Origin of the sequence: Clostridium felsineum DSM 794 (genome assembly GCF_002006355.2) — a bacterium.
GTDB classification, from domain to species: Bacteria; Bacillota; Clostridia; order Clostridiales; family Clostridiaceae; genus Clostridium_S; species Clostridium_S felsineum.
In genome coordinates, this window is sequence record NZ_CP096980.1 from 4,383,032 (window position 1) to 4,440,702 (window position 57,671).

Annotated in this window: 52 protein-coding genes (2 of these 52 running past the window's edge); 13 read left to right on the forward strand and 39 right to left on the reverse strand. The window is 29.1% G+C overall.

Features of this window, described 5'->3' with window-relative positions; all coding sequences use genetic code 11:
• A protein-coding gene (locus tag CLFE_RS20335) for a methyl-accepting chemotaxis protein (protein ID WP_077893926.1) crosses the window boundary here: on the reverse strand, nt 1-719 show its beginning. It extends 997 nt beyond the left edge of the window; only the first 719 of its 1,716 coding nucleotides appear in the window; its start codon is at nt 717-719; its stop codon lies off the left edge, out of view.
• A 193-nt stretch (nt 720-912) separates the two neighbouring features.
• On the opposite strand from CLFE_RS20335, the gene CLFE_RS20340 reads away from it, so the two are divergent.
• The gene (locus tag CLFE_RS20340; protein WP_077893925.1) at nt 913-2,250 is read left to right on the forward strand and encodes a chloride channel protein; all 1,338 of its coding nucleotides are present in this window, start codon (nt 913-915) and stop codon (nt 2,248-2,250) included.
• 50 nt (nt 2,251-2,300) lie between these two features.
• On the opposite strand, the gene CLFE_RS20345 is transcribed toward CLFE_RS20340, so the two are convergent.
• Nucleotides 2,301-3,503 (reverse strand): macrolide family glycosyltransferase, encoded by a 1,203-nt coding sequence (locus CLFE_RS20345; RefSeq protein ID WP_077893924.1) that lies wholly within the window; start codon nt 3,501-3,503, stop codon nt 2,301-2,303.
• A gap of 33 nt (nt 3,504-3,536) precedes the next feature.
• A complete protein-coding gene (locus CLFE_RS20350) occupies nt 3,537-4,151 on the reverse strand; it encodes a VC0807 family protein (protein WP_077893923.1) in 615 nt (204 codons plus the stop codon).
• 166 nt (nt 4,152-4,317) lie between these two features.
• On the opposite strand from CLFE_RS20350, the gene CLFE_RS20355 reads away from it, so the two are divergent.
• The 3 genes from CLFE_RS20355 to CLFE_RS20365 all read left to right on the forward strand — a co-directional run bounded on the left by CLFE_RS20355 (nt 4,318) and on the right by CLFE_RS20365 (nt 7,495).
• Complete coding sequence (locus tag CLFE_RS20355; protein ID WP_077893922.1) at nt 4,318-5,487, forward strand: sensor histidine kinase; 1,170 nt, start codon at nt 4,318-4,320, stop codon at nt 5,485-5,487.
• The gene (locus tag CLFE_RS20360) at nt 5,480-6,136 is read left to right on the forward strand and encodes a response regulator transcription factor (protein ID WP_077893921.1); all 657 of its coding nucleotides are present in this window, start codon (nt 5,480-5,482) and stop codon (nt 6,134-6,136) included. Before CLFE_RS20355 ends, CLFE_RS20360 begins: the two co-directional genes overlap by 8 nt.
• Before the next feature lie 153 nt (nt 6,137-6,289).
• Nucleotides 6,290-7,495, forward strand: coding sequence for an IS256 family transposase (locus CLFE_RS20365; protein ID WP_250944770.1), 1,206 nt, complete (start codon nt 6,290-6,292; stop codon nt 7,493-7,495).
• A 174-nt stretch (nt 7,496-7,669) separates the two neighbouring features.
• Here the strand turns inward: CLFE_RS20365 and CLFE_RS20370 are convergent, their stop codons facing one another.
• Both CLFE_RS20370 and CLFE_RS20375 read right to left on the reverse strand, forming a co-directional pair.
• Complete coding sequence (locus CLFE_RS20370) at nt 7,670-8,449, reverse strand: YdcF family protein (protein WP_077893558.1); 780 nt, start codon at nt 8,447-8,449, stop codon at nt 7,670-7,672.
• A 184-nt stretch (nt 8,450-8,633) separates the two neighbouring features.
• Nucleotides 8,634-8,930 carry a hypothetical protein gene (locus CLFE_RS20375; protein WP_077893559.1) on the reverse strand — a complete coding sequence of 99 codons (297 nt, stop codon included), beginning with the start codon at nt 8,928-8,930 and terminating at the stop codon, nt 8,634-8,636.
• A 387-nt stretch (nt 8,931-9,317) separates the two neighbouring features.
• On the opposite strand from CLFE_RS20375, the gene CLFE_RS20380 reads away from it, so the two are divergent.
• Nucleotides 9,318-9,560 (forward strand): metal-binding protein, encoded by a 243-nt coding sequence (locus tag CLFE_RS20380; protein ID WP_077833078.1) that lies wholly within the window; start codon nt 9,318-9,320, stop codon nt 9,558-9,560.
• Nucleotides 9,561-9,608: 48 nt separating this feature from the next.
• On the opposite strand, the gene CLFE_RS20385 is transcribed toward CLFE_RS20380, so the two are convergent.
• Both CLFE_RS20385 and CLFE_RS20390 read right to left on the reverse strand, forming a co-directional pair.
• Nucleotides 9,609-11,549: a sensor histidine kinase gene (locus tag CLFE_RS20385; protein ID WP_077893560.1), complete on the reverse strand. Its 1,941-nt coding sequence runs from the start codon at nt 11,547-11,549 to the stop codon at nt 9,609-9,611.
• Nucleotides 11,550-11,842: 293 nt separating this feature from the next.
• Entirely contained in the window at nt 11,843-12,730 is an 888-nt protein-coding gene (locus CLFE_RS20390) for a polysaccharide deacetylase family protein (RefSeq protein WP_077893561.1), read from the reverse strand.
• A gap of 282 nt (nt 12,731-13,012) precedes the next feature.
• On the opposite strand from CLFE_RS20390, the gene CLFE_RS20395 reads away from it, so the two are divergent.
• The 3 genes from CLFE_RS20395 (at nt 13,013) to CLFE_RS20405 (ending at nt 15,130) form a co-directional block, all read left to right on the forward strand.
• On the forward strand, nt 13,013-13,183 hold the full coding sequence (locus tag CLFE_RS20395; protein ID WP_169850943.1) for a hypothetical protein: 171 nt from the start codon (nt 13,013-13,015) through the stop codon (nt 13,181-13,183).
• Nucleotides 13,184-13,315: 132 nt separating this feature from the next.
• A complete protein-coding gene (ispF, locus tag CLFE_RS20400; protein ID WP_077833081.1) occupies nt 13,316-13,783 on the forward strand; it encodes a 2-C-methyl-D-erythritol 2,4-cyclodiphosphate synthase in 468 nt (155 codons plus the stop codon).
• A gap of 39 nt (nt 13,784-13,822) precedes the next feature.
• Complete coding sequence (locus tag CLFE_RS20405; protein WP_077893562.1) at nt 13,823-15,130, forward strand: methyl-accepting chemotaxis protein; 1,308 nt, start codon at nt 13,823-13,825, stop codon at nt 15,128-15,130.
• 68 nt (nt 15,131-15,198) lie between these two features.
• On the opposite strand, the gene CLFE_RS20410 is transcribed toward CLFE_RS20405, so the two are convergent.
• The gene (locus CLFE_RS20410) at nt 15,199-16,212 is read right to left on the reverse strand and encodes a PocR ligand-binding domain-containing protein (RefSeq protein ID WP_077833083.1); all 1,014 of its coding nucleotides are present in this window, start codon (nt 16,210-16,212) and stop codon (nt 15,199-15,201) included.
• A gap of 474 nt (nt 16,213-16,686) precedes the next feature.
• Here CLFE_RS20410 and CLFE_RS20415 point away from each other — a divergent pair, with 474 nt between their 5' ends.
• On the forward strand, nt 16,687-17,559 hold the full coding sequence (locus CLFE_RS20415) for a YitT family protein (protein ID WP_077893563.1): 873 nt from the start codon (nt 16,687-16,689) through the stop codon (nt 17,557-17,559).
• Nucleotides 17,560-17,608: 49 nt separating this feature from the next.
• Here CLFE_RS20415 and CLFE_RS20420 read toward each other — a convergent pair whose 3' ends face one another.
• From CLFE_RS20420 to licT, 9 genes are all read right to left on the reverse strand, one after another.
• Complete coding sequence (locus CLFE_RS20420) at nt 17,609-18,349, reverse strand: glycerophosphodiester phosphodiesterase (RefSeq protein WP_077893564.1); 741 nt, start codon at nt 18,347-18,349, stop codon at nt 17,609-17,611.
• Between the two features lie 8 nt (nt 18,350-18,357).
• The gene (locus CLFE_RS20425) at nt 18,358-19,701 is read right to left on the reverse strand and encodes an ABC transporter substrate-binding protein (protein ID WP_077893565.1); all 1,344 of its coding nucleotides are present in this window, start codon (nt 19,699-19,701) and stop codon (nt 18,358-18,360) included.
• 30 nt (nt 19,702-19,731) lie between these two features.
• Complete coding sequence (locus CLFE_RS20430; RefSeq protein ID WP_077893566.1) at nt 19,732-20,544, reverse strand: carbohydrate ABC transporter permease; 813 nt, start codon at nt 20,542-20,544, stop codon at nt 19,732-19,734.
• A 14-nt stretch (nt 20,545-20,558) separates the two neighbouring features.
• Nucleotides 20,559-21,470 carry a carbohydrate ABC transporter permease gene (locus CLFE_RS20435; RefSeq protein WP_077893567.1) on the reverse strand — a complete coding sequence of 304 codons (912 nt, stop codon included), beginning with the start codon at nt 21,468-21,470 and terminating at the stop codon, nt 20,559-20,561.
• 153 nt (nt 21,471-21,623) lie between these two features.
• The gene (locus tag CLFE_RS20440; RefSeq protein WP_077893568.1) at nt 21,624-22,490 is read right to left on the reverse strand and encodes an AraC family transcriptional regulator; all 867 of its coding nucleotides are present in this window, start codon (nt 22,488-22,490) and stop codon (nt 21,624-21,626) included.
• Nucleotides 22,491-22,570: 80 nt separating this feature from the next.
• On the reverse strand, nt 22,571-24,037 hold the full coding sequence (locus CLFE_RS20445) for a sucrose-6-phosphate hydrolase (RefSeq protein ID WP_242951627.1): 1,467 nt from the start codon (nt 24,035-24,037) through the stop codon (nt 22,571-22,573).
• Nucleotides 24,038-24,043: 6 nt separating this feature from the next.
• Complete coding sequence (locus CLFE_RS20450) at nt 24,044-24,994, reverse strand: carbohydrate kinase family protein (protein WP_077893570.1); 951 nt, start codon at nt 24,992-24,994, stop codon at nt 24,044-24,046.
• A 75-nt stretch (nt 24,995-25,069) separates the two neighbouring features.
• A complete protein-coding gene (locus CLFE_RS20455; protein ID WP_077893571.1) occupies nt 25,070-26,935 on the reverse strand; it encodes a sucrose-specific PTS transporter subunit IIBC in 1,866 nt (621 codons plus the stop codon).
• Between the two features lie 131 nt (nt 26,936-27,066).
• Complete coding sequence (licT, locus tag CLFE_RS20460; protein ID WP_077893572.1) at nt 27,067-27,918, reverse strand: BglG family transcription antiterminator LicT; 852 nt, start codon at nt 27,916-27,918, stop codon at nt 27,067-27,069.
• A 263-nt stretch (nt 27,919-28,181) separates the two neighbouring features.
• On the opposite strand from licT, the gene CLFE_RS20465 reads away from it, so the two are divergent.
• Nucleotides 28,182-28,730 (forward strand): ECF transporter S component, encoded by a 549-nt coding sequence (locus CLFE_RS20465; protein WP_077893573.1) that lies wholly within the window; start codon nt 28,182-28,184, stop codon nt 28,728-28,730.
• 22 nt (nt 28,731-28,752) lie between these two features.
• Here CLFE_RS20465 and CLFE_RS20470 read toward each other — a convergent pair whose 3' ends face one another.
• Both CLFE_RS20470 and CLFE_RS20475 read right to left on the reverse strand, forming a co-directional pair.
• The gene (locus CLFE_RS20470; protein ID WP_077893574.1) at nt 28,753-29,580 is read right to left on the reverse strand and encodes a CPBP family intramembrane glutamic endopeptidase; all 828 of its coding nucleotides are present in this window, start codon (nt 29,578-29,580) and stop codon (nt 28,753-28,755) included.
• 61 nt (nt 29,581-29,641) lie between these two features.
• Nucleotides 29,642-30,760 (reverse strand): hypothetical protein, encoded by a 1,119-nt coding sequence (locus CLFE_RS20475; RefSeq protein WP_077893575.1) that lies wholly within the window; start codon nt 30,758-30,760, stop codon nt 29,642-29,644.
• Nucleotides 30,761-30,838: 78 nt separating this feature from the next.
• On the opposite strand from CLFE_RS20475, the gene CLFE_RS20480 reads away from it, so the two are divergent.
• Nucleotides 30,839-31,504, forward strand: coding sequence for an HAD family hydrolase (locus tag CLFE_RS20480; protein ID WP_077893576.1), 666 nt, complete (start codon nt 30,839-30,841; stop codon nt 31,502-31,504).
• A gap of 47 nt (nt 31,505-31,551) precedes the next feature.
• On the opposite strand, the gene CLFE_RS20485 is transcribed toward CLFE_RS20480, so the two are convergent.
• Nucleotides 31,552-32,916: an MFS transporter gene (locus CLFE_RS20485; protein WP_077833098.1), complete on the reverse strand. Its 1,365-nt coding sequence runs from the start codon at nt 32,914-32,916 to the stop codon at nt 31,552-31,554.
• A gap of 87 nt (nt 32,917-33,003) precedes the next feature.
• Nucleotides 33,004-34,557 (reverse strand): alpha-L-rhamnosidase-related protein, encoded by a 1,554-nt coding sequence (locus CLFE_RS20490; RefSeq protein WP_077893577.1) that lies wholly within the window; start codon nt 34,555-34,557, stop codon nt 33,004-33,006.
• Nucleotides 34,558-34,829: 272 nt separating this feature from the next.
• Between CLFE_RS20490 and CLFE_RS20495 the strand changes: the two genes are divergently transcribed.
• Nucleotides 34,830-35,870: an AraC family transcriptional regulator gene (locus CLFE_RS20495; protein ID WP_077893578.1), complete on the forward strand. Its 1,041-nt coding sequence runs from the start codon at nt 34,830-34,832 to the stop codon at nt 35,868-35,870.
• A 2-nt stretch (nt 35,871-35,872) separates the two neighbouring features.
• Here the strand turns inward: CLFE_RS20495 and CLFE_RS20500 are convergent, their stop codons facing one another.
• From CLFE_RS20500 to CLFE_RS20570, 15 genes are all read right to left on the reverse strand, one after another.
• Nucleotides 35,873-36,211 carry an arsenate reductase family protein gene (locus CLFE_RS20500; RefSeq protein ID WP_077833101.1) on the reverse strand — a complete coding sequence of 113 codons (339 nt, stop codon included), beginning with the start codon at nt 36,209-36,211 and terminating at the stop codon, nt 35,873-35,875.
• Nucleotides 36,212-36,305: 94 nt separating this feature from the next.
• Entirely contained in the window at nt 36,306-37,436 is a 1,131-nt protein-coding gene (locus tag CLFE_RS20505) for a tetratricopeptide repeat protein (protein WP_077833102.1), read from the reverse strand.
• Between the two features lie 49 nt (nt 37,437-37,485).
• On the reverse strand, nt 37,486-38,796 hold the full coding sequence (locus CLFE_RS20510) for a tetratricopeptide repeat protein (RefSeq protein ID WP_077833103.1): 1,311 nt from the start codon (nt 38,794-38,796) through the stop codon (nt 37,486-37,488).
• A 204-nt stretch (nt 38,797-39,000) separates the two neighbouring features.
• Nucleotides 39,001-39,981 (reverse strand): hypothetical protein, encoded by a 981-nt coding sequence (locus CLFE_RS20515; RefSeq protein WP_077852412.1) that lies wholly within the window; start codon nt 39,979-39,981, stop codon nt 39,001-39,003.
• Between the two features lie 360 nt (nt 39,982-40,341).
• Entirely contained in the window at nt 40,342-40,647 is a 306-nt protein-coding gene (locus tag CLFE_RS20520) for a WXG100 family type VII secretion target (protein ID WP_077852413.1), read from the reverse strand.
• Nucleotides 40,634-41,770 carry a tetratricopeptide repeat protein gene (locus tag CLFE_RS20525; protein ID WP_077893579.1) on the reverse strand — a complete coding sequence of 379 codons (1,137 nt, stop codon included), beginning with the start codon at nt 41,768-41,770 and terminating at the stop codon, nt 40,634-40,636. Before CLFE_RS20525 ends, CLFE_RS20520 begins: the two co-directional genes overlap by 14 nt.
• Before the next feature lie 137 nt (nt 41,771-41,907).
• Entirely contained in the window at nt 41,908-42,057 is a 150-nt protein-coding gene (locus CLFE_RS20530) for a hypothetical protein (RefSeq protein WP_169850944.1), read from the reverse strand.
• A 1-nt stretch (nt 42,058) separates the two neighbouring features.
• Entirely contained in the window at nt 42,059-42,361 is a 303-nt protein-coding gene (locus CLFE_RS20535; RefSeq protein WP_077833108.1) for a WXG100 family type VII secretion target, read from the reverse strand.
• A 73-nt stretch (nt 42,362-42,434) separates the two neighbouring features.
• Nucleotides 42,435-42,704 (reverse strand): WXG100 family type VII secretion target, encoded by a 270-nt coding sequence (locus CLFE_RS20540; RefSeq protein ID WP_077833109.1) that lies wholly within the window; start codon nt 42,702-42,704, stop codon nt 42,435-42,437.
• Nucleotides 42,705-42,720: 16 nt separating this feature from the next.
• Entirely contained in the window at nt 42,721-42,939 is a 219-nt protein-coding gene (locus CLFE_RS20545) for a hypothetical protein (protein ID WP_250944678.1), read from the reverse strand.
• Between the two features lie 46 nt (nt 42,940-42,985).
• On the reverse strand, nt 42,986-47,563 hold the full coding sequence (essC, locus tag CLFE_RS20550; protein ID WP_077893580.1) for a type VII secretion protein EssC: 4,578 nt from the start codon (nt 47,561-47,563) through the stop codon (nt 42,986-42,988).
• A gap of 26 nt (nt 47,564-47,589) precedes the next feature.
• Nucleotides 47,590-48,369, reverse strand: a complete 780-nt coding sequence (locus CLFE_RS20555; protein ID WP_077893581.1) for a PP2C family protein-serine/threonine phosphatase — start codon at nt 48,367-48,369, stop codon at nt 47,590-47,592.
• A gap of 9 nt (nt 48,370-48,378) precedes the next feature.
• On the reverse strand, nt 48,379-49,905 hold the full coding sequence (locus CLFE_RS20560; RefSeq protein ID WP_077893582.1) for a DUF6382 and FHA domain-containing protein: 1,527 nt from the start codon (nt 49,903-49,905) through the stop codon (nt 48,379-48,381).
• 27 nt (nt 49,906-49,932) lie between these two features.
• Nucleotides 49,933-50,205 (reverse strand): hypothetical protein, encoded by a 273-nt coding sequence (locus CLFE_RS20565; RefSeq protein ID WP_077893583.1) that lies wholly within the window; start codon nt 50,203-50,205, stop codon nt 49,933-49,935.
• 10 nt (nt 50,206-50,215) lie between these two features.
• On the reverse strand, nt 50,216-52,147 hold the full coding sequence (locus tag CLFE_RS20570) for a serine/threonine-protein kinase (RefSeq protein WP_242951634.1): 1,932 nt from the start codon (nt 52,145-52,147) through the stop codon (nt 50,216-50,218).
• Between the two features lie 197 nt (nt 52,148-52,344).
• On the opposite strand from CLFE_RS20570, the gene CLFE_RS20575 reads away from it, so the two are divergent.
• Nucleotides 52,345-54,531: an Ig-like domain-containing protein gene (locus CLFE_RS20575; RefSeq protein ID WP_077893585.1), complete on the forward strand. Its 2,187-nt coding sequence runs from the start codon at nt 52,345-52,347 to the stop codon at nt 54,529-54,531.
• A 52-nt stretch (nt 54,532-54,583) separates the two neighbouring features.
• Here CLFE_RS20575 and hutH read toward each other — a convergent pair whose 3' ends face one another.
• The 3 genes from hutH to CLFE_RS20590 form a co-directional block, all read right to left on the reverse strand.
• Entirely contained in the window at nt 54,584-56,107 is a 1,524-nt protein-coding gene (hutH, locus tag CLFE_RS20580; RefSeq protein WP_077893586.1) for a histidine ammonia-lyase, read from the reverse strand.
• A gap of 143 nt (nt 56,108-56,250) precedes the next feature.
• Nucleotides 56,251-56,730 carry a histidine utilization transcription antiterminator HutP gene (gene hutP / locus CLFE_RS20585; protein ID WP_077833117.1) on the reverse strand — a complete coding sequence of 160 codons (480 nt, stop codon included), beginning with the start codon at nt 56,728-56,730 and terminating at the stop codon, nt 56,251-56,253.
• A 266-nt stretch (nt 56,731-56,996) separates the two neighbouring features.
• Nucleotides 56,997-57,671 carry the 3' portion of a LacI family DNA-binding transcriptional regulator gene (locus tag CLFE_RS20590; protein ID WP_077893587.1) on the reverse strand. 312 nt of this gene lie beyond the right edge of the window, so 675 of the gene's 987 nt are visible here — the last part of the coding sequence; its start codon lies beyond the right edge, outside the window; it ends in the stop codon at nt 56,997-56,999.

The window sequence follows — 57,671 nt, forward strand, 5'->3', positions numbered from 1 at the left end:
TTTACTTTAACAGTAAGATTACCATTAGATACTTCATTTATAGCCTCTGTAAAATCTTTAATAGAACTTTTTATTAAAGTCAATATTGCAACTGATATTATTGAACCTATAATTACCAAAAGAATTATTATTGTAAATAACATAATTACAGCATTTTGAAAATCTTTATCTGAGCTTACTCTCATTAGTTCAGCTTGATTTTTATGATACTTCAAAAGATTCTTAATTGATTTTGTGAGATTGCTTCCGGCTTTAGCATGTCTGTCTAAAAAGTCCTGATCTGGATTTTGATCAACCTTTCTTAAGTCTTTTAACTTGTCATCAAAATATTTATACTTTTCAAAATTACTTTTTAAAGCTTCAGCTTGTCTCTTACCATTCTCGTCTTTAATTGCCGATATCTCCTCATTAATACTTTTAACAATAGCTTTATTTATCTCCTCGATTTCTGTTACATATGAATTGTCAAATTTTCTATCTGTAAGCTTTGTCACCGTATTACGAAGTGTGCCCACATTTCCATATATATCTGCTATCCTATCAACCCCTTGAACTTCTACATTTGACATAGTATGAACATTTTCATTTACACTCTTAAGTTTTAAATAAGATATCGTCCCAACAGAAATTGTTGAAAATATGGCTAAGACAAAAAGTATTATGATACCATAGCTAATTTTTAGGTTTTTAAAAACTCTAATATTTTTAATCTTGCTCATAATAGCGTCTCTCCCTTCCAATATAAGCCAGTCAGTTATTTAATCGTCATTTATAAGTAAATATTTAGATGTATTTCATATTTTTATTATTTTTTATCAATTTATAAATTATGTTCATTTAACTTTATTAATATAATTTGTAGTATTTTAAATAAAGTTGTAAAATATTAAATATACATACGAGGTGATTTATTTGAAATATTTTAAAAAATTTATAACAGAAGAATCCATTTTAATACTTAGTGCTTTGAAATGGATATTTTTATCTGCCGCAATAGGCGCATTAGTTGGAGGTTTAACAACTGAATTCGTTAAACTAATTAACATTACTATAGGTTTTACTTTTAAATTTCGTTATTATTATTTATTTCTACCAATAGGCTTATTTCTCAGTAATTTTATAATAAATTTATTACCTGAAGCAAAAGGTCATGGTACTGAGAAAGCAATTAAAAGTGTTAATGAAAATAAAGGAAATATGGATATAAAGGTAGTTCCTATAAAACTTTTAACTACACTTATAACAATTATTTTTGGTGGTTCCGTAGGTCTTGAAGGTCCTGCAACTCAAATAGGCGGTACTATATCCTCTTTTTTAGGCTCAAGTTTTAAAATGAATACCGCCGATAAAAGAAGGCTTGTAGTGTGTGGTATAAGCGCAGGCTTTGTATCTGTATTTAACGCACCTATTGGTGCCGGAATTTTTGCATGCGAAGTTTTATATATAGGAAAATTATCTTATATTTCTCTCTTACCTTCCTTGATATCATCCTTTACAAGCTACTATACTGGTCTATATCTTGGAAATAAACCTTTAAGTTTTCCAATCTCCTACGTTCCCAAGAATCAATTTAAAGCATTTGTAGGTGTTCTTATATTTAGCTTTATAGTTGGTATTGCTTCTATATTATTTATAAAACTAGTAGGATCCATTGATATGTTTTTTAGAAAACTTAAAATTTACCCACCACTAAAAGGAATAATTGGAGGTGCTATAATTATTGTATTAGTTACAATAACAGGTTCAACCGAGACTCTTGGAATAGGTGATAATGTCTTTACTAACGCTGTTCTTGGAACAAAAACCACTAGTACCTTATTCCTTACAAAATCATTAACAACTTCATTAACTCTAGGTTGTGGTGGAAGTGGAGGAATTTTAACACCTATGCTATTTATAGGTTCAACACTTGGAAATGCCTTTGCACAACTTATTCACTCAAATTTAGTTTTTTATTCTGCTATAGGAATGGTGGCATTTTTAGCAGCTTGTTCAAATGTTCCAATTTCATCAATTGTGATTGCTATAGAACTTTTTGGTGGCAATATTGGATTATATGCTTCTATTGCAATTGGTGTAAGCTATATAATAGTTGGACATACTAGTATCTATCCAACTCAATTTATTATGACATCTAAAACACCATCTCTTGATGTAGAAACAAATACATCTGTAAATAATTCACATAGTTTTAATGTATCTAATAAAAGCCACTCTTTTCTAAAAATCATAAATAAATTTAAACATTAAAAAAAGTACCTGTAAAAATCACAATTACTATGTGACTTTTACAGGTACTTTTACATTAATTTTAATATCTCTTCTGCAGCCTTTTTATATCCACCACAATTTTCAAAGGACTCATTTATTCTTCTTATATTTTGAGTATACTTAGAATTTGATAAAATTTCATTCAAGGAATTTTTCAAAATTTCGGCTGTGAGATTGTTTCTATCAAGTGATATACATGCACCTAGCTTTTCTGCTCTTGATGACATATATGGTTGATCAGCACCTAATGGTATTGCAACAAACGGAACATTGTTAACTATTAAGTCATTTACACTATTCATACCTCCATGTGTTACCGCTGCCTCAGCGTATTTTAAAACTTTACTTTGTGAAATATAATTTCTCACTATAAAGTTTTTAGGAATATTAAATTCTGATAAATCTGTTTTATAAGCAGTCATAACTACTATTGCATCCATATCTTTAAATGCTTCAAAGAATATTTCATAAAGAGTTTTATCAAAATTACTAAAAACCGTACCTAATGAGACATATATTACTCTCTTTCCTTCAAGCTTCTCAAAAGGAAAATCATTTTTAACATCATTTCTATTATATATAGGTGGCCCTATAAACCTAAAGTTTTCATTATAATACTCAGGGTGAGCAACAAAATATTCAGAGGTATAAGCAAAATTTAAATTTCCTTCATTAAACAGTAAGTTTATTATTGAAGGCATTTTTATATTATACTTTTCTTCCAATTTTGTAGAAATATCAATAAAGAGCTCTGACATTCCGGACTGCTCAGCCATTTTATTCATTGAATTAATAGCTCTTTCAGATATCATTTCTTTTGGAGATGCAAATATTGCAAAAGAAGAGAACGAAGGAATTTTTAATATCTGCGAAATAATGTTTCCAAAGGGGAAAATTGCAGTATAACCTATAGCATCAAATTTAAAGCCTTTAATTTGTTCCAAAATAGCATCAATATATTCTTCAGCTGAGCTTAAAAGCTGCACAAAATACTCCATTCTAAGCTTTAAACCCATAGCCGAATTTGGTGCATAGCCACCATCATTTTTAAATGTATATACAGGTTTTTTAAAAGCCTTAAAAATTGCACCAGTATTCTCAATACTATCTTTAAAATTATCTGTAGAAAAATAAGTTACTTCTTGTCTATCTTTAACCAACTCGTTAATAATCCCTAATGTAGGATTTATATGTCCATAAGCAGGACTACTTAAAAAAAGAATTTTTCCCATTTTTATCACTCCTTATTTACTAATTAAACTGTTTTATTTTTTTCTATGCCAATACCATTTTGGAAAAGCTATTGTAAAAGCTATAAATAGTGGTGTAGATATATTTCCATAAAGCATACCTATAGTGTAATAAGAACTCATAGATAAGTAATGAAGTAGTATTAATCTAACAACAGCTTGACTTAAAGCTAATAATCCCCATGAGAAAGTAAGTATTCTCCATGTTCTTAAATATCTTGAGTTTCTTTTAGTATCTTCTGAAGCATTTTTAAAATAGCTCTGCTCAACAATTACTTGAATTAATGATTTCTTTAAAAATAGTGAAATAAAAAATATAATAGAAATTAAAGTATCTTGAATTATAGGTGATATTAAATAAAAAGTTGGATTTTTAGAAAGAAGCGTTCCTATTAATCCAATAATAGAAATAATGCCAGAAATAATTGCTAAAGCATTTACTCTATGTGATTTTACAAAATTGAATAATATGATACCAATGCTCCATACACCAGATAAAGTTACCCCCTGTAACGTCATATTGAATTTATTAAAAACATAAAAAATTATTATTGGAATAATTGCACTTGCAACAAAGTCTGTATTAAATATAATTGCTTTATTAGAATTACTTAATGATTTTTTTTCCATATTGAGCACCTCTTTATTTTTAATTTGTTGTTTTCTTTACTTAACTTACAATGTTATTTTACTATAGCCTAAACCTTATTTATATCCACTTAAGTAACCTTTTATATATGACTTAAGTACTATATTTTGTTATAATAAAAAAAACACACACGAAAGGTATATAAATATGAATACATTCTTTTCTTCAAGTAAAGATAGGCGCGCTGCCTTTAGAATTGTACAATTCTTCATCATTATCTCAATATTTAAGGCTTCTATTCAAAATGGGATACATATATTAAACTTAATTGCTTTAATTTTGTTATGCTTTAATGACTTATTAAGAGATTTTATAAAATATCCCTTAAGGTATGTCTCCTGTGCTATAAGTAACTTATTATTACTTTATATTGCATATACAAACACAGGAACTGAAATTATAGTATATGCAGTTTTACTCTCTGTAGAAATAATATTATTGAATAAAGAGATCATTAAAAGTCTACTTATAATAAATTTTGCAACCTATTATGTTGCCAGTGGTATACTTTACAGCAATAATCCTATTCATATATTTCTAACCGGACTTACAAATTATATTTTAACTATACTTGTTTCTCTTTTATTTAAAGGAATTATTAAAGAAAAAGTCAAAGCTGAAAATCTAAACAAAGAACTTAATGAAACAAATTTAAAATTAGAGAAATATGCAAAAAAAATAGAAGAACTTACTATAGAAAAGGAAAGAACTAGAATAGCTCAAGAACTACACGATTCTATTGGCCATTCTTTAGTGGCTTTAAATATGAATCTAGAGTATACAGAAAATATAATTGAAATTAAACCTGAAAAGGCAAAGCTTGTAGTTAAAAATTGCTATAAAATTTCTAAAGAATGTTTACAAACTCTGAGAAAAGTAGTTAACTTACTTAAAGAAACTTCAAATAAGTATAATCTTAATGAAGAAATACATAAAATATTTGATAATTTTAAAAACACAAGCCAATATAAATTTAATCTAAAATACGATAATACAGTAGAAAAAATAGAAAGTACCATTAAAATTTGTATTTTTAAAACTGTGCGAGAAGCTATCACTAATGGTGTAAAGCACGGAAAAGCTACAATTTTTACAATTGATATTTATAAAAAAGATAACTATATACACTTTAAAATTACAAATAATGGTCAAGGAATTAATTCATCTGATATCATTAAATCAAATGGACTTATCGGTATGGAGCAAAGAATTAATGAATTTAATGGTGATATCTTTTTTAGTTCACCTGATAAAACTGGCTTTATTGTAGAAGGAAAAATTCCATTTAAAATTTTGGAGGAGATACCACATGACTAATATTATTATTGTTGATGATCAACAAATTGTTCGCGAAGGTTTAAAAATGATTTTGAGCTTAAATGAAGAAATAAATGTTTTAGGAGAGGCTTCTAACGGCATGGAATTACTTGAAGCTTTGAAGGACATGACACCAGATGTAGTTCTTATGGATATACGAATGCCAATAATGAATGGAATTGAGGCAACTAAAATAGTTAAAGAAAAGTATCCCACTGTTAAAGTTATTATATTAACTACTTTTGATGAGGACGAATACATTTTTCAAGGCTTAAAATATGGTGCTGATGGATATATTCTTAAAGATGCAGGATCAAAAGAAATAATAAACTCAATAAAAAGTGCTCTTGATGGAAGTATATTATTAAATCCTAAAGTTACAGAAAAAGTAATACAAGCACTAAATGGTGTAAAACCCCCCAAAGAGGAAACTAAGAAAAAAAATGATGCTGAAAAACTTATAAGCCTACTAACCCCACGTGAACTTGAAGTTGTAAAACATATCATGGATGGAAAAAGTAATAAAACTATAGGTAAAGACTTATTTGTAACTGAAGGTACAGTAAAAAACTATGTATCTAAAATACTAGATAAGCTTGATCTAAATAATAGAACAGAACTTGTTGTATTTTTTAAAGACTTAATTTAAAAATAAAGAGTGAATATTTAAGTTAAATACTCACTCTCTGAGCATGTGAAGAAAAGTCTGTAAATAAAAATAATAAGGCTTTCTATGGTAAAATAAAATCATAGGAGGCCTTTTATTATGGCAAGAAAAAAAGATATTTATAAGGTAAAACCAATGAATGAAGGAAAAAGAAATATTATATCAGCTCTTATAGACGAGTATGATATTCAGTCAGCTGAGGATATTCAGGAAGCTTTAAAAGATCTATTAGGTGGAACTATTCAATCTATGCTTGAAGGTGAAATGGACGAGCATTTAGGCTATGAACCATATGAACGAGCCGAAACTACAAACTCAAGAAATGGGAAAAAACAAAAAAGAATTCGAAGCAAATATGGTGAGATGAATATAGATGTACCACAGGATAGAGAAAGTTCTTTTGAACCTAAAATAGTACAAAAACACCAGAAAGATATTTCTGGTATAGAAGAAAAAATTATTTCTATGTATGCTAAAGGATTAAGTACCAGACAAATTTCAGAACAAATTGAAGATATATATGGGTTTGAAGTTAGTGAAGGAATGGTTTCAAATATAACCAATAAACTTCTTCCTGAAATAGAAGCATGGCAACATAGACCTTTATCTACAGTATATCCAATTGTTTTCATTGATGCAGTTCATTTTTCCGTAAGGGAAAATAACGTTATACGTAAGCTTGCAGCTTACATTATTCTTGGTATAAATAATGAAGGCAGAAAGGAAGTACTTTCTATAAATATTGGAGAAAATGAAAGCAGTAAATATTGGCTTAGTGCTCTCAATGAATTAAAAAATAGGGGTGTTCAAGATATCCTTATCCTTTGTGCAGACGGTCTTACAGGGATAAAGGAATCTATATCAGTAGCTTTTCCAAATACTGAATATCAACGTTGTATAGTTCATCAAGTAAGAAATACATTAAAGTATGTTGCTGATAAAGATAAAAAAGAATTTGCAAAAGATTTAAAAACTATATATCATGCACCTTCTGAGGAAATTGCATATAAGCAATTAGAAGAAATCACTGAAAAATGGGAAAAACATTATCCTAACTCAATGAAAAGCTGGAAATCAAATTGGGATGCTATTAGCCCTATTTTTAAGTTCTCTGCTGATGTAAGAAAAGTTATTTATACTACAAATGCAATCGAAAGTCTCAACAGCACATACCGTAGATTAAATAGACAAAGAACTGTATTTCCAAGCGATACATCACTTTTAAAAGCTTTATACCTTGCTACTTTTGAAGCTACAAAAAAATGGCGTTTGCCACTAAGAAATTGGGGTAAAGTGTACGGTGAATTATCTATTATGTATGAAGGACGACTTACTGAATAAAAAGCTTAATATGCCAAAAACGCCTGTTTTTAAAGGCGTTCTTCACATACATATTTTTAGAATGTATATTTAAAACAAGATAGAAAGTCACTTTTGACAATCTTGTCTTTTAAAACTTACCATAGAAAGTTATTTTACAGAAAGAATTTTACACTCTCCACTCTCTTTAGCTATTTATCCTCTATCTAAAATCAAAGATTTATAGAAAGCAAAAAATTCTCTAGTATATGATTGAATAAGTAATAACTTATTTATTGGTGCAGATATTCCATAAAGCTTTAAACCAACTCTTTTTCCTAAAAGCTTGGCTCGCGTTATATGATAACTACTAGTTACTACTCCAACCTTTATATCCTTTTCATTAGAAATTTTATCTATGATTCTTTTAGAATTTCTTAAATTTTCAAAGGTATTTGTGGACTTATCCTCCATTATTATATTCTGACTTAAAACTCCCTTTTTTAAGAAATATTCTTTCATTGCTTCTGCTTCACTTATACTCTCATTATGCCCTCTACCACCAGAAACCACAATCTTAACATCAGGATTTTCCTTAACATATTCCATTGCTTTTGTTACTCTCTCATATTGAGTTCCAAGCATTTGCTTGCCATTTAATCCTGCACCTAAAACTATTATATAGTCTACTTTACCATTATAGTCAGCTTTACCATTATAAATAAGTACAGCTTCTGTTAAAACAAATATAACGCAAAAGATGCATACTATGGCTTTAATAATGTTATCTATTTTTCTCAAAACACTTCCATCTTTAATTTCATACTTTTTATAAAAAATACCTACCGCTATACATATAAAACCTAATACTATAAAAAAAGCCATAAAATTCACATACATTGCAAATGTGAGTCTACAAGCTATGAAATATAATATTTCTAGTGTTCCTAATATTATATATATATTTCCACAAGTTTTTTGTCCAATTCTTTTCATATAATCTCCTTTAAAATTCATAACAAAACTTATTATATATAGCATATTATAGATTTAATTTTACTAATCCTCTTATTCTTAATAGCTACTAACATATTAACTCATAAATATGGACAAAATATTAACATAAAGATATTTATTTTTTAAAATAAAATAGATTAAACTTTCTAACACTTTTTTAAATTTATAATGATTTAGGAACTATGAACACATCATATTTCATAGCACAATCCTTAACAAATGTCTTTTCATTATTTGTTATTTTTTCTACATCACTCATATTTTTCAGACTAAAAAATACAGTTCCACCTTTTCTATTATAAATCCCACCACCAACAAGGTATTTTTTTGATTTTTGTTTATGATTTCTAACTATAGTTTTTCTATTAATATCATTGTTATCTACAAGTTCATCACTACAAATTTGTTGCATATCTTGAGACGTATAGCTTATTCTTAAAAATATATTGTTGTTATCCATATTTCATCCTCCAAACAAAATCAAATATATAAAGAGAAAATTTATTATATACCAAACAGATGTTCTACTGTAATTATAGAGAACATCTGTTCGATAGTCAATATTTTTTTCAAATTTAAATTATATATTTTGATTTAAGATTACTTATAGGTATCCTATATTAATCACTTTATAAGATAATAACCTTAAAAGGAAATAAGAATCACTTGATTTATTATTGAATTTCCTTTAACCTAGTGTTAACATTTACTTATAAAGCATTGTAATTAAAATCCAATTTCCATTTTATATATGCGAATATTTTAACCCAAAAATGAAATATAGTTAAGCTGTATTTTATATAACTTATTCATATAAATAAATACCGATGGGGGGAATAAATACACTATGGTAATAAATGAAATAATGAAATACGTTGAAAGTGAGTACTCTATAATCAAAAACACTCCTTGTGAAGTTTGCGGAGGCAGCTATGAAGCCTCTGAAGAAGGAATAGGTTTTATAGATGATGAGCCTTATGATATATGTGAATGTTCTTGCAGAAAATGTGGACATGAAAGGGTTTTTCAATTTGCAGCACCTTTTTTAGTTGATCGTCCAATTAAAATACTAAAAAAGACTTTAAACTAAATAAAAAGGATTAAAGTATGGGTAGTTTACTTTAATCCTTTTTCTATATTAAATTAACAAGTCAGAAAATTCCATATTAACCTTGTCCTTACTAGACATTCTTATTAAGCCGTCCGAATAATTTTTACTATATTTGTTTGATTTTCTAGCAGGAAGCTTTATAATAAATTCGCTTCCATCCCCAACATTACTCTCCACTTCAATTGAACCGTCATGAAGTTCAACTAAAACCTTCACTATGGATAACCCTATACCGCTTCCTTCATTTTTACGTGTAAAAGTCTTATCAAGTTGAAAAAATCTTTCAAATATCATTTTCTTTTTATCCTCTGGTATTCCTATACCATTATCTTTAATAGATATTTGTATATTACTTCCTATATCATGAATTCTGACCTTTATACTAGCATCTTTTCCTGTAAACTTAACTGCATTAGATAATAAGTTTAATATTATTCTTTCAATTTTCTCTTTATCAAAAATCATTATCTTTTCTTCAACATCCGTATCGAATATTATATTTTTTCCCTTATCCTTTAGAAAAGCTGCTACTGCTAAAGTAACATCTTCTACTATGTTTACTATGTTGCCTTGTACAAAATTAAGTTTACTTGCACCATCTTCTATTTGTGTAATATCCATAAAATTATTTATCATTTTAAGAAGTCTGTATCCATTTTGCTTCATAACAACAGAATATTTCTCATAGACTCTACATTTTTCTTCCAAATCACCATAATTAGCATACAAATCTATAACCTGAAGTGCACTTAATATTATATTTAATGGTGTTCTAAGTTCATGAGATATAGTACCCATAAATTGAGTTTTAGCATTACTATAATATAATACTTTATTTAATACATCGTTCTTCTCACTCATTTTATTTTTTAATTCTTCAATTTTAGTTTTATATTCCATATCCCATATTACAATCAATTCTATTTCTTTACTACTATATATATAATTTCCTTTTATATATGCTATTTTCAAGAGTTTATTATCACTTTTTCTTATAATATCAGCTCTTTTGATATTATATTCAGGCTTGCCTATTTTACTACTTCCTATATCACCAACGCAAACTTCTACAAAATTATTGTAGTTTTGTCCAATAGCCTCTTCTAGTCTCTCAAAACCAAACAATTCCATAGCAACTTTGTTAAGATATAATATTTTTTTATTATCATGAATAAATACAGCTTCTGGTATGTCTTTAAATATATTTTTAAAGTTAAAACTATCATTGGCAATATCACTCTTTTGAAACTTAGTGGTATCACTTTTTATGGTAATTGTAAACTTGTCATCTTTTATTAAAATAGGAACCGATATAACATATAATGTTTTTTTGTCTTTATCCTTGTTATAGGCTTTCTCATAGAACGTCTTTGAACTGCTAGTATCAATTTTAAAATTCTTCAAATTATCTAAGTTTAAAATCTTATTAATAATTACATCATCATTAATGTCATTTTCATTTTCAATACCATAGAACTCTCTTGCTTCCTTATTGACCTTAATACATTTTCCATTCTCATCTTTAATCATAACTAAAAAAGGAATACTATCAAGTATTTTATCTATTATTTGCATATCTATTTTTTGTTCATAGTATATCTTATTATCAATAATAGTTTTCTCTACATTATAAAAAAAATCGTTCACCTTAGACAAAGTCTCTTTAATATGATTAACATTATCAACATTTTTTATGATGTAGTTAATATACGCATTCTCAATACATTTTAAAATTTGAAAAATGCTATCCCTGTTATAAAATTGATTTATTTTTATCAACTTCACAATGAAATTATCAATAGTTTCCTTTTTAATATCCTTTATACCTTTATTTATCTCTCTTATACACTTTAACCAAATTTCCTTGTTTCTATTTTGAAGACCAATATTGTATTTGTCAAAAAGCTCTGAGATTTCCACATAGATTTTCTCCTCATAATTATATATCTCTTCAAATAAATAACTCATAAAATTCACTTTCCCCTTTATGTAACTATGAACAATAATTATTATCGTACTATTTGTAATAAAATACAATAATAACTATTTTTCAAAATATGACATAATGCTTTACATATACATGTCAGGCTGTGATATAATGCATATGATTAGTATTCTTTTGACGAATTTTGTCGTTTATATTATATACTTGTCGCTATTTTACTACAAAAAAAATAAAATTTAAATTACTTATATTTAATTTTTCTTAGTAAAAGCCTTCTATAATTTATTTTTATAAAAAAACTTTAACACATACTAAACTAATACCAAGAACGTACACTATAATAAACCGCTTTAATTGATTTTATAGGATGTACAACTTGAGAATAATTTGGATTATCTAGTCTCTCCTTGAAATTATTCAAATCATACTGAGGGAATATATATATTCTATTTAAAGCATAAACACCTTTGCTTAAATTAGCCCACTTACCATTTGTAGTAAATCCCATGATATATCCCAACTTCTTTTCTGCATCAATTGTATCCTTATTGTATGCACCATATGGATATGCAATGAATCTAACCGTCTTTTTACATATATTCTCCAATTTACTCTTAGACTCCTCTAACTGTTTAAATTGATTACTGTATGTTAACTTGTCCAAATAAGGATGAGAAACTGTATGTCCTTCAATATCTATACCGTTATCACTCATTTCCTTTACCTCATTTGACTTTAAATATACGGTACCCTTGTCCAAATATCCTGTAATAATAAACATAGTGGCATGAAAATTATACTTTTTTAATATTGGATATACATTCTTATAATCATCTTCATATCCATCATCAAAAGTTATAAGTACCGACTTGCTAGGTACTTTCTTATTATTCACAATACAATCATAAAACTCATCTATTGTAAGAGTATTATATTTATTATCTTTTAAATATTTCATTTGCTGTTTAAAAGCCTCTTTGTTAACTTTCATGAGGTTAATTCCTTTACTGTCATCAATCTCATGATACATAAGAACTGGAATTTGGTTATTTGATTGTAAATCCTTAACTACATTCTGTTTCGTAAGTTCTTTACTATATGCAACGTTTTTATAATTTTTATAATAGTCCTTTATTATCATTAAACATAAGGCTATTACTAAAATTGTAACAATAATAAGCAGAATTTTTTTTAGTTTGCTCAACTTACTCATCCCTTCATTATATTATAACTTATATATAAGAAAAAAATATTCATATTATTACTTTACTTTTCCTATTTATATATCAATACTTTTAAAAAAGCAACGATACTAATTATAACATTATTTTACGCTAAAACAATTATAAAATCTATACTAACAAAAATGCTCTTTTTTAATTTTCTATATGTTCCTTTAAATAATGTTCTTAAAACTATTAACAACTATAAATATATATGATATACTATAGTTGAAAACGATATCTTAAAGGGTAGGTGTGTATTTATGAAAAACAATATTATTTATGTAGATTTTTCAAAAAGGTGCAAAGCCAAGAAAAATGCAAATGTATTTTTTACTATTTTAAACACACTAAAATCTATTTTAAAACTCAATAAGAAAAATGCTGGTTCAAAAAATAAAGGTACCTTTGATAATAATAGACGCGTTCTTTAGTATAAAAATATCACTTCTTAAATTATATTAATGAAGTGATATTTTTTTTTAACCTATTTCATTTTTTGCAAATTATATTTATAATATAGTTGATATTATAATAATAATATGAATATGCAAAGGAGAATGCGAATGAGAGTTGGAATTGGTTATGACGTTCATAAATTAGTCGAAAATAGGAAATTGATTCTTGGTGGAATCGAAATTGAGTATTCAAAGGGCCTACTTGGACACTCTGATGCTGATGTACTTATACACGCCATAATAGATAGCATTTTAGGTGCTGCTGGTCTTGGTGATATAGGAAAGTTATTTCCTGACAATGATGACAAATATAAAGGAATATCAAGTCTTAAATTATTAAGCGAAGTTAACACAATAATAAAAAATAAGGGCTATAGAATTGGTAATATTGATTCAACAATAATAGCTCAAAAGCCCAAGCTTTCACCTTATATAGAAGATATAAAAAAGAGTTTATGTACTGTATTAGATATTGATTTAGAAAATATTAATGTTAAAGCTACAACAGAAGAAGGTCTTGGATTTACAGGTAGTGGAGAAGGCATCTCTAGCCAAAGTATATGCCTGCTTGTGTGATTATTTAGGGCTAAAATTTAATTTTAGGTGGTGTTAATTATGTATTCTAAGTCAAATTTAAAATCAAAATTCATATTACTAGCAGTTTCCCCAATCATAGTCTCAATTTGTATATACAGCATTATTATATATGCTGTATGTTCTAACGTTTTATCATCAGTTTCAGGAACTAATGACAAGCTTTCTTTAATAAGGAACATAATTATAATATGTACAATTATACTTTGTATACTATCTGTTATCCTCTCCTTATTTTTATTTAAAATATTAACCAATGGTTTACAAAGTTTAAAACAAGTTCTCACAGATGTTTTAAATGGAACTTTTTCCGATAATTCTGCTAAAAATTTAACAATAAAAGAACCATTTAAGTCTATTGCAGATGTTTTTTTCCAAACTGCCAATAGAATTCAACATCTTATTATTGAAGTAAGGACATCCTCTAAAACAGTTTTAGAAACTTCAATTGCACTAAAAAACATTATAGATAAAACTGATAAATCAGCTTCAGATGTAGCTTTAGCAACTGACTCAATTGCAAAAGCAGCCTCTATCCAAGCTAAAAACGCTGAAGAATGTTATAACAAAGCAAATTCCTTATCAGAAAAAATTAATAGAGTTCTAAGCGGAACAGAAGTTATGAATATTGAAGCAGGTTCTTTTAATGATCTTATAGAAAGTGGTCTCAATACTATAAATATTCTTAATGATCAATCAGAAAAGGCCCTTGAAGCTACTTCAAAAGTTAATGAAATTGTACTTAAAGTAAATGAAAATTCAAACGGTATAGGTAATATAACCAAAACAGTATCCCAAATAGCAGAACAAACAAATTTACTAGCATTAAATGCTGCTATTGAAGCTGCCCGTGCTGGTGAATCCGGAAAAGGTTTCTCTGTTGTAGCTGAAGAAGTTAGAAACCTTGCAGAGCAAGTAACTGAATCTATAGGTGAAATTGAATCCCTTATAAATGACATACAACTTCATTCTAAAGAAGCAGTTTCAGCAATTTCAGAGGCTTCAAGTATAGTGGCAAAAGAAAATACATCTTCTATTGATACTAAGAAAATATTTAACGATATCTCTGATGTTTTATTTGAAATGAATGCTGTAGTAGGTGAAATCAAAAACGCTAACGTTGAAATGGACAGTGAAAAGAATGAATTAATTTCTCTTATATCAACAATATCTTCAAAATCAGATGATACATCTGCTTCAACTGAGGAAGTCGCAGCAAGTGCTGAAGAACAACTCGCTGCTATAAAAAATGTGTCTGAATACTCCTCAAAACTAGAAAGACTTTCACAAAAATTAGAAGACGAAATTTCGAATTTTAAAAATATTTAAAAAAGATACCAACCTTTGGAGTTTATTTCACTTCCATGGTTGGTATCTTTTTTTATAGTAATATATTACTATGTTAATCTTGTTAATTCTTCTGCCATACTAGTAACTTCCTCAATGCTTGCATTTGTTTCTTCTATAGCTGCTGACTGTTGCGCTGTAACATCTAACGTTGATTTTGAAACGTCTAGAGTTTTATCTACAGTTTTTGATATCTGAATTGTTAAATTTCCAGCTTTTATTGCTGTTTCCTTTGAACTTTCAGAAAGCTTTCTCATTTCTGCTGCAACTACTCCAAAACCCTTTCCAATTTCTCCTGCACGCGCTGCCTCTATTGCTGCATTTAATCCAAGCATTTTACTTTGATCTGCTATACTTTTTATTTGAGCTAAAATCTCATTTATCTCTCCTGCTATCTCTTTAACATTTATTATTTCCTTATTAAGCACTTCTTGGTTTTGCGTTACCCCTATTGATGATGCTGATAATTGTTCCATAGCTGCTGAAATTTGTTCAAAATTGTCTACAAAACTGTTAGCTGCATCATGCATTTTCATTTTCTGATAACCTACAGTACCTATTGTATTAGTTACTGTATATAATACGTCCGCCGCTGCCTTAACTCTTTCTTCTTCTACAATATTTACACTGTTAAGATTGCCCGTGTATTCTTCCCTTGGTAAGTCCAAATCACTTACAATGTCTCCAACTCTATTCTCATCGTTCCTTGAGTAAAATATTTGTCCACCTAATACAGTTCCGATATGCTGTCCTCCAACTATTACTGGAGCTGCAAAGTCAATAAGTCCTGAATTACATGTGTAAATATAAGGTTTTCCAGTCCTTACAGCCTCTTCTCCTCCCTTTTTATGTGAATCTGCACATCTGGCTTCACCCTTAGCCGTACTCTGAATCTTTTTGCAAAAACGCACATAATTGCTAGGTTTCGTAACAGGTTTTCCTTCTGTATCTACGGTTACAGCTGCAATACCCATGCTCTTTGAAAAACTATCCTGAAATTCTTGTAAAAATCCAACATCTATTACATCTGTAATTGCTAATTTTCCAATCCCATTCGATTCCATAGTCCATCATTCTCCCTTTTATTTTTCTTATCGTATTATTTTAAGATTATATTTATATAATTTTTTTATCGTATTTATCTATGCACTTATTAATATTAAAACCATAAAAACTTTAATGTTTATTTTGGAATTACATCCATTAATTTAGTAATATATTTTCTTATTTTATATTATTAATTTTCCATAATTTTTTTATATTATTTTTATTTTATTATAAATTTGTAAATTATATATAATATACTTATAAAATTACTCTAAAATCATTTATTTATTATTGACTTTAGAGAAGTAAATTGTTACAATTAGTTTGTAAGTTAAGTCGAATTTTGTTGATAATGAATTATATTTTATTTCATTATTACAATAATAACCCTACTCCCCTGTGTCACATGATTTTCATGTGACATTTTTTTATTTTTTGTATTTTATAATAATTCTTTTCACATACTATATAAAAAGCATAGGGGTGAAGAAATGTCAGAAGATATAAAAATAAGAATCACTAAGCAGACTACTTTAAACATATTTTTCACAGTACTAGGCTGCATTCTTTGTTCCATTGGAATGAATCTTTTTCTTATCCATGCACGCCTTTTAAGTTCTGGTGTTTCCGGTATTTGTTTAATACTACAATATTTATTTAAAATCCCCGCTGGTATATCCTATTTAATAATAAATTTACCTCTCTTTTTTCTTAGCTATAAAGTAATGGGGAAAAAATTCACTATAATGACTATACTTGGGACTCTAACTTTTTCTATTGCCTTTAATTTAACGGCACCCTTTAAAAATTTATTAACTATAAAAGATCCCATTCTTTTATGTGTATACGGTGGTGTTCTAAATGGACTTGGAATGGGTGTAGTACTTAGTAACTATGGTTCTCTGGGAGGTCTTGATATAATTGCTGCTACTATAAAGAAAAAAAATGAAAATTTTGAATTTAGCACAACATCTTTTGCTATAAATATTTTAATAATAACTTTTGGCGCAATATTTTTCGGAATTTCTAGTGCCCTGTATACTTTGTTTTCTATATATATATCATATTTTGTAATGGATAAAGTTATAATAGGTTTTAATAAGCAAAAGCTTGTTATGATAATAACCAATAAAGAAGAAGATTTAAGTTCTACTATAATGAAACATTTACAAAGAGGCGTCACTTTTCTTTATGGAAAAGGTGCTTATACTAAATCCGATAAAACAGTTATATATTGTGTTGTGTCAATTCACCAATTACCTTTACTAAAAAGATTAGTAAGTAATATAGATAGTACTTCTTTTATGTCAATATTAGATATATCAGAAGTACACGGAAATGGCTTTAAAGGAAATATGTTTTAATTTACTATAGAAAAAGAGTAACCTACTTTTATCATAGGTTACTCTCTTTCTATTTTACTGCTTTAAGAACTTCATTTAACTTATCCGGATAATTTGTTATTATTCCATCAATCTCTAAATCCACTAATTTTCTCATATACTCTTCTTCATTTACTGTATAAGTATTTATATTAATTCCAGCCCTCTTTATATTTTCCACAACCTCTCTATTTAAAACCGCCGCAAAATAAGGATGTAGTGAATATACACCTAATTTCTTTCCGTACTCGTGCACCTCATAAAGACTTGCCCCATATAGTAAGCCCGTTTTTATACTACTATCATAATTCTTCAATTTCACTATGGAATAATGATTAAAGGAAGATATTATTATATTATCTTGAAGTTTATATTCATGAATTTTTTGAACTACTTTCTTTTCAATATCCTCATATTCTATAAGATTATTTTTAAGTTCCAAATTCAAAAGCAAATTTTTATCCTTCATATAATCTAAAAGTTCATCAATAGTTATAATTTTTTCTTTCTTAAACTCATCCCCGAATTTTACCCCTGCATCAAACTTCTTTAATTCATTATAAGTATAATCTTTTATATAACCGCATCCATCCGTTGTTCTATCTATTTTTTCATCATGACAAACTACAAGTACACCGTCCTTTGTCATGTTAAGGTCTGTTTCTATCCCATCACATTTTGCTTCTACCGCTTTTTTAAAGGCTAACATAGTATTCTCTGGATACTTACCACTAAAACCTCTATGTGCTATATTTAATGTATTTTTTCTCATATTTACCCCTACTTATTTTTATTATTATAGTCATCAATAGACTGATTTATTAACTTTGCTGAATTATTAATAGCTTCTTCTGGCGATTGCTTATTTTGAAGCATTTTTTCTATATTCCCCTCTATAGTCTGCCTTGCTTCTGGGAACACAGCCATAAGTGCACCTACTGAAGTTTTAGGTGATGCATGAAGTTGATTTATAGCAGTTTTAAATTGAGGATTCTTTTTAATATTATCTTTCATAGTTTGTTCCTCATATGCCTTTTTAGTTACTGGGAAATATCCTGTTTCACTACTCCAATAAGCCTGCTGTTTAGATGATACCATATATTTTATAAATTCAAAAGCAGCTTTTTGCTTTTCTGCATCTTTATTTTTTAATATCCACATAGAGGCTCCCCCTATAGAAACTCCGCTGTCTTTAGTTCCATCAATGGTTGGAAGTGCTGCAGTACCTAATTCAAATCTTCCACCAATAGAACTTAAATCATGCTTCAAATCAGCCGTTGATTCTATATACATAGCTGTCTTTCCTGCTATAAATGCATTCTCTGTATCGTCTTCACTTCTCCCCAAATTACCTGCATATCCTGAATTAACAAGCTTCTTCCATTCATCCAAAAACTTGACCCCGCCTCCGTTAGTATCAAAGTCAACTTTTGTTGCTACCCCTTCTCTACCATTGCCATTATTAGCATAATTTCTTCCCTGCTTAACTAAATATTGTTCAAACAGCCAACCATATATAGCCATAGAAAAACCATATCTTGTTACATTGCCTGATGAATCCTTTTTAGTAAGAGCTTTTGCATACTTCTCTAGTTCAGAAAAGTTTTTTGGTGGCTTATTAGGATCTAAATCCGCTTCCTTAAATGCAGTTTTATTGTAATATAATATTGGTGTGGATGAATTAAATGGCATTGAATATAATTTATTATTCACTGTATAATATGAAAGTAAATTAGGTTCTAAGCTTGAAGTATCATATTTATCTTTATCAATAAAGGTTTGCATAGGTTCTGCCCATTTACTATCTATCATAAATCTAGTACCAATATCGTACACCTGAACAATATCAGGAGCTTCATTACCTTTTTCCGCACTCTTAAGCTTATTAAGTTCATCATCATATTTTCCCTGAAATTCAGCTTTTACCTTTATATCACTATGAGAATTATTAAAATCATCTACAAGCTTATTTAAAGCTTCTCCATTTTTACCACTCATAGCATGCCAAAATGTTATTTCTACTGTTTTTGATTTAACTCCACTTGCCTCACCTTTGGAGCATCCTACTAAGGCAGTTACTGAAATTACTCCTACTAATAACAAAGATAAAACTTTTCTTTTCATTTTTTTCCCCCTAAAATAATTCTATATAAATCATCCTTTTACTGCACCAGAGGTCATTCCCTCTATAAGATGCTTTTGACCAACTATAAATATTAAAACTGATGGTAATACAACCATAACTATTCCTGCCATTATAAGTCCAAAAGACTGATTTTCAGAAAACTGAAGCATGCTTATTCCTATTTGAACTGTTCTTGAACTTTGCTTGCTTGTAACTAAAAGTGGCCACAAATATTGATTCCAACTTGCTAAAAATGAATATACTCCAAAAGCTGCAATTACTGGCCTTGATAAAGGAAATAATATTCTAGTAAAAAACTTAAAACTTCCACATCCATCTATTTTAGCCGCTTCATACAATTCCTTTGGTATAGTCAAATAATACTGTCTCATCATAAATATTCCCATAGCCGAACACATATATGGAACTATTAAAGCTTTGTAGCTATCAAGCCAACCTACAGAACCTACTGTAAGATAATTAGATAGCATTGTAGTTTCTACTGGTATCATAAGTGTTGCAAGTACAGCTATAAACAGAATTTTTTTACCCTTAAATTTTAAAAATGAGAATGCAAAGGCTGCCATACTTGAAGTTATTACTTGAAAAATAGTTATGCCAAGTGAAACAATAAAACTATTCATTAAAAATTTTATTATAGGTACACTCTTAAGTACCTCCTCATAATTTCCAAAGTAAATACCTTTAGGAATAAGCTTTGGCGGAAAAGAAAATATCTGATCCTGAGGCATAAAACTCACACAAAGAGCATAAAGAAGTGGTGCAATTGTAATAAATCCTAATACTATGTTCAAGCCATATAGACCTATCTTTTTTATCATTTAAATTATCCTCTCTAATTATAAAATACCTTACTTTTTTCATATCGAAATTGAAATAACGTAACCACAAGCATTATAAAAAATAAAATTACAGATTCAGCACTAGCTGTACCAAACTTATTATTAAAAAAGGCATTCCTATATATTGAAAATACAATAAGATTAGTTGACTCCACAGGTCCACCAGATGTCATTATACTTACCGTTACAAAGGTTTGAAAGGTATTAATGATTGTTATCACTGTTACAAAGAACAGAGTAGGCGACAAGCATGGAATGGTTATATTTTTTAATGTTGTAAAAAAGCCAGCTCCATCAACATATGCACTTTCATATAACTCCTTTGGTATATTTTTAAGTCCTGAAGTTATGAATATAAAATTAATACCAGTGTTTAGCCATATATTTACAATTGCAAGTGCTATAATCCCCCAGGCAGAACTGGTAAACCAGTCAATTTTTAAATGAAAAAGATAATTTATAATTCCTATACTAGGATTGAAAAGTAACATCCATATTATAGCTGCTGATGATGATGATACTGCCATTGGCATGGCATACATTGTTGTAAATATCCCCTTTGATTTCAATTTATTATTAACTATAAGTGCCATGAAAAGCCCTATTAAAATCGATGGTATACCTGTTATAACAATAAACTTAAATGTTACAAATATAGTATTAAGAAAACTCTCAGATTTTAATAGCTCAACATAATTAGAAATCCCCACAAAGCCCCCTATTTTGCCTTGTGCATTCATATCAAAAAAACTCAAATATATAGTTTTTAGAAATGGATAGTACGTAAATGCCGTAAATATTATTAGACATGGAAGCATATATAAAAATGCCTCTTTACCATGAAGTGAGATTTTTCTTCCCCATGAAAATTCTCGCTTAAAAACTCTTTCTTCAACTCTTTGCAAATCCTATACCTCCTATAAACATTTTCTAGAAAATCTATATATACTATATTTAATAATTATTAAGTTCGTACTATCTAAAGTTAAGGCAATGTTAAAATAATAAAAAAAACCCATAAATAAACTGAACGTTTACCTATAGGCTTACAATATTTACTATTCTCTTTTTTCTATTACCGGAACCCAAATTTCTGCTCTGTAATCCTCTGCTTTAGGATCTCCTTTTGAATATACTTCAAATTCAGGCCCTTTTGCTTCTTCATATTTTGTAGCAGGAAACCATTCTGAAAATATCCTTCTAGTTACATCTTGTAGGGCATCAGGCATAGGTCCTATGCTTTCAAATATAGCAAAAGACAATTCAGGAACTTCGATAACTACATAATCGTCTATACCTTCTATTTTGTCTCCTTCAACAGCTATTAAATAATCAAACTCTTGACAGTCGCAATCGAAATTAGTACAAACTCCCATAACGCCTAACTTTCCTGCGTTTCTTTCAAGAACTTCACACTGTCCATTTTTTTCTATCTCATTCCAAAACTCAGGTATAATTTTAAAGTTATTACCACCTTCAGTTGAGATTCTTTTAGAAACTCCTGCTATTTTAAAGCTCTTTTTAGTTTCAATTTTATAATTCATATTTTCTTCTCCCTTTACAATTATTTGAAAGGACAACGGCGGTATTGCTTTTAGATTTTTTTTATTTTTTCTAGCCTCTGTAGGCGATATTCCATTAAGTCTTTTAAAGGCCTTTGTGAAGGCTTCTGGTGTCTCATAACCATACTTATAAGCTATATCGATTATTTTATCCTTAGTAGAAACTATATCTTTAGTTGCTAAGCTTAGTCTTCTTTCTCTTATATAATCTCCTAAAGTCATTCCCGTCAAAATTTTAAATGTTCTTAAAAAATAAAATTTTGACATATGTGCGGCACCTGACACCTCACATGAATCAATATTTTTATTGAGATTTTCCTCCACATATTTAAGTGCATTATTCATATCGCCTATCCAATTCATATACCATCTTCCTTTCAACATAATTATAGGAAATAACAAAATATTTATCCTGTCCTATATTGCTTTATGCTGATAGTGTATTATATTACCCAATGAATTGCGTTAAGTTTAATCTCTCCACCTTTTGAGAAAAATACAACATCTGTACTCTCTTCACTTGGATATATTCTTGAAGTAAAAGTTTCCTCTCCATCATTTATAAATATTTCAATGGAGGATTTATCCATAAATATATGAGCCTTTAATTTACCGTTATTTTTTACATAACATCGTCTTTGACCATCTTCTTTTTTATGAAATCCATCTTTACTTCTATCAAAAACTAATTTTTCCTCTACAGTATCATAAAACATGACAGTTTCCTCATTTATATCACTATTATACCTCATTTTTATTCCAAATTGTTCTACTTTATCAAACTCAAAAGTACATTTAAGTTCAAAACTATCTCCTGATATTCCCTTAAGCTCTAGCTCATTATCTTTTATTAACACTTCTTTGTGTTCGGTTTTCTCTCTTCTCAATTTTTGCATTTCTATAATAGGCTGCTGTACTATTTTGTTATCCTTTATTTTTAACTCTCTTATACTAGTTAAACAATGAAGCCACCTATTATTAGTTATTGGACTACTTTCTTTATCAGGAAGCCCCATCCACCCCAAAAGTAGTATCCTTCCCTTATGATCCTTCATTATCTGAGGAGCATAAAATTCAAATCCACGATCCAGTTCTAAAAAATCTCCACAATTAAACTCTCCTGTTTCATAATTAAGTTTTCCTAGAATATATCCACATTGATATATATTATTATATAAATCACCTTTCTTATCCACTCCCTGTGGACAAAATAATAGAACATCTTTGTTATCCAAAGTAAATAAATTAGGGCATTCCCACATATAGCCTAAAAAATCAAATTTACTTAAATTAGATCCTAATATTTCATTAACTATGTTCCACTTTTCTAAATCCTCAGAGCAGTATAAAACAGTACTTCCCTTTTCGTCTTCTCTTTGAGCACCTATAACCATATACCATTTATCATTATGCTTTAACACCTTTGGATCTCTAAAATGCCTAGTATAGCCTTTAGGCTGATTTTTTATTACTGGATTAATATCAAGTTTTTTAAAATTAACGCCATCACTACTTTCTGCAAGACACTGATAAGTTTCTCTTTCGCCCTTACTGTCTTTTACATTTCCAGTATACATTAAAACAAACTTTCCATCCTTATCCACAGCACTTCCTGAGTAACAGCCGTGACTATCATACCATTCTAGAGGGCTCAAGGCCACTGGCAGCTCCTCCCATGTAATTAAGTCCTTACTTCTAAAATGCCCCCAACAAACATGTTTTTCCTCTGGATAAAAGGGATTGTATTGGTAGAATACATGATACTCACCAGCTATCTCTATTAATCCATTAGGATCATTCATAAAACCAACCCTTGGCATAAGGTGATACTTTTGTCTGTAATGATCTGCTTCAATTTCGTCTTTGTATTTTATTTCAACATCTTTAACTTTTTGTATAAATTGATTCATATCCATCTAATCACCTTCAACTTCTTCTAAATTAGGTAGAGCACTTATAGCACCAAGCTTTGTGCAAACTATTGCTCCAACTTTATTAGCAAAGCAAGTGACTTCTTTAATTTCAGAAAAATCATTTAAAACTTTTTTAGGTTCTATAGCTTGTGAAAGCTTATAAAGAAATGCTCCTACAAATGCATCCCCTGCTCCTGTTGAATCTATTGATTTCACTTTTATACTTTTTATAATTTCATTTTCTTTTCCTCTTGAAATCAAAGTGCCTTCTTTACCTAAAGTTACAGCAATAACCCTATTTTCAGATACTAAAGACTTTATTCCCTCTTCTAAAGTTTCCTTACCAGAAATAATTTTAAGTTCATCGTCACTTAATTTCACAAAATCTGCAAGTTCCATGCATTCACGTGAAATATCTTTAAACTCTTCTGTTCTACTTCCCCAAAGATTATCCCTGTAATTTGGATCAAAAGATATAAATATACCCTTCTTTTTAGCTTCTTTCATTATTTTTAAGTACGTATCTGTCATATCTCCACCTAAAAGTGCAGTTGCAGATCCAAAGTGAATTATTTTATTAGAATAAACCTTATCTAAATTTATTTCGTTATACCTTAAAAGTCCATCTGCACCTCTATTAAAAACAAAATCTCTTTCTCCATTTGCCTGAAGCGATACAAAAGCAAGTGTTGTATTTGAATTGCTATCCATAATAAGCATAGATGTATCCACTTTCACTCCCCCTAAAGTATCCTTTAAAAATTGCCCAAAGGGATCAGCTCCAACCTTTCCCAAAAACGAGGCACTTCCTCCCAATTTTGAAATTGCAGCTGTTACATTTGCAGGTGCTCCCCCTGCCTTCTTTTTGAAATTTTCTCCTTTAGAAAGTGTTGTATCTATATCAGAGCATATAAAATCAATTAAAAGTTCTCCTATACATAAAACATTATTCATAGCTTAATTACTCCTTAACCTTTGTTAAAGTACACCACAGAAATCTAATTTGTGGTGTACTTTTTCATATTATATTTATTTTGTTCCAACTTTTAAAATTTCATCTTTTTGTTTTACCTGTTTTCCATCTGTTTTTTCAACATTTACAAATCCCATATCCTCATGATTTGTTACTATAGTTAATACTATTGGTGAAAATTCTTTTTCTTTAACTAAATCAAGATCAAATTGAACTAATTTGTCACCTTTTTTTATCTCTTGGCCATCACTAATAAAGCTTTTAAAACCTTCACCTTCCATTTTTACAGTATCTATACCTATGTGAATAAGCATTTCAACACCAGTTTTACTTTTTATAGCAATAGCATGTTTCGTTTCAAATATATGAACTACTGTTCCATCTATTGGAGCAACGACCTCTCCATCCTCTGGATCTATTCCAATTCCTTCTCCAATTAACCCAGTTGAAAAAGTTTTGTCTGGTACATTTTTAAGTGAAACTACTTTTCCATTAGCAGGTGCAGTTATATTTTCTTCAAAAGCCTCACTTTTTTCTTCTAAGGATTCATCTTTTTCTTCTTCCTTTATTCCAAGGATAGTAGCTACTATGAACGCTCCTCCAAAGGCTAAAACCATTCCGATAATATAGTTAATAAATGAACCTTGTTTAACTATAGCAGTACCTGGTATTCCTGTTACACCAATAGCTGTCATTGCAACTTTTGTAAATACTACATAACCTCCACCTATTGCTCCACCTATTGCTCCTGCAATAAAAGGTTTTGTGTATCTAAGATTAACACCGAAGATAGCTGGTTCTGTTATACCTAAAAGACATGATAAGGATGCTGGTGCTGCTATTGATTTTATTTTTTTATCTCTAGTTTTAAAATAAACTGCAAGAGCCGCTCCACCTTGAGCTACATTTGCCATTGACCAGATTGGTAGTAGAAAATTCTTGTGTATTGCTGGATTAGCAAGAAGTCCTGCCTCAATAGCATGAAAACTGTGATGAATTCCTGTTATAACAATTAAAGAATAAAGTCCTCCAAATAATATTCCTGAGAAGAAACCTGCTGTATTATACAAGGTTTGAAGACCTAAAGATATCTCATCACCTATAAATCTTCCACCTGGTCCTATAACTACCATTGCAAAGAAACCTGTTACCATCAATGTTAAAAATGGAGTTAATAGAATATCTAATGCTTCTGGAATCACTTTCCTAAGAGCTCTTTCAATATATCCCATAACCCATACTGAAATAAGTATAGGAAGAACTGTTCCTTGATAACCTACCATTCCTATGTTAAGCCCAAAAATATTTACTGTATGCTTTATACCTTCTCCAAGTGTCCACGCGTTTTGAAGATCTGGGTGAATCATTATAGCACCTAACGCCGCTGCTAAATATGGATTTGTTTTAAATTCTCTAGCTGCACTAAACGCAATTATTATAGGTAGAAATTGAAAGGCTGCATTTGAAAACATATTTAAAATTATATATAAACCACTCTTAGAATTCACCAAATGGAAAGCATCTAACATTCCAAGTAAACCCATTAGAAGTCCGCTTGCAACTATAGCTGGTATAATTGGTACAAATATGTTTGAAAGCATTCTTGCAAATCTCTCGAATAAATTCATATTATTCATAGCTGCTTTTTTTGTATCAGTTAAACTTGCTTCTGATATACCAGTACCTTCAACAAAAGCCTTATATACTTTATTAACACTTCCTTGACCAATTATTATCTGATACTGTCCTGCACTTGAAAATACTCCCTTAACTCCATCTAGCTTTTCTATTTCCTTAGTTTTTGCTGCTTTTTCATTTTTAAGAACTACCCTAAGTCTTGTAGCACAATGAGCTGCACTTATAACATTTTCTTCTCCACCTAAAAATCTTAAAATATCTTTTGCCGTTTTGTTGTAATCCATACGTTTCTCCTCCTAATTTTATATTGTTTAATAATATAAAAAAAATACCTAAACTAAATGGTTCAAATAAACCACTTAATTTAGGTATTGCCTTAACAGAAATAAATTCTAAAAAGTAACAATCCTCAATATTAAATTTCTCTATTCTTTAAACTTGATGTAACTCTTTGTACATGCAGCGTAAGATAAACTATTTCTCCGCTTTTTACTTCATAATCATAATTTTCCTCAATAAAATCTTTAATTTTGCTTACACATCTATATGCTTCTTTGTAGTTGTCCTTTACCATTTTAAGAAAACTTTTTTCTTCCTCTCGAGTCACCTTCCCTGAAACAACTCTTTGTGCAAAATATTTTAAATGAGTTAATAATCTGTCATAGGACATATCTTCCTCATTAAATTCTATGGAGAAATAATACTTTATTATGCTTAAAATACTATCAATAATTTCAGTTATGTTAATAGTATTATCCATTGACTCATTTAGTGAAGCATCTATTAAATGAAGAGCTATGAAGCCAGCTTCATCTTCATCCATTTTTATTCCTATTTCTCCCTTTATATATTCGATTGCCCATATACCTATATTGTATTCGTTTTTATAAATCCTTTTTATATCCCACAAAAGATTATTTTTTATCTTTATTCCCTTGCTGTATCTTTTAAACGCGAAGGACAAATGATCTGTGAGAGCTATATATATGTGTTCATCAAACTTTGTATCTAATTTTCTTTTTGCATAGCTTATGATATTTTCAGATACCTTAATATGCTCTATTGGTACTTCGCTAATAAGACTTTGAAATTTTAAATTGTCATTTTTGTTTTCTATTGAAAAAATCTTCTCTATTTTGTCCTCATTTATTATGTCGCCTGTTTTCTTTTGAAAAGCAATACCTCTTCCCATAACAACTTTTTCTATATTTGTAGCATCATCTATTGTGGTAACTGCACTATTATTTAGTATTTTTTTTATAACCATAAAAATCACTCCATTATTAAAAAGACACCAATAAATAAAAACCCAAATTAAAATAAACGATATCATCTTTTCATTTACTTTAATTTGGGTTTTGCCTGCTTACCAGTAACAATCCCTATATTCAAACTATGAACTTATGATAACATTTTCATAAACTTTTGTCAATAATATTTTTTTGGAAAAATCCTTTACTAATGTTATAATTATTATGAACATATTAGTAATATTTATTATTAACTAACATTTATTATAGGAGGCTTTGTATGAAACAAAATACTAAAAACTTATCAAGAGCAGCACTACTACTCGCAATCGCAATTGTATTTCAATTTATAGGAAAAAACTTCCCAGATAGTCAAGTATTTGTGGGACCCGCTGTAAACGCAATTTTAATATTATCTGCTTTCGTATCAGGAACTGGACTTGGAATAATGGTTGGTATATTCACTCCACTTTTAGCTTTTTTATTAGGTCAATTAAATCCTATGCTTGGACCTTTTATCCCTTTTGTAATGATTGGAAACGCACTTTATGTTTTATGTTTTGGATTACTTAAAAACAAAGGCATAATTTTAAGCTATACAGGAATTGTAATTGCTTCTGTTGTAAAATTTGCATTTTTAGACTTATCTGCTACAAAAATTGTACACGCTTTAAACATCTTACCAAAGGGGCAAAAAGGACAACTAGCAACCAAACTTTTAGCAAAATCCATGACAACTCCTCAGCTTATAACTGGATTAATTGGTGGAATTATAGCTGTAATTATAATAAGTATTCTAAAAAGAAATAAGGTTTTAAATAATAATTAAATTTATATTTAGAAAGGACGCTCTAATTTGCAGTGTCCCTTCTTTTTATCATAAAAATAATTAAAAAGCCTAATAAAACAGTAAAAGTAACCGCAAGCCCTCCTTCAGGACCAACTAATCCCCCATTGATAATATTATTTACTGGAACTTTTATATTATAAATCCCCTTAATCACTATACCACTATCAGCAAAGCCCCATACATTACTTTCAAAATAATCCCACATTATATGAAAACCTATAGGAAGCCATATATTAAACTTAAAAGTCATATAGGCAAAAAGCATTCCTATAAGAAAAACATTCATAAAAAATAGAACTCCCACATTAGGATTTAAGCCATGAAGTAGTGAAAATAGAATAGATGCTATAACCGCTGCTATAATTTTTTTGTTCTTTTCTGAAATACTTCTGAGGCAGTACCCTCTAAAAAATGTTTCCTCTGCAAAGCCCACTAAAATAAATAATATTAAGCCGTTAAAAGTTCCTGCTGTAAAATTAGGTTTTAATATACTTCCTACGAAAATTGCATTTTTGCTGAAAAGAAGTATAACTAGAACAATACTTATTGCAGCTGCTCCACAAACTAGTCCTACTATTAACGTTAAAACTGACCTTTTGCCTTTTGAAAACCCCAGCATTTCAAGTGGCTTTTTTTCAACATACTTCCATAGAATTATAGGAATAACTATAAACGCTATCTCTTGAGCATACTGTGCCAAATTATGATGTCCATACGTCACCAGTTCATATAGGATTAATACCACTATAATAAGAACAAAACAAATTACAACCTTAAAGCCACTTCTAAGTTTTGAGTATCTTTGAGCTAAAGTTAATTTTTTGTCCATAAATAATCCTCCTACTCATATTAGTAACCCCATTTTATACTTTCCTTCATATTATCACCACTTAACTATTTTTAAGATTAATCATATTTTTTTCCATCTCATATACTCCATAGCCAAACCACATTTCACCTTTACTTTTTATCAAATTATTTATATCCATTAAATAATCATAATTATTTTCTATATCAAGTATATGCTCTAGAAATATCTTAGTATAATTTTTTTTCTTTCCATCTCCATTATATAAAAATTTTCTAAAATAATCATATAATTCAACAGCTTCTTTTCTATTTTTATCAATTAAAGCTAGGTATAAAATGTATCTATAAATTAAATTCAAAACCTTTCTCGAGAACTTTGGCTTTCCAACTAAAAGATTTCTTTTTTTAACTGTATACTCTGTAAACTTTCTAATATTACTTGGTACTTCTTTTATTACTCCACCTAATCGAAGATAAATTATATACGATACATAATCTATTTTAGATAACATTTCATCATCACTATAATTTTTAGATTTTATATCCTTTCCAAAATCAATATATCTCTCAATTAAATAACTAAACCGATCTATTTCTTTAGTTCCATCATAAAATACAGCCAGTAAAATCATTTCTTGCACTAAATTTTCTTCAGATGCCTTTCTCATATTTAAAACACGTTTTACATTTCCGCTGAAAATAGCTACAAATGCCAAAAGCTCCGCTACAACAGTTGTGACAATTAAAAATCTCTTAAACTCTTCATTATTAGTAGCTACTGTAAAAATCAAAGCAAGTGCTGCTATTATAATTATTACATCTGAAAAGATTCCAGAACATAATACTATTTTTAAATTTCTATTTACCTTATAAAATTCTTTTTCAGATTTTACATCTGGCATATGTACTCCTTGCATATTTCCAAAAAAGCCAGGATACACTTTCATCTTAAATTTAATTTGGAGCTTGCCCTTATACTTAAAAAAAGCAAAAGGTCCAATACATATTACTTGAGACTGTATTTTAAACATTCTACCAACTAAAATATAGCTAATTTCTTGAATTACTATACACATTATAGCTGCTAATAAAATTTCTAAAATTAATTTTGCTTCACTCACAATATTCCATTTTGAAATATATAACCCCAAAAATAAAAAAGCTAAAATCGTTATTATACCATTTATCCTTCTCTTCACTCATTTAACCTCAACTTTCTCTTTTAGTTTTAATAATGCTATAATAAATTATACAACAAAACAGGAGGTTTTTTAAAATTGTACAACTATATATTATTTGATCTTGACGGAACCCTAACAGATTCAGCTGAGGGAATAACAAAATCAGTACAATATTCGCTAAACAAATTCAACATAAAAGTAGACGATATATCTTCCCTAAATAAATTTGTAGGCCCACCCCTTAAGGCATCTTTTATGGATTATTATGATTTTGATGAAGACAAAGCAAACACTGCAATTTCTTATTACAGAGAATACTTTAAAGCTAAAGGCATGTTTGAAAACAGAGTTTATGAAGGAATTGAAACTCTTCTTACAGCTTTAAAAGCTAAAGGCTTTCACCTGGTAGTTGCTACTTCAAAACCCACTGTATTTTCAGAACAAATACTTAAACATTTTAAGTTAAAAGAGTACTTTGATAAAATAGTTGGTAGTTCTCTCGATGGCAGTTTAAGTAAAAAAGAAGATGTAATAAATTATGCCCTTAAAAGTCTTAATATAGACTCTAGTGACGCAATAATGATTGGAGATAGAAAATATGATATAATCGGTGCTTTTAAAAACAATCTCCCTTCAATAGGGGTTACTTATGGTTTTGGTTCCTCTGAAGAACTAAAAGAGGCTGGCGCTGACTATATTGTTAATAGTGTGGACGAGCTCTATAAGAAAATATTAGAGATAAGTAATGTAGTTTTTTCTTAATTATTCATAAAAGTAAGAGAGGCACTAATACCTCTCTTACTTTTATATTATTTCTTTCTAGCCTTAAGTTCTGATAAAATTTTAGGATATTCTTTATCTAGTTTATATGGTAATAATAGAATTATTTCAATAGCAACAAATACAATAGGAATAGCTATAAACAAAAATTTTATTGAAGACAAAGCTGTTGCTGATTGTGTTGCTGCACCTCCCACATATCCACCAAAAGCCAATATCCATCCTATAATTGCTGAACCTAATCCTGAACCTGCTTTTCCTCCATAACTTTGTGCACTAAAAATTAATCCTTCTGTTCTTATTTTAAATTTCCATTCTCCATACTCAACAGTATCTGCAAGCATGGCAAAGTTCACTCCCATAATTGGAGAAAAACCTATCCCTTTTAGTATTGAACCAATAATAACAATTGTAACATTTGAGGGATTTATAATTGTAACTAAACATCCTAATACCATTATAAATAAACCTACTATGGCAACATTTCTTTTACCAAACCTTTTAACAAATGGTGGAAGTAAAAACATTGCTAAAAGCATTGGCAAATATAAACACATCGTAATTATTCCAGTAAGTGAACTGTCCTTTAAAATATACTGTGAATAATATACTCCCATTCCGACCATAACGCCCATCATTACTCCATTAGAAAGTCCAACTAGGGTTAGTATAACCCAATATTTATTCTTAAACAGAGATTTTACTCCAATACCTATAGGTACACTCTCAAATTTCTCCTTATTCTCTGAAAGTTCAACCCTCTCTTTTGTATTAAAAAAGCTTATCAAATACAATACTGTTGCTATAACTCCAAATATTGCATATGCAAGTGTCCATGCTTTAGATCCTCCTCCCAGCATTTTAACAAAAGGAAGTGTCAAGGTAGTTATTGCAAGATTTGAACCTATAGCAAATATCATTCTGATAATATTTAAAAGAGAACGTTCATATTGATCCTGAGTAATCAACGAACCTAAAACTCCGTAAGGAACATTTATTGATGTATATATTATATTTACAAGATTGTATGTAATAAAAATGTATATTAATTTAGCCTTATCTGTAAGCGAATCAGGAACAGAAAACATTAAAACAGCTGCAATTCCAAAAGGTATTGCCATTCTTAAAAGCCACGGACGAGCTTTTCCATATTTTGTTTTTGTTTTATCTACAATTATTCCCATCAATATATCAAGTATTCCATCTAATAAACGTGAAATTATCATTATAGAACCAATTGCTGCTGCACTTACCTTAGCCACATCTGTATAATAAAATACTAAAAATGCACCCATAGAACCATATATTATATTATTTGACAAATCACCAAAAGCATATGATATTTTTTCTTTAAAGCTAACCTTAATATTTGAATTTAAAGCTTTCATATTCATATTTTTCCCACCTTATTAAATCTATTTGTCTTAAGTAAATGTTTTCACTGGTATTTATAACTTCTCATTCCCATATCTCTTTTATCTTTAAATTAAATATTCTCGTATAAAGTATGTTGGGGTACAACTCCAAGCATGACAATAGCTGTTAATTAAATTACTTCCGTATGGAGAATATTTTTCGTCTTGAGGATCATATAATTCCCAAAAAGTATCAGCTCCAGCTTCTATCATTTTTCCCCAATATGCTTTCATTTGATCAATAGCAAACTCCTTATTACCACTTAATATAAGAGCTTCTATTAAGTGATGATAGGCATATGGTGTTACAAGTTTTATCGTAGGCTTTCTCTCAAATAATCTCTTCATCAATCTTTTACTATCCTCCTTGGAAATTACACCAGCAATAACCATCCATATCTGAGTAGCCCATGAGATTTGCCTCTTTTCACCTCCAATGAATAGTTTTTCTTTTTCATCCCAAAATTTATTTAAAGCTGCACTTGTAAGTTCTTTTATTTTTAATCTTAAAAAATTTCTTTGTTCATAGTTAAACTCTTCTGCTATCTGTAATGCCTTTTTAGCACAATATATAAGTATAGCTTGAGCTGATGCCTGTCTTTCTAATTCCTGATTCCAATCTACAAAAACATAAAAATCTCCATTTTCTTTTAAAATATTATCATCACCTAAATTTTCCATAACTATTTCAATTTGTCTATATGCTGTACTCCATAAATCTCTTACAATATTTTTATCTTTTGTCTCTTTATAATAATCATATAGTACATCTATAAAAAACAAAGAATAATCCCAAAAATACGAATCATCTGCCATTATTTTAGGTTCTATAAATAAACAAGCAGGAACTTGTCCCTTGTTGTCTTGAACTCCTGCAAATAGATATAAACATCTCTTTACAAGATCATAATTTTTAAAGGTTTTATAATTTGAAATAGCTTGAAGTCTCAAGTCACCTAACCATAATCTTCTATCTCTTTTAGGTCCATCTTCAAATACATCCTGCATACAATCTTCTAGAGTCTTAATACTAACATTATCCATTTTCTTTAAATCATTATTTACATTTTCCGGAAGCCCTTTTATGAGTGTTCTATCTCCCGAGGTTACAGTTGTACAATAAATTTCATCAAAAACCACCTTATATTTAGCCGATGTATCTAATACTTCTATCTTTAAATATCTAAAACTATATCTTCTTGGTAACGTAATTACTTCTGAAATAACATCTATTGTTATAATCTCTTCTTGGAGCCAAGAACTACTTATCCATCCTTTATAGCTAGAAAATGGCTCTTTCATCTCACAAGGCATTTCACCTAAAATAACCTTCATACGAAGTGGCGCATCTTGCGGACTTCCAACAGTCCTAATTTTCATACTTAAGTATCCAACCTCATGGTCTGAAAAATCTACAATAAAGCTGTCTCCCTTTCCACATACTTTTTTATCTAAATCTTTTATATCTCCAATTTTATTCACTTTCCATCCATGAATAAAATTTTTATCATTTACAACCTCTACTAAATTTTTACCATAAACTTTTGATTTCTTAAGCCTTGGTTTTAACTTTTCTGCAATATCTATAAATTTTTTGTTACGTACTATAGCGTCTTCCATATTTTCACCATCCAAACTTTTTTTATATCGTTTACATGTTAATAATAATTTATATACCGCCGAAAACCAATAACACAATTTGCTTAAAAAAGCTTACATTTTTTAATCTATATTTTTTTGTTTCAACTCTATATTTTTTAAAATATATAATCTGTTACTTGACTTTAATAGCTTTGTTATTCATAATATGTATTATAATTTTCACTATAAAGGCTTACATATTTTATTTATTTTTGCTTACATTTTTTAATCTTTTATTTAGGGGTGATATTTTGAACAATAAAGAATTAGATGTATTTTTAAAAAAATATACACAGGATGAACTTATATATAAAGAATACTACTATGCTAAGGATGATAAAAAAGCCTATAAAGAATTTATCAAAAATCTCGACAGGGAGCTTATAATAGCTAAAAATATTCTTATTCCTGAAGTAAACGATTTTTTCACTTATCTTCCAGAAGAAAATTTATTTTTCAATGAAAAAACAACCTATAATATTTTTGTTACAAAACATTATAGGTATACTCCTACTTTTAACCATAAGCATGCTTTTTTTGAAATGCTCTATGTTTATTCTGGTTCCTGTAAGCAGAATATTGGCGGAACTGATATTATACTAAATACTGGTGATATATGTATAGTCTCTCCTGAAATCGAACACTCTGTAAGTGTATTTGACGACAGCATAATAATTGATGTACTGATTAAAAAAAGTACTTTTAATGATACTTTTTTAGAAGTGCTCAGTGATGAAAATATATTATCTTCATTTTTTATGAAAATACTATATACCAAACAATACAATAATTATATTATTTTTAAAAACAACAATTCAAATGTAACAGATACCATGTTAAATATACTTATTGAAAGTATTGAAAATAAAAAATACTGCAATAAGGTTCTTGATAATTTACTTATGATATTATTTGCATATCTTCTTAGAGATGAAAAAAATACAGTTGAGTTACCAAATGAATTGCACAAAAGTACAAAACACATGTCATCAATCTTAACCTACATGCAAAGTAATTATAAGACTGTTACTTTAGAAGAATTATCAAATAATTTTCATTTTACAGTTCCTTACCTAAGTAAACTAATAAAAACCAACACAGGTCATAATTTTAAACAAATAATACAAACAATAAAATTAAATAAGGCAATAGAACTTTTAACATACTCCACCTTAAAAATTCATGACATAAGTGATATTCTTGGGTATGAAAATAGCACTCATTTTATACGAACCTTTAAAAAAGTCTATAATCTTTCTCCTACTGAATATAAAAAAAGTATTCGTAAATAGTTCTATTCCCATTCTTTCCATACTTCAGGTTTATATCCACAAGTAGCAGCCTTCCCATTTCTTACTACAGGTGTTACTAATACCTCTTGATTATTTAATAAAATTTCTTCTTTTACCGAAGCTGTTCTAATTTTATCTAAATTTAAAGCTTTATATTTCTTTGCTTTAATATTTATTAAGTTTTCTAAGCCTACTGCTGCTTTTACACTATTTAATTCACCTTTGCTAAGTCCCTTTTCTTTTAAATCTATAAACTGATATTTTATCTTTCTTTCCTTAAAATATCTTTCTGCCTTTTTTGTATCGAAACACTTTTTAGTGCCAAAAATTTGAATATTCATATTTAATTCTCCTTCCGAGAAATTTTAAAGACAAGATTTAACTTACTTCATAAATCTTGTCTTTGATTGATAAACATTTTTATATTCTTTTGCTTTAATAACTTATAAGCTCTTTAATTTTTTTAATTATACCCTCGAACTCACTACTTTCTTTTGCTATATTCATAAGTCCTTTATAGTACTCTATAGCCTTCTCTCCTATAAACTTCGCTTCATCATAATCTCCTAGCTTCTTATAAAGTAAAACTAATCTAAGTGGAGCTTTAGCAAAAGATGAATACAACTTAGATTTATCATTTTCCATTAAATATGTATAGGTCTCTATAGCTCTATCATAAGCTTTAATATTTAATAGAACCTCAGCTTTAAATATATGAGCTTTAAAAAAATTACTATCAATTTTAATAGCTTCATCATACCATTTAATAGCCTCGTCATACTGATTTAATTTTCTATATAAATTACCCTTTATTGTATAAATATCAGGATCTCTATTTTCTATTTTAATAGCCCTGTTAATCCACTCTAAGGCATCATTATATCTCTTACTACTTATCAAAATAAGAGCTTTATTTACATATCCTATTACTTTCTCTGGGTTAACATCAAGTAATTTTTCTATATAGATAAGTGCTTTGTCATAAAACCCTATTTTATTATAAATACTAGAAATTCTAAGATAAGGCTCTCCATCATCGCTTTTAAGTCTTGAAATCTCTATATATGTGTTTATAGCATCCTTATATTTCCCCATCTTCTCCTGTACTCTCGCCTTTGTATAATAGGCATCAATATACTCATTGTCTAGTTTAATGAGTGAGTCACAACCTTCTATTGCTTTTAAAAATTCTTCTGCCTTTTCAAGAGAAATGCATTTATTATATAAAGCTGTCTTGTTATTTTCATTATTTTTCACAGTACAATCAAATTGATATGCTGCTTCTTTGAAATTGCCTTGAAGAAACAAAACATTTCCCTTTTCAATCATTACAAATTCATCATCAGGAGTAATTTCTAGTGCTTTATTATAATAATCTAGCGCTTTACTATATTCTTTCAACAAAGTATAATTTGCTGCTATATTTATGAGTACTCCAAAATCATCTTTTTTTAATTCTAAAGATTTTTTGAAATATTTTATTGCTAAATCATGCTTATTTACAAGATTTAAATTCAGTGCCATCTTTTTATATTTTTCTGCATTGTCTAAATTTCCCTTTCCCATTATAAACACCTCAACAAATATACCATTTTATTAGTATTTTGCATTATACCTAATTTATATTTTCTCTATAATCTTCATAGCTTTTATCCAATCCAACACATTTTTTCATATCTGTATCTGCTTCTATATCCATACCTTGAGCTTCATAATACTTAGAACGATAGTAGTACGCTTCAGCATATTTAGAATCTAAAGCTAAGGCATAATCATAACATTCCTTAGCCTCGTCAGACCTATTTAAATTTGTAAGTAATATTCCTTTAATTACGTAAAACTCTGGTACAAAACCACTTAAGTCTATAATTTCATTGTAATATTTTAAGGCATACTTACATATTTCATAAGCATCTTGTTTTTTCCCCATAGCCTTATATGATAAATACATTTTATATGGGGCTTTACCATAAGCAGAATACATTTTTGTTTTGTCCCTATTTATAAGACTTCTACAGTAGTATATTGCTTCGTTATATTTTTTTATTTTCATCAAAATATCTATTCTTAGAATATAGGCTTCATAATAATCAGGATCTACACTTAAGGTTTCTTCTAAAAACTCAAGTGATTTTTCATATTTTTTTATTTTACTATAAATAAGAGCCTTTTCATAATATATTTTGGGATTATCGTTGTCCAATTTCAAAGCTTTATTAATAAACTCTAAGGACTCTTCACTTTTTCCTAAATAATTTACCAAAACACCCTTAATATAATACCCTGAAGATTCTTCTGGATATATTTCTATTAATCTTTCAACGTCCCTCAATGCTTCTTCATAATTTTTTATATCAATATTAAGTTTTATCCTATCTAGAAGTGCTTTATTATTATTTTTAGGCAGATTTTCTAACTCTCTATATGTCTCCAAAGCATCCTCATATTTTCCTAATTTTTTCTCAAGTCTAGCCTTTGAAACATATGACTCTTCATACTCAGGATCAATATCAATAGATAACTTATAACATTTCATAGCTTGATCAAATTCATTAAAAATTTCATAAATTAGCCCTTTATTATGATATGGTACAACAAACTTGTAATTATAATAAATAGCTTTGCTGTAGTATTTAAGTGCATCTGGATATTTTTCAAGTTTAAAAAGCATATTTCCTTTTTCATTTAAAATAATTTCATTTTCTGGTTGAAGATCTAACGCCTTTGTATAAAACCTCAATGCCTCTTCCCATTTGTTAGTTTTATCAAATAAATCTCCAAGATTAGCATAAGCCTCAAAATTATTTTCGTCAATCTCCAATGCCTTTTTATAATATTCTATAGCTTCATCGTATTTTCCTGTTAATTTAAGATTATTTGCAAGCTCCGTATATTTATCCTCTTTATTCATCCCAATTTCTTTCATGTATAAACACCTCAATTAACTTTTATTTTTATCTAAAAAACTACGGGCTTTTTAAATAAAACTTAGTTTAAACACGCGCCTTATGTATCCATCTTCTCAATTTTCTTTATACCCATACATACATATAATCTTATTAATATCTCCGATACTTCCGTCTACAATTGCAAATAATCAGGAAAATTTAAATATTATAAATTCATCCTACTATTTAGATGAATCATTAGAAAAAAAACTTTTTATATTGCTTTTGATATCATAATCACCTACGTTATTCATAATATCCGCAATACTATTTTCAACTCCACCCCGTGTGAGTTTAATGTAATTTCTTGAAAAATTAATAGCCTCTTTTATACCACTACTATCTCCATTTTTTATAGCACCATTTGAATATACATAGTTATCTTTAATATTCAAAACATCATCAACAAAATCAGTATTCCCTAAGATCTTATTAACCTGATACTGAGCACCTGATTTAGCTAAATCATTTACCTTCCTTAATCTCATTCCTATATTAGATAGATTTAATTCATGCTGATCTAAATTCGTTTCCTCAGCATGCACACCATTTTTATTAAAATTATATATTTTATATTTAAGAACTTCTCTTTCATCTCTAGAATTTATTATATTGTCTGTTTTTTTTGCTTCTAGCAAACCATATGCAGCTAAAGCTTCACTACCAAGAAGTGTAAGCATAGCTTGGGTTTTAGGTTCTTCAAAAAAATTTTCAAGCTTTTTAGTAAAGGCTTCTGGGATGTCGCGTTTAAACATATCTTTTTTTATATTTAATTCGTTTTTATCGATCTCTTGAAAATCACTTTTTATATCCATTTTTACTGCCAAGCTCTCCTTCTGCCAAAAAACTCCAGACTTCTTAGATTCCGCTCTTGAATTTTCTATATCTTTTGCTAAACTTGTATCAAGTTCATTAAATGTGATTACAGCTCCCTTAATTATGCTCTCTATATTTGTGATTTCTTCTAGGATTTTTTTGCCATCATCATAATTTTTAAGCATTTCACTTACAATATCTCTGAATGCTTCGCTCATATCACTATTATAAAGCTGATTAATACACTTATTTATTTCAACTTGAACATCATTTATCTGATTTGTAAACTTTTTTATATTCGATACATATCCTTGCAAATTATCAGATTGCAAAAATATCTCATCCATACACTTCCCCCCCTTTGTCTAATATTTAGATTAATATTTCAAAATACATATATAAGACTTAAATTATCAATACCCTTATTTTATTCTCATTTATTTTATTAACAGTTAATTTTTATACAAAAAATAACATTTTTCTATATTTCTAATAATAACTCATTATTTATTTTACCTTATTTTATATATATTTTCATCTTTTTTTACTATTCAACCAAATTTATTATTAACTTTTTGTTTCTTTTCTCTCACTAGTTGCCTTTATATGTATATAATTGGTTTTTCTACCTTAAACCACACCTTAAATCTAATAAAAAATAGCTCCGCTTACCTAAATAAGACGGAGAAAACATTATTTATATTCAGTTACATACCATCAGCTTGCCTGAAATTTTCAGCTTTTCTTTTTAACTCATCAGCTATTCTATCTAATTCATTGACATATTTTGTACCATTGTTTTTCCATCCTTCATATTTACTTTCAAACGCAGTACTAGATTTACCCTTCCAGTTTTCTTTTACCTCATTCATTGTACTATTTAATGAGCTTAGTACGCTATTAACCTTACTTGCCATATCTTTATATTGTTTTGCCATTGCTTCAATTTCTTCAACATTTACTTTAATCCTACTATTCATTACACTTGCATTATAATGATTACCTAAATCCATTTAGTATACCTCCCAATTTTTCCTTTATTTCTTTAAATTCTTCACTTCCATCTGAGAAATAAATAAGTTCCTCGTAATACTTTATAGCCTTAATACATGCTATTTTAGCTTTTTCATAATCACAAAGCTTCATATAATTTAAGACCAATTTGTACGGAGCATTGGCATATGCCGAGTATACTTTAGAATTATCTTTTTCTATTAAAGCTTTGTAGCATATATTGGCATTATCATACTGTTTAATCTCATTAAGAACCTCTGCCTTAAAAATATATGCTTTAAAAAACGATTCATTAATTTCAATAGCTTTATCATAGCACATTAATGCTTTATAATTTTGTGACATTCTTCTATATGTATTTCCCTTTCTCATATAAGTGTCGGGATCATCATTTTCTATTTTAATTGCTTTATCAAACCATATTAACGCTTCATCATATTTTTTCAAAGTATCTAAAATAAGCGCTTTATTTATGTATCCTATGGTCATCTCTGGATTAATTTCTATTAACTTTTCTATATACTCTAAGGCTTTATCGTAAAATCCTATTTTATTATATATACTTGAACTTTTCAAATAAGCCTCTCCAGCATCTTTTTTCATATCTACAATTTTATTGTAAGTTACTATTGCATCTTTATATTTTCCAAATTTCTCTTCGCATCTTGCCTTTGAATAATACGCATCTATATAGCTTTTATCCGAATTAATAAGTATATCATAACTTTTAATAGCCTTATCAAAATCCATCATTTTTTCATAAGCCATCGCTTTATTGTAATTGGCTATTTTAGAATTCTTATTGCTATTTATTACTTCTTCATAACCTTTGATTGCTTCACTAAATTTACCTTGTATAAATAAAATATTTGCCTTTTCACTTAGTGCAAATTCATCCTTATTATTAATTTCAAGTGCTCTATTATAATATTCTAGAGCTTCATCATATCTTTTTAAAACGGTAAGATTAGCTCCCATATTTATAAGTACACCAAAATCATTTTCGTTAATTTCTAATGACTTTTTAAAATACTTCACTGCTACATCAAATTTACCTACAAAGTTTAAATTCGATGCCATTTTTTTATATTTATCTGCATCAGCTAAATTTTTGTTTTCCATACTAACACCTCGATAATACAATTTAATTCGCTTTTTCTTCATAACTTTTATCAAGTTCAATACACTTTTGCATATCTACTTCTGCTTCTTTTATCATATTTTTAGCTCTGTAGTATTTTGAACGATAATAATAGGCCTTAGCATGTTTTGAATCTATGTCTAATGTCTAATGCATAATCATAATTTTCTTTTGCCTCTTCATGCTTTCCTAAAATTTCAAGGTCTGCCCCTTTCATCCTATAAAACTCTGGCACAAAACCAGCTAAATCTATAATTTGATCATTCACCTTATTTTATATCTGTCTTACTGCTGTAATTGTTATCAGTTTCTATAAACATTTCTACTATTTGTTTAAGACTATTTCCTGTATTATTTAAATTAGTAACACAGTTTTGAAGAAGCTTTATTGTACTATTTTGGAAGTCCTCCACAAATTTATTTTTGGCTTCTCCCTCCCAATTATCATTTAGCGTTTGTAAATATTTTGCTTGAAGGCTATCTAATACTCCTTGAACAGTTTTAGCATCATTTAAAAGATTAGAAGCAACACTACTTACTTCCTCTTCCTTCATTTTAATTCTTCCTGCCATAAAATCATCTCCCTTTAATTATTCAGAAGATGGCTGCTTATTATAAAGCACCCATCCATAAAATTAATCTTAATTATCTTACATCTGCTTCTCTGAACTTTTGTGCTTGCTGCTTTAATTCAGTTGATATTTGTTGAAGTAATTGAACATATCCTGTCATTGTTTTACTCCAAGCCTCATATTCTCCAAAGAATTTCGTCGCAGATACACCTGCCCAGTTTTGTTGTACATTTGATATTCCTGAACCTAATGTGCTAACCATTTGTTGTGATTCTTCACTTGCTCCAGAAAATTTTGCTGCTAATTGTTCTAATTCTTCTGGTGTGATTTTTATTAAAGCCATTCAAAACACCTCATTCTTAATTTATTTCCAGGATGTTTCCATCCCAAATAGCATTTTCTCTTAAAGTTGAATCCTTATCAAGCATTTTTCCATTAATATAAAAGTGTTTATAAGTGATAATTTCTTCCTCCACACTGCTCATCTGAAGCATTGAAGGATAAACTACACTCATTATACTTTGGAGGCTTTCATCTAAGGGTAAATCAAAGTCTGCTTGTTTATTTTCGTTTTTCATTCTAACTGTTACGATAATATTATTTACCTTATTGATAATAAACACCTCAATTCAACTTCTCATTTAATTTATCTATATAGTTCATAAATTTAACTTTACCTTCAAATGGTGCAGGAAGCTTTACAGGTACTGCTTTTCTATTTACTATAAGAAAACCTTCTCCCAAACCAAGTATTCTTTTTGAATTTTCAAAACCAATATTAACACTACTGAATACAGAATCAACACTTGTACTAAATATAATACCTGTTTCCCATGACTTTATAGCCTTTTCCATTCCATCCCAAGCACGGGTGAAAAGAGCCATATTATCAGCTACAATAACGTGAATTCCTGTACTTTTGCAATTTGCAATTACCCACTCTAATTCCTGTGCTATTTCATCTGAAAAACGTATTTTAAAGTTTTCTATAACATCTATTATTAAAAATATATTTCCCTTATCGCTAATGATCTTTTTATTTGCATCTCTTCCATATTCCATTCTTAGATTTCTAAGAATAGACTTTCTTTCTCCTATTTCCTGCTTTATAAACGCTAAACTATCTGCTACTTTTTCAGCATTTTCTAAATACCCGTCTATACAATTTAGTTTACTTGTAGCAATCATATTTCTTTCAGGTGAATCTATAATATAAATCTTGTTATTCTCTCTATTCTTTGTTTCTGCAATTGTCATTATAAATGATAAAAGAAAATTAGTTTTACCACAGCCACTCTCACCGGAAACAAGCATATTATCTATGCTTAAAAAATTTGCAAATACACTTTCCATCTCATCTATATTTACTCCAACTGGAATCCTACTGTTGTACACAAATTCCTCCTCTAAGCCATAATCAAGGAACTCATTTCCATGAATAAAATCGTAAAGTGGTAGTACTTCAGTTAAAACAGGAATTCCCTTGACTTTAATATTAGGATAACTATAGTTTACAGAAGCTATTTTATCGCTAACCTCATTACTCCAATTAAACTCTTCTGCTTCAACCGGAAGTGCTGTTTGAAATTCAAGTAAATTTACATTTCTTAAAACACCACGTCCAGAAATTTTATCTGGTACTATTCCATTATTTTTACCAAAGATTTCTCTATATTCAGAAGTATCGTTTAAATTATAAGCTATATTAAAGGCTACATTTTCTTTAATCTTCATATGTACTGAATTAGAGGAATTGGCTGTGTAGACCATGTGTACCCCAAGTGCCCCACCCTCTCGTACTATCTTTACAATGTCTTCTTTAAAATCATCATTTACAGTTAAAAGTGTTACTATATCATCTATTATGAAAATTATCTGAGGAAGAACTTTTCCTGTTTTGTAATTATAATCATTAACACTTATAGCCCTCATTGATGTTAATGCATTCTTTCTCTTATCAATTTCCTTCATTATAAATTTAAGAAGCTTTTTAACTTTGTCAGTATCATCACTTAAAACAACCTCACCTGTATGAACAAGACTTTTAAACATATTTAATGTTCCCTTATCGCAATCCGCTATATAAAAATTTATATCTCTAGGGGAATTCTTACTAGCAAGGCTTAAAATAAATGTTTGAAGGAACGTTGTCTTACCTGTTCCAGCCATTCCATACAAAGCAATATGATTTTCTTTTTGAATATCAATTTCAAAAATCTCTTGGCTTTGGTGATATGGATCATCATACACACCTATTCTTGCCTTAAATTTATCCTGAGGTATATATGATAACTTGTCTATATATATGTGGCTTTTAAGTGGTGGCAGCCATGGAAGTTTTCTCTCATAATTCATATTTAAATCACAGTAAACTTTAATGGAATCAATTAATTTAGAAAGCTGTGTTACATCTTCGCTATGACCTTCTTTTTCTCTTTCTACAATATCAAATCTTTCTCCATCTGTATCAACCATAAGTATTTTTTTATCTTTTTTAGCCGCTGTTTTTCTGTATTTTTCTCCTGCAAAAGCTGTTTGTATAAGTTCATATACTAAATCATTTCCTACTTTTATGTAGGCTCTTCCAGGATTAGCTATACTAGATGCATCTGGTTTACCAATAACCGTTCTACTATCTTCATTATCTTGAACTCTAAGACAAATCTTCAAATTTGTATTTGTCTCTATTTGTGGATCTACTATACCAGAAGGCTTTTGCGTTGCAAGGATAAGATGTACACCAAGACTTCTTCCTACCACTGCTACATTTACAAGCTGACTTATAAAATCAGGATCATTTTTCTTAAGTTGTGCAAACTCGTCAACTATTATAATTAAATGAGGAAGTGACATCTTATGCTTACCAAACTTATAATTTTTCTGGTATTCATCTATATTGCTGTAAGTATTGTCTGTAAGTATTTTTTCTCTTCTTTTTATCTCACTATCTATAGCAATTATAGCTCTTTTAGATCCATTTCCCTCTAAATTTGTAACTGTTCCAACTGCATGTGGAAGATTTTTAAATACATTTGCCATACTACCACCCTTGTAGTCTATTAAAAGGAAATTAACATATTCAGGACTATAGCTAAAGCTCAGTGCTGCAATTACTGTCTCTAGAAGTTCACTCTTTCCTGCACCCGTGGTTCCTGCTACAAGCCCATGCGGTCCGTGATACTTTTGATGTAAATCAAGATAGAATTTCTCTCCATTTTCTCTTATACCTACAGGCACGGATAAGGTTTTATGTGCTTCAGCTTGACTCCAAATACTATTAAAATCTATTTCCTCTACATTAGTTATATCAAGTTCCTCAAATAACGATATAGATCTCGGTAATTTATTTGAATATGAATCCTTCTCAAGCCTTAAAGGAGCCATTGTTCTTGAGTATTCCATTAACATTTTGTTGTCCATCTTATCTGGGGTAACGTAAGATTTTTCTGATGAATTTTGTATGTTATAAATTATTCCTTCTCCCTCATTTAATTGAACTATATTATTGCAATTTCTAGGAAGATTGCCTAACTTATCAGACAAGAATATAGTAGATATCTCCATATCCGCATCAACATTTAATAAGTATTTTAAAATGGCCTCATTTTGTATAAGTTCCCTAGACGCAAGTACAAAAACAAAATGTGGACTAAATCTATAACTGTCATAATTGTTTTTGTCTTCTAACTTATTTTTTCTTTCTGACAGTACATCATAAAGATTTGATAACAGCTTATGTGCTTGTTCCTTATTCTTTGCCATAAACCTCATGTTTTTGTCATCATCCCAAACATGTGGCAACCATTTTGCCCAATCCCAATGCTTATTTTCTTTTTCATCAGATATAACAACTAATTTGACCTCATCAGGTGTATGATTTATAGAAATCTGAAGTAGCATATTTTTTACTGTTTCAACAACTTTATCTCTGTTTCCTATTACTGCTGTTATGCCATTGCTCTTTATAGGTATACAAATAGGCACATTATCAACTATGTTATATTTCTCTGTTATTTTATCTAATCTATCTAGTAGAGTATCCTCATCAAAGAAATTTCTTTTTTCTTTAATTATCTTAAGAGGAAATTCCTCATTACCAAGACCAACTCTCAAAATAAGAAAGTCTTCATCTCCATAGCTTCTTGACCAAAGCTTCATATTTAAATTCTTTACTATTTCTATTGCTTCACTTAAATCTGGATTTTCATCAAAAAGAACTTCTCTTAAATTTTTTTCTGCTTTTAAAAGTTTCTTTTCAATTTCATTTGTATAAATTGTGTATTTGCTGTTTCTTTTTTTGACTTTTTTGTTGTATACAATCTTTTGTCCAATATAACTACCGCCATACACAAGTGCACTTGCTCCTGTACCTGCTGCAAATATAATGGTTGAACTACCGTTATTACTTTTCATAGAAGTTATTATTGTAACCACAAAAAATATAAGTGATGGTAAAACTGTCATAAGCCCATATATAGATGGTTTATTTGGAAGGGTTGGTGGATTTTCTATTTTTAAGTCTTCTCTTTTCACTTCAGGATATATTCTAGGAGCCCTTTGTACAAAAGGATATTCAGTAACCACCTTTTCTTGACCAGCTTTTTGTTTTGTATTTTTTAATGCTCCTTGTACGACTATGCTTTCATCATTGAATTGTATTATGTATCCACATATATTTATTTCATCGCCTCTAGCTAATATAGCTCTTGTTATCATTTCTCCATTTAAGTAAGTTTTATTTGTACTATTTAAATCTACAAGAACATATTTTCCATCATCCTCAAAAATCTCTGCATGCTTTTCTGATACTTTTATATCATTAAAAACTATATCATTGAATTTGCCTCTTCCTATGGTAAATTTCACTTTCTCCTTGAGCATAAGCTTTTCCTTACTAAGAAGTTTGTCTTCAGAAAAAGCTATTGCCATTATGCTACTCTTACCATTCAAACCAAATTGAAGTACTACACCATGCTCTAGTTTAATATCTACTTCTTGTCCTTCTGCCCCTATGTAGTACTTACTTTTTAAAACCCATATATCTTTAATGGGTTTTATACTCATATCTATACGGTTTTTTTCTTCTGTCTCTATGTAGTGTTTAAATCTTTTTCTATTTCCAATTGTAACTGCTGTTTTTGAATTTCCTAACTTAACCTCATATAACTTTTTATCAGAATACACAAGTAATTTCATGTTCATCTAAAAATTCACCTTTTTTCATATTTCTATAACTTCTTTATTCCAACAAGAATTACAGAAATGTTATCACTCTCTCCACGACTTTTAACTATATTAACAAGCTTTCCTGAAGAGTACTGTAATGCATCATTATCAAATTCCATATTGCTTTTAATATACGTATTTATATCCTCTTCTTTAAGTTCATTATAAAGACCGTCACTACAAATCATGAAAATTTGATTATTGCTAAGTTCGCCATATGTAGTAAATATATCTATTTCTTCTTTAACTCCTAAGCATTGAAGAAGTACATGCTTTTCAGGGCTAACCTTAGCTTCTTCAGGTGTCATCATATTATTTCTTACCTTATACGCCACATACGAATGATCTTCTGTAAGCTGAACTGTTTTATTTTTTATACTATAAATTCTACTATCGCCTATATGTAATATATAATACATGCTTTTATACATAAAAATTAACGATACTGTCGTTCCTAATCTTTTTCCTTTATTTATGCCGTACTGAATTATACTTTGATTTATTTCCCTTAGTACATCAGACAATATATAAATTATTTGATTTTCTTTTTTTTGCTTTATGAGGTTTTTGAGATCCTCTTCCCACCATATTTTTAATCTCATTACTGCCATATTACTTGCTACTTCTCCTGAAGAGAGCCCTCCCAGTCCGTCACACACAACAAACATTCCAAAATCACCGTTTTTATCTTCGCCAATTTTGACTAATATATTATCCTCATTTGTTTCCTTAAAATTTCCTTTATCACTAAGAGCTCCCGCCATTAAAATAAACTTATTCATACCTCACCCCTAATTGAACTTAAAAGTATAGTAACTATTAGCAAATTTTATAATATCATTTTCCTTCATTTTATATAATTTATTGCTTTCTAGCCTTTTATCGTTAATGAATGTTCCATTTTTAGATTCTAAGTCCATAACATAATAATCTGAATTTACTTTTCTTATTTCTGCATGTAGTTTTCCAATAGCTCTATTATCACTTACATAATCCACACTTCCAGATAATCTCCCTACTTTAAAACTGTCCTTATTTATAAATATCTTTTCAACTACACCCTTTTTATTTTCAAGTAAATATGGAAATTTCTCATTAATTAATTGAGTAGAGTAAGACATTTCAGATACAATTTCTCTTTTAGACATTTTTATATTATTAGTAGTATTTGAATTGGTATTGCTTGTTTTACCAATACTTTCTGTATTCCTGCTATACACATTGTTAAATGTAACTTTATTTTTTTTCTTCATAAAATTAAGAACAATAAGTACTGAAGTTATAAGATCAAGTCCTAAGAGAATGGATATAGTAAGAACCTTAAGTGCTGTATAATCTCCGAAAAGAATAAATACACACAAAAAGAGTATAAGCACCAATACTTGAATTGCTACTATCCAAAATATTGATTTTAATTTAAACTTTTTTATTTCTGGATTAACCGCAGCTACTACTGGTTTTTCATATACATTTGGCTTACTAACAATCTCATTTTTCACATCCATAATAAACTCTGTCCTAGGGTTAAAAGTTTCACTAGGTTCAGAAATTGGAGTAACTATAGAACTTTTATTTAAATTGATGTTTTCTTTAGCTACTCGCGGTTCATTATTTCTAATTTCCTTATTAATTTTAAATGCTTGTGTATGGTTTTTATTATTACTATTAACCTCTACTTCAAGATGATTTCCTTCCTCAAAAGGTTTTGGATTAATATTTATATTTATATTTATATCCTTATCATTAATTATATTGTGATCCTCAATTTCACCTTTACTGTGATTTTTAATAAATTCTTCTAAGGCTCTAAAATCTTCTTCCCTTAAATTTCTTAAAAGAGTAAAAAGGAAATTATCATTATCTTCAATATTAACTACATCAACTATAAGCTTCTTTACTAAAGCTTTAAACTCTCTTTCTAAATTGAATTCTTCAGTTTTCTTACCAGGAATATATATGTAAAACAACTTATCTCTAGTTTCATTTATATACATAAACTTAGCTTCTACTGCAATATTTCCTGATTTAAGGGATATATGATCTATTTTCTTTAATTCTTCTAATGCATTCAAAAGTAAACTACAAAGCTTTTCTGCTCTAATTTTTCTTTTCTTTAAATAAGACTCAAGATTAAATTTATTTGTAACATCATAGAGAACCTCCGAGCCTTTTAACTGCATAGGAATTATCCCATCCTCCATGCTATTTACCCAATTTATCTCGTCCTTATTAATATCTGTAGAATCTTTGAAATTAAGTACTGCAAATTTTCTCTCTACAATTTCATCGGAAAGCTCTATATCGCTATAATCAATCATATACCAACTTCCTCCTTAAAGCCTAATCTATAAACAAACCGTATCATCCTTACTTCCTTGATTTTCTTCAACTTCGGGTTTATCAATTATAAATGTATCATCGGGATTATCAAGTATAACTGTATCTAAACCAGAGGTTCCCTCTGAACCTTTAATATCATCAAGCTTAGGAACTTCAATTTTTTCCTCTATCTTCCCTTGATAATTATGTATAATGGAAAAATAGAGAAGTACTATACTGAGTATAACTCCTAAAATTCCAATAATTATTTTAATAATATCTACGACCTTGGGATCCATTTTTATCCTCCTATTTTATAGCTCCTTGATTTTTTAAATCACTATATTCTTGCTTTAAGGTCATGAAATCCACATCATTTTCATTATATTTTTTAGAAATTGTATTGTTATAATATCTAACAAAATCATTATAGTTACGCTTCTCTTGTGGCGTAGCCTGCTGAGCATCATATTCTAAAAGAGCTAATTCCATGTAACCCTTATAATCATCACTGAATACTTGTGTTTCTTTTTCAAAGGTATTCTTACTCTCGTTTGTATTTCCTAAATACTTGTAAATAAGTCCAAGCTGACAATAAGTATTAGACACCTTACTTCCCATCTGTATTGCATTTTTGTAGTTATCTAATGCTTTATTTAAATAAAGAGTATACTTATCCTGCTCTATTTTACTTTCACTTGCCTTGTCAAAATATGCTTGTCCCAATTGAGCATATAATATAGCATTGTTTTTATTTGCTAAACTTGAGCTTGCCTTTTCAAGTACTTCTATTTCCTTATCCGTATTTTCAGGAAATATTTGTGGATTATCTCTATACAGCTCAGCTAAAGTTATATAAGATTCTACTTTATAATTAACATCACTTCTTGAATCTATATACTTTTCAAGATCCGTAATAGAACTTACTATTTTATCTTTATTTTTCAAATCTAACTTAGATAACGCATTGGCAACAGGTTTATAGTACTTTAAGGGTTCACCTATGCTTATATCTGCATTATCTATCTTGTTAAAGTACTGGTAAGCCTTACCATAGCTTTCATCATCAAAATATGCCATTCCTATTTGAAACAAAAGTTCATTGTCTTTGAGAAGTTTTGAATTTTTATCCTTTAAATTTGCTTCAATAAAATCTACACTTTGATCATATTCTCCATTTTCTAGATATGTTGATATGATCTTTATATACGCTTTTGGATTACTTGAATTTTTGTCCACAGCTTGCTTATAATAATCCACAGCTTTATCCCCATTTTGTTTACTACCATTTTCAATCATGTTATTATATTCATTTACACTCTCACTTTTTACTCCTAGAGCTCCAGAAATAATAAGGAATAATGAAAAAATAAACAAACAAGCACTAGCCGCAACTTTAATGTACTTTTTCATAAGTTGTCTTTTATAATTTGAATTCAACTTATGTATGTTTTTAATATCATAAAGCATTTCATCTACGTTTTGATATCTTAGACTAGGATCTTGTCTTGTACTTTTTTCTATTATATATTCTATTCCTTCTGAAAGAGATGAATTAAGTTCTCTTACTGGTTTTAATTCAAAAGGAGGGTCATTTGGTCCTCTACCTGTAAGCATATGATACAAAGTAACACCAAAACTATATATATCTGTTCTAGCATCACTCTGGCAATCGCCATATTGTTCTGGGGCAGCATATCCCCTTGTACCTATGTAGGTTGTGTCCTTTGAAACTTCCTTTTTATACTCACGAGCAATTCCAAAATCTATAAGCTTTATTTTTCCACTCTCTGTAAGCATTAAATTTCCAGGCTTCATATCCCTGTATATTATAGGATTAGGTTTTTGTGAGTGTAAATACGTAAGCACATCACATATTTGCTTTGCCCAATCTAAAACTGTTTTTTCATCAATAGCACCTTTTTTATGTATAAATTTATCTAATGATACTCCATCAATAAAATCCATTACTATATATAAATTTTTATCTCTTTTTATAATATCTACAATTCTTGGCAGAGCAGGATGATCTAATTTTTTAAGTATATTAGTCTCCGCTAATAAATCTATTTTCAGCTTGGAAGTATCATTTAAATTAGCCGACACTTCTTTTATTGCCCAAAACTTTTGAAGCTTAATATCCTTAGCTAAATAAACAGTACTCATACCGCCCTTACCAAGTAAATCTACAATTTTATATTTATTTTCAAATACCTCATTTACTAAATCCAAGCATAACACCCCGTGAAATTTTTTCATTACTATATTAACACTTTTAGCCATAACATTCTAGGTTTTTAACGTAAAAATTGATAGGTTTAAATTTTTCATTAAATTTCTGTATAATTTAGTTGAATTTTTTTGTATTTTGATTTATTGTATACTTTAGTGTTTTAATTTTAATTTTGAGCATAAATCTAACCAAAGGAGGTAAAACATTGAATTACAAGAAAATTACTTCAGTTATCTTATCAGCACTTATAGTATCCGTAGCCTTTTCTTTTCATTCTGTAAAGGCCGATCAAATTAACAACACTACTACTATACAAGCCACTACTTCCTCTAATAGCGCTGATGCACCTACTGATGGGACCCCAATTATCACTAACATTAATAGTAATTCAGTTTTTAACAGTACGGTAGACCCTATAATAAAAATTAATAATTCAGTTTTGACAGAAGCTGATATTGGACAAGATAAGGCAATATACGCAACTCTAAATGGTAAACCTTATAAACTTAGTTTTAAAGGTAAGGATGGAGATATATTAACTCTCCAGGGAGATACTATAGGTGATAATCCTTCAAAGGGTCAAAAAAACACACTTATTGTATATTCTACAGCTAATACAGGCACTGCCGGTAGTACAGAACAAAAAAGTTCTTCAGTAAGCTTTGTTATAGATACTACTCCACCAACCATTACCTTTAGTGACCAAAATGGACGTGATATTGAGGATTCTACCCCTTATTCAGGATCAGTAACTCCTGTTATAAAACTAAGCGATAATTATCATATTGCCAGCTTTGATATAAACCTTAACGGTAGTCCTTATGAAGGCAGTGCATCACAAGATGCTGATGGTAATATTACTTTCACTGGTAAAGCAATTTCGACAGATGGAAATTATAATTTATCTGTTAAGGTAATTGACGATGCCGGAAACTCTACTACTTTTTCAAGATCTTTTAGCATCGATAATACTGCTCCTCAAATCAGTATTTCAGGTATAAAAAATAATGATCATGTAAATTCTGATGTAATTCCTAAGATAAGCATTACTGATACGGATCTTGATCCTAGTAAAACCGTTGTTAATATTACAAAAAACGGTTCTGTAATGCCTACATCGTTAACTCAAAACTCAGATGGCTCGCTATCTTTTGACGTTGGCGAAGAAGGAACATATTCTTTTACAGTAACAGCTTACGACAAATTAGGAAACACTACTACAAGTGATCCTATAAGCTTTGTTATTGATAAAACTGCTCCTACTTTAAACTTTAATTTTACAAATGGTCAGTATTTCAATACACCTTTTAAACCTTTAGTAAAAACAACAAATCCTGATGATTCTATATCACAAATACTTATAAATGGTGCAATTTATTCACCAGGTGATTTACCTTTTTTCTCTGATGGAACTTATGATGTAGAAGCTCAAGGCAAAGACACGGCTGGTAACTTAAGTGATGTATCTCACATGAGATTTATCGTAGATACCATAGCCCCAAGTATAGGTATTTCTAACCTGATTGATGGTTTTTACTACAATTCATCTGTTTCACCTAACGTATCTGTTACAGATGCAAATTTAGAGTCCTATAAGATGTTTTTAAATGGAGCAAGTTACAATCTTGAGCCAATTACTCAAGACGGAAATTATCAACTACTTGTAATATCTTCTGATAAGGCAAATAATATATCACAGAAGGTTCTAAGCTTCTTTATTGATAGAAATGCACCTAGTATTACAGTTAAAGGACTCACAAAGAATGGTTTATTTAACTACTTCTTAAACCCTTATGTTTATATAGATGATCCTAATGAACTTATGTCTATACTACTCCTTGATGGACAAAATTATCACGGTGGTTATATACAAGATGGAAAACATATACTTCTTATACAAGCTGTGGACAAAGCTGGAAATGTATCTAAGGATGCATATAACTTCTTTATAAAAGCTACACCTCCACAAATATATGTTTCCGAAGTGGTAAACGGAGAAAAGTATACTCATTCTGTAATTCCTAAGATTTCCTTTTCAAAGGATGCTGTGGATGATAAGACAAAAATAACTCTAGATGGAAGTTCTTATACCATAGGTGATGAAATATCTTCTCCTGGAAAGCATGAATTGATAATTTCCGCTGAAGATGAGTATGGTAATAAGACAGAAAAGAAGATTTATTTTACTATTGAAGCAAACGGGTCAAGTACTGCCTCCGTATCTTCAAAAATACATAATATAGTTCACAAAATCCTTCCTGCTAAGACAAAGAAAAATAATAAAATAGTCTATATGGCAGCAATTGGTTTATGGATTGTAATTCTTATTATTTTAGGAATAATAATATATAAATACAACAAAAATAAAAATAAGAACAAAAACGAAGAATAGGAAAAAACCTCAAAATGTATCTTAGCATTTTGAGGCTTTTTCTTTATATTATTTAAATATCTAAATCTATTCCTTTTATGCTGTTTACTACTTCCCCTTTAGATATCATTTCTGTTACCTTATCAAGTTCACTATACATTACTATATCCTTATCTATAAATTCAACATTCTTTCTAACTGCATTATAAGCTTTTGAAGTTCCCTCTCCAAGCTTAAAGCCTTCTCTAAAGTCAACCGCCTGACATGCAGCCATAAGCTCTGTTGCTAGTACTCTCTTAGCATTTTCAAGTATTTGTCTTGCTTTTCTAGCTGCTATTGTTCCCATACTTACATGGTCTTCCTGATTAGCTGAAGAAGGTATTGAATCTACACTTGCTGGATGTGCAAGAACTTTATTCTCTGAAACTAAAGCAGCTGCTGCATATTGAGTTATCATAAAGCCAGAGTTAAGACCGCCTTCTTTAGTTAAAAAAGCTGGAAGTCCATTGCTAAGCTGATTATTTACAAGTCTTTCAATTCTTCTCTCTGAAACATTAGCAATTTCCGATATAGCTATACCAAGAAAATCAAAGCTTAAAGCCATTGGCTGACCATGGAAGTTTCCTCCTGAAATAACATCTCCATTTTCCAATACTATAGGATTATCTGTAACAGAATTCATTTCTATTTTAACTTTTTCTTTTACATAGTTAATAGCGTCTTTGCTTGCCCCATGAATTTGAGGTATACATCTTAAAGTATAGGCATCTTGAACTCTAAGCTCTCCCTGTCTAGTTACAAAGCTGCTTCCCTCTATAAGCTTAAGTATATTTTTTGAAGTATCTCTTTGTCCCTTATGTGGCCTTACAACATTTAATCTATCATCAAAGGCATCTGTAATTCCTCTTAATGCTTCTATTGTAAGTGCTGCGGTTATATCGCTTACCTTTAAAAGTTCTAGAGCATCATATACTGTAAGTGCTCCTTCTGCTGTCATAACCTGTGTACCGTTGATTAGTGCAAGTCCCTCTTTAGCTACTAGTTCAACTAAGGGAATTCCAGCAAGCTCCATAGCCTTTTTACCATCCATTATTTCACCCTTATATTCAGCTTTTCCTTCACCTAGCATAGGTAAAACCATATGTGCAAGAGGCGCTAAATCTCCAGAGGCTCCAAGTGATCCCTTTTCAGGTATTATTGGGTGTACACCTTTATTTAACATTTCAATAAGAGTTTTTAAGGTACTTAATCTTATTCCTGAAAATCCTTTTGAAAGAGCATTAGCCCTTAAAAGCATAATAGCTCTTACTGTATCTGTTTTAAATGCATCTCCAAAACCACAAGCATGCGAGATTATAAGATTTCTTTGAAGTGTTTTACAGTCTTCCTTTGATATGCTTACATTTGCAAATTTTCCAAAGCCTGTTGTTACTCCATATATAGTCTTCTCATTTTCCACAATGTCGTCTATTATCTTTCTTGATTTTTGAACTTTTTTTGCAGATTCTTCATCTATTTCAACCTTGTAATTTTCTCTACAAATTAGTACTAAATCCTCCAAAGTAAGATCATTTCCATTAATATAAATAGTTTTCATTACGCTTTCTCCCCTTCTTGTTTAATCAAAAAAGGGCAAGACTCACCAAAAGCGAATCTTGCCCTCTAAAAAAACTCTTTAAATAAGCTTATGCCTATTTAATCTTTGAGCATTAAATCACATGATTTATTTATTAACTTTTACTATACTGGATAAATTCCCAGTCCCATTACTTCGTGTTCATAACCTTTTACTGGAGCTCCCATATTTCCGTACAATACAATGGCTATCCACTGACCATCTTCATTATCTCTAGGTATTCTAGAACCTTTGACAATAGTAAATACAAGTCCTGCTGTACGCATAACATTTCCAAGTCCAGTCTGACCACGACAAATACCTTCATAGGCCTCTAAAACTGCATGATAAAGTGAATGTTCTTCTCTATAAATATTTTTTATAAATTTTTCTCTTTTTGCTGCTGTCTCTATGGCCGCAAAAATCTTAGAAGAATCCATTGCTCCAACATGACCTTTAAACACCTTATACCCGTATGCTTCCGCCTTATCTCTAATTTCTTTCTCATCACTATCAGAAGCCATTGAGAGTAACATTGCTGTTTTTCCAATGCTTAAAGTATCAAACAACCCTTTCACTTCCTTATTTACAATCTTATTATTCATTATAAATTAAGGTATTAAAAGTTACAAGTAAAATATATAAAACTATTATTAAATTCATGAAATTATAATTATATTAATAAATGGGTTCCATAAAATGAAAATTTATTTTTTATATACGTTTTTTATTTATTCATCACTCATCTTAACAAAATCTCTATATTTTAGATGCTTATATAAGCTCACTAGCATTTATTCCCATATTGAACTTATTTTCCAAATATCAAAAGATCTAATTTTCAAATTATCTTCTTAATCATTATATTTAATTAATACGCAACCGACTTTACACTAGATTCTCTTACTACAAGTCTTGGTTCTATTATTATATGCTTCTCTTGTACATCTTTCTTTCCACATATATTATCAATCAATATTTCAACAGATTGTCTTCCAATTTCCTCAATAGGTTGAGCTACACTACTTAATGTTGGACTTACTTCTTTACTAATGAATGTATTATCAAATCCAACTAAGGCAATTTTCTCTGGTATTTCAACTTTCATTTCTTTTAATAAATGTAATACTACTAACGCTTCAATATCGTTATATGCAAAAATACCAATATCTTCATTCTTTAAATCACTTTCTAACAATTCCTTTAAATCAGTATTAACTGCTTTATCACTTACAGCAAAGAAATCATTTTCCATTTTAAAACCAGAAGATTCTATTTCATCTTTAAATCCTCTACACTTTTCATCCTCTTCAGAGCCTACAAAAACAAATTTAGAATAACCCATACTTATTAAATGTTTTGCTACATCTTTTGCAGACAAATAATGTGATATAGAAACACAATTAAAACCATCGATATTTTGGGTAATAACAACAATTGGTATATTTATATTTTTAAGACTTTTAAAGTAAGTATCCTTAGCATTGCTTGGAACTATTAAAATTCCATCAACATTATAGCTCTTCATTATACTTATATATTTTTT

Excerpts from the sequence above, each read along its gene's own strand:
- essC (WP_077893580.1), bottom strand. The coding sequence starts at position 47,563 with ATGAACATGAAATTACTTGTGTATTCTGATAAAAAGTTATATGAGGTT.
- hutH (WP_077893586.1), bottom strand. The coding sequence starts at position 56,107 with ATGAAAACTATTTATATTAATGGAAATGATCTTACTTTGGAGGATTTA.
- CLFE_RS20395 (WP_169850943.1), top strand. The coding sequence starts at position 13,013 with ATGAAAAACAATATTATTTATGTAGATTTTTCAAAAAGGTGCAAAGCC.
- CLFE_RS20485 (WP_077833098.1), bottom strand. The coding sequence starts at position 32,916 with ATGAATATGAAAGCTTTAAATTCAAATATTAAGGTTAGCTTTAAAGAA.
- CLFE_RS20565 (WP_077893583.1), bottom strand. The coding sequence starts at position 50,205 with ATGGATCCCAAGGTCGTAGATATTATTAAAATAATTATTGGAATTTTA.
- CLFE_RS20525 (WP_077893579.1), bottom strand. The coding sequence starts at position 41,770 with ATGGAAAACAAAAATTTAGCTGATGCAGATAAATATAAAAAAATGGCA.
- CLFE_RS20345 (WP_077893924.1), bottom strand. The coding sequence starts at position 3,503 with ATGGGAAAAATTCTTTTTTTAAGTAGTCCTGCTTATGGACATATAAAT.
- CLFE_RS20465 (WP_077893573.1), top strand. The coding sequence starts at position 28,182 with ATGAAACAAAATACTAAAAACTTATCAAGAGCAGCACTACTACTCGCA.
- CLFE_RS20555 (WP_077893581.1), bottom strand. The coding sequence starts at position 48,369 with ATGAATAAGTTTATTTTAATGGCGGGAGCTCTTAGTGATAAAGGAAAT.
- CLFE_RS20410 (WP_077833083.1), bottom strand. The coding sequence starts at position 16,212 with ATGGAATCGAATGGGATTGGAAAATTAGCAATTACAGATGTAATAGAT.
- CLFE_RS20455 (WP_077893571.1), bottom strand. The coding sequence starts at position 26,935 with ATGGATTACAACAAAACGGCAAAAGATATTTTAAGATTTTTAGGTGGA.
- CLFE_RS20430 (WP_077893566.1), bottom strand. The coding sequence starts at position 20,544 with ATGATAAAAAAGATAGGTCTATATGGCTTGAACATAGTATTAGGATTT.
- CLFE_RS20360 (WP_077893921.1), top strand. The coding sequence starts at position 5,480 with ATGACTAATATTATTATTGTTGATGATCAACAAATTGTTCGCGAAGGT.
- hutP (WP_077833117.1), bottom strand. The coding sequence starts at position 56,730 with ATGAATAATAAGATTGTAAATAAGGAAGTGAAAGGGTTGTTTGATACT.
- CLFE_RS20450 (WP_077893570.1), bottom strand. The coding sequence starts at position 24,994 with ATGAATAATGTTTTATGTATAGGAGAACTTTTAATTGATTTTATATGC.
- CLFE_RS20350 (WP_077893923.1), bottom strand. The coding sequence starts at position 4,151 with ATGGAAAAAAAATCATTAAGTAATTCTAATAAAGCAATTATATTTAAT.
- CLFE_RS20510 (WP_077833103.1), bottom strand. The coding sequence starts at position 38,796 with ATGAAAGAAATTGGGATGAATAAAGAGGATAAATATACGGAGCTTGCA.
- CLFE_RS20560 (WP_077893582.1), bottom strand. The coding sequence starts at position 49,905 with ATGATTGATTATAGCGATATAGAGCTTTCCGATGAAATTGTAGAGAGA.
- CLFE_RS20415 (WP_077893563.1), top strand. The coding sequence starts at position 16,687 with ATGTCAGAAGATATAAAAATAAGAATCACTAAGCAGACTACTTTAAAC.
- CLFE_RS20365 (WP_250944770.1), top strand. The coding sequence starts at position 6,290 with ATGAATGAAGGAAAAAGAAATATTATATCAGCTCTTATAGACGAGTAT.
- CLFE_RS20505 (WP_077833102.1), bottom strand. The coding sequence starts at position 37,436 with ATGGGAAAGGGAAATTTAGACAATGCAGAAAAATATAAAAAGATGGCA.
- CLFE_RS20420 (WP_077893564.1), bottom strand. The coding sequence starts at position 18,349 with ATGAGAAAAAATACATTAAATATAGCACATAGAGGTTTTAGTGGTAAG.
- ispF (WP_077833081.1), top strand. The coding sequence starts at position 13,316 with ATGAGAGTTGGAATTGGTTATGACGTTCATAAATTAGTCGAAAATAGG.
- CLFE_RS20535 (WP_077833108.1), bottom strand. The coding sequence starts at position 42,361 with ATGGCAGGAAGAATTAAAATGAAGGAAGAGGAAGTAAGTAGTGTTGCT.
- licT (WP_077893572.1), bottom strand. The coding sequence starts at position 27,918 with ATGGTTATAAAAAAAATACTAAATAATAGTGCAGTTACCACAATAGAT.
- CLFE_RS20520 (WP_077852413.1), bottom strand. The coding sequence starts at position 40,647 with ATGGATTTAGGTAATCATTATAATGCAAGTGTAATGAATAGTAGGATT.
- CLFE_RS20425 (WP_077893565.1), bottom strand. The coding sequence starts at position 19,701 with ATGAAAAGAAAAGTTTTATCTTTGTTATTAGTAGGAGTAATTTCAGTA.
- CLFE_RS20355 (WP_077893922.1), top strand. The coding sequence starts at position 4,318 with ATGAATACATTCTTTTCTTCAAGTAAAGATAGGCGCGCTGCCTTTAGA.
- CLFE_RS20470 (WP_077893574.1), bottom strand. The coding sequence starts at position 29,580 with ATGGACAAAAAATTAACTTTAGCTCAAAGATACTCAAAACTTAGAAGT.
- CLFE_RS20515 (WP_077852412.1), bottom strand. The coding sequence starts at position 39,981 with ATGGATGAGATATTTTTGCAATCTGATAATTTGCAAGGATATGTATCG.
- CLFE_RS20440 (WP_077893568.1), bottom strand. The coding sequence starts at position 22,490 with ATGAATTGGATAGGCGATATGAATAATGCACTTAAATATGTGGAGGAA.
- CLFE_RS20500 (WP_077833101.1), bottom strand. The coding sequence starts at position 36,211 with ATGAATATTCAAATTTTTGGCACTAAAAAGTGTTTCGATACAAAAAAG.
- CLFE_RS20545 (WP_250944678.1), bottom strand. The coding sequence starts at position 42,939 with ATGAAAAACGAAAATAAACAAGCAGACTTTGATTTACCCTTAGATGAA.
- CLFE_RS20380 (WP_077833078.1), top strand. The coding sequence starts at position 9,318 with ATGGTAATAAATGAAATAATGAAATACGTTGAAAGTGAGTACTCTATA.
- CLFE_RS20375 (WP_077893559.1), bottom strand. The coding sequence starts at position 8,930 with ATGGATAACAACAATATATTTTTAAGAATAAGCTATACGTCTCAAGAT.
- CLFE_RS20540 (WP_077833109.1), bottom strand. The coding sequence starts at position 42,704 with ATGGCTTTAATAAAAATCACACCAGAAGAATTAGAACAATTAGCAGCA.
- CLFE_RS20490 (WP_077893577.1), bottom strand. The coding sequence starts at position 34,557 with ATGGAAGACGCTATAGTACGTAACAAAAAATTTATAGATATTGCAGAA.
- CLFE_RS20370 (WP_077893558.1), bottom strand. The coding sequence starts at position 8,449 with ATGAAAAGAATTGGACAAAAAACTTGTGGAAATATATATATAATATTA.
- CLFE_RS20405 (WP_077893562.1), top strand. The coding sequence starts at position 13,823 with ATGTATTCTAAGTCAAATTTAAAATCAAAATTCATATTACTAGCAGTT.
- CLFE_RS20445 (WP_242951627.1), bottom strand. The coding sequence starts at position 24,037 with ATGAATCAATTTATACAAAAAGTTAAAGATGTTGAAATAAAATACAAA.
- CLFE_RS20385 (WP_077893560.1), bottom strand. The coding sequence starts at position 11,549 with ATGAGTTATTTATTTGAAGAGATATATAATTATGAGGAGAAAATCTAT.